Origin of the sequence: Serratia sp. CY55921 (genome assembly GCF_052167655.1) — a bacterium.
In the GTDB taxonomy this organism is placed as follows: Bacteria; Pseudomonadota; Gammaproteobacteria; order Enterobacterales; family Enterobacteriaceae; genus Serratia; species Serratia ureilytica.
In genome coordinates this window covers 114,009-171,679 of record NZ_JBJNMU010000005.1, presented here as the reverse complement: position 1 = coordinate 171,679, position 57,671 = coordinate 114,009, and the positions used below count along the sequence as shown (strand labels likewise).

Below are 57,671 nucleotides of genomic sequence, written 5' to 3'. Positions count from 1 at the left end.
GTGGTTTTCTGGTGTTCATCGCCGCGGCACCCTTGCGTGTGGCAGGTGCCGAAGGTTTCGTAGTATTTGCCGCTGCCGTCGGTCGAGAAGCGGCCGGCATCCAGCTGCACGGTGTCGGTGCGCAAGAAGGCGCGCCCGTCATACAGCGGCATATCCACCTGCAGCATGGTGTCGTGCGCGTTGAAGTCGGAAATGCCGCCGGTGCCGCTCGAGCGCCAGTAATCGTGATCGAGCGTGACGTTCACGTCCTGCTGCCGATACAGATCCGCGGCATCGGAGCGGATGCCGCGTTTCAGCCAGTCGTCGCCCGGATTATTGCGCGTCAAATAGGTGTAGCGGTCATTGTCCTGCGGCAGCGTAGGCGTGATACCGCCGGCCACCATCGCCTGGCGGTAATCCTGCTGCGCCCGCTCCGGCTGTTGCTGAGCCCGCTCCAGGCGGGCGGCGTCGCGGTAGATCAGCGCTTTGGTCTGCCCGACCGGTTCTGAGGCCGCCGCCGTTTTCAGCCGACTGAAGAGCGCCTCGGCCTGCTGCGCATCGCCCACCGCGCCCCAGGCATTGGCGACCCGCCGTTGGCTGTTGAGCGAAGCGTCTTGCGGCTGCGGTTCGGTTTTCAGCCGCTGGCGCGCCGCGTCCAGATCCCCCTGCGCCACATAGGCTTCGATCTCGCCCAGTTGCGCATCCGGATTGTTCGGTTCACGGCGTTTCACCCGCTGATAGTCGTCCAGTGCCGCCGCATACTCCCCGCGCGCCAGCGCCCAGTCGGCGAGCAGCAAATCGATGCGCGTGTCCGCCGGCTGCCGGCGCAGATAGGCTTCCGCCGCCGGTTCGTCACCGGCCGCCCGCAGCCCTTCGGCATGTGCGATCGTCGCCTGCATTTTCAGCCGCTGCGCCAGCTCGCGCATATTGTCGTTCCACTGCGCCGCCGGCAGCGTATTGAGCTGCGCCAGCGCCTGCCTGTCGCGATCGCTGCCGGAAAGATAGAGCGCATAGGCGTAGGTCAGCTGAGGATTGGCGTGCTGGCGCTGCGCCAGCTGCCGGAATAAGGCGTCCGCCTGTTGCGGCTGCCCGGCCTGACGCAGCGCCTGGGCATAGCGATAGGTCAGCCAGACATCGTCGGGCGCCATCGGCTGGGCGCGCCGATAGATTTCCGCCGCCTGCTGCCACTGTTGCTGCTGCGCCAGCGTCTCCGCCTGCTGTTTCAGCCTGTCGAGCCGCAGCCCATCGAGAGTGCTGCGCAGCTTGGCCTGCTGGCTGCGCGGCAGGCCGTCAAGGTAGGCTAGCGCTTTTTCCGGCGACTGGCGCTGATAGATATTCACCAGGCCGCGCAGCGCGCTGCCGTTGCCGGGATCGCGCCGCAGCGCCTGCTGATAAAACCCTTCCGCCGCGGCGTCATCCTTGCTCGCCACCGCCACATCGCCCAGGCCGAGAAACGCGTCGCCGTTGCTGTCGTCGAGCTGGCGCGCCTGCTGATATTTCTGCCGTGCCAACGCGAGATTGCCGGCCTTGAGCGCTTTGTCGCCCTCGTCGATCGCCAGCCAGTAGCCGGTGCTCTTGATCAGGCTCTGCCATTTGCCACTGCCGTAGCCATTCTTGTCGGCCGCCAGCGCCTGGCGAAACAGCTTCAGCGCCTGCGGGCGGTCACCGGCGCGTGAATAGGCCTGGCCGAGCGCGCCCAGTACCTCGGCGTCGTTCGGCGTCGCCGCCAACGCCTTTTGCAACTCAGGAATGGCCGCCCGGCTGCCGCCTTTATCCACCTGAGCCAGGCCGCGCACCCGCGCCTGATAAGCCGGATCGGCCAACAGTTTCTGCTGTCTGGCCAGCTCTTCACGGGCGCTGGTCGCCTGATCGCCGGTGTCGAACACGCCGAGGAAACGGTTGAGCGCCGCTACGCTCTGCGCGCTGACCGGCATCGCTTTGACCTTGTCCAGCCACAGATCGGCGGCATCGCCGCGCCCGGCCGGATCGGCGGCGATCTTCTGCAGCAGTTCATAGGCCTGCGCGTCCTGATTCTGGCTGAACAGCATGCGCGCCAGCGACATGCGCAGCGCCGCGTTGCCGGAATATTGCTGATCCAGCGCCTGCAGCTGCTTTAACGCCTTCGCCTCCTGTCCCGGCAAGCGCGCCACCAGCCGCCAGTATTCCACCGCCAGATCGAGCGTCGGCGGCTCGCCGTGGAACAGCGCATCGTACTGCGCCTTGGCCTCCGGCAACCGGCCGGCGGTCGCCATCAGGCGCGCCTGCTGCAGCTTTTGCCGGGTTTCCGGCTGGGTCAGCAGCATGTTCATTTGCGCCTGGCGATAAGCGCTGGACTGCGGCGCGAGCGTTTTCAGCTTGTCCAACTGCTGCTGCGCCAGCGCCATGTTGCCCTGCCGCAGCGCCAAACGCATGCGCGCGGCGATCACGTCCGGGTTGTTCGGATCCATCAGTTCGAGCCGGTACAGCGATTGGCGCACCAGATCGTCCTTGTTGCCGGCCTCGCCAATGCGCACCTGCTCCAGCAGCCACTGCTCCGGCGCCACGGCCTCCGCAGCGCGCGCCTGCGGCAGCATCGCCAGACTCAGCGGAATCAAATTCAGCCAGTTTATTTTGAAGTTGTGCATTGGCCGTCCCACAAGGGTTGCAGTTCACCCTGACGATTAAAGCGATAACGTTGTTGATCCCACCCCTGGCCGAACAGCGTCAGCGAGGCGCTGAAATAGGCGTCGTCACCCGGCGGGTGTTCGCCGATCCGTTGCCGCTGGGCCGCCAGCGCGTCGGCCTGCGCCGCCAACATCGGCAACATCGCGGCGGAAAAGCCGACCGGGCCGTCGCCGGTGGTTTTGCCGCTGGCGGTATCGGTTTTCTCCGGCGGCACGCCCTGGCTGGCGGTGAGCTGCGCCATCGGCTGGAAGCGTTTGAGCAGCGCCGCCTTGTGTTCATCGTCGTCCGCCAGCATGCCGGCCCACAGATAGACCCGAATGGCGTCGTAGCTGCCGACGTTCGGCTTGACGGTGTCCGGCTGCCAACCGGCGCCGACCCGCCATACCACCCAGTCCGGCGAGAAGCCGTGCGGCGCGGTCTCCAACCACAGCCGTTGATTGATCTCGCGCATCGCGCGCCACGGGCCGTTCAGCGCCGCAAAACGCGTCAACAGCTGCGGCGGCAGGTAGCTGGGGTTCAGCCGCCAGCGATCTTCCGCCACGAACCCGACTTTGCCCGGCAGCAGCATCAGCCCCAGGCCGGGGATGTCGGCCACTTCCTCGCGGCCGATGCGCTGCAACAGCAGCGTCCCCAGGGTTTGATAACGCCGGCTTTTCCACAGGCGGCCGGCTTCGAGCAGGTTATAAGCGATCCACAGATCGGCGTCCGACGCCGAGTTGGCGTCCAGCACCTTCCACTGCTTGTCGTCGCCCTCGCCCCACAGCCAGGCGGGTAAACGGGCGCTGAGATCGCCCGCCGCCAGGTTGTTCTCCGTCCAGGTCAACAGCTGGTCGAAGGTCGGCCGGTCATTGGCCACCAGGGCGAAGAACAGGCCGTAACTCTGCCCCTCCGACGTGGTGATTTTGTTCGGGCTGCTCGGATCGATCACCCGCCCCTGCGGGCTGATGTAGAACTGCTTGTACTGTTGCCAGCCCGGCCATTCGCAGGCCGCCGCCGCGCTGAAAGCGCACAGCAGCAGCATGCCGAGCGACAGGCGTTGCAGCATCGCGTTCACCGCCGTCAATCCCGATCTTCAGGCGCCAGACGCCGCCGGCTGAAGGCCTTCAGGCCGCGCCACAGCATCAACCCCAGGATCACTACCAGCACCACCGCGAGCACCGCCAGTAGGACCGGATGGGTGGAGAGGGCATACCAAAGCCGCTCCCACCAAGGCAGGTGACCGACATAGTAAACATCGCCGACGCGCAGGCTGTTGACCCCCGATTCGCGGATCACCGCCACCGAGCCGAACACCGCGGCGCGCTTGCCGCTGTCCAGCAGGGCATTGTTCAGCAGCTCATAGCCGCGCGGGCTGTCCGCCAACAGCGCCACGATGCTGCGCTGGTCGTTGAACGGCGACTGCACGCCAATGATCGCCGACATCGCCCCCTCGGAACTGACGGTGGTCTTGCTGTCCGGCTTGGCGTCCTCCGCCAGCACTTCCGAGCTGGGCAGCGGCGGTTGGCGCGTCGGCTGTTTCACCCAGCTTTGGGTCGCGTCCACCAGCAGGCTGATTTTCTTGTCGTCGCGCAGCGCCTGCGGAATGGTGCCGACCATCAGGATATCGTCGTCACGATCCTTGGCCTGCGACCAGTCGTCGCTCAGCGTGAAGGCCAGCGCCGGGTAGCCGGTTTGCGCGCCGATCACGCCGAGCGCATTCAGCAGCGCACTGACCTGTGCCGGCTGCGGTTTCTGGTTCACCAACACCAGCGTTTGTGACAGATCCGCCAGGCGGCTGAACGGGAAGCCGGCGTTGGCGAAGGCGCGCAGGTCCGGCATCGCCATAAAGTGGCGGTAGCCGGAGAAATCGATGGTAGACGCGCCGTCGATCACCGCGTGGTTTTGCGTGAAGGAGTAGGTTTCGCAGCGCCCTTCCGCGCCGCTGGCCAGCAGCGTGGTGTAGTCAAAGTCAAAGCGCAGCTGGTTGGTCGCACCCAGCCGCAGCGCCGGGATACTGACGTTCTTGTCGGAGTCGAGCAGCCCCTGCGTCAACGGCAGGCGCAGCAGCTGCGCCCCCTGTTCGTGTTCCGGCACCAGCGAGTAGGCCTGCACGAACTGGTTGTTCAGGCTGACGCTCAGCCGCGAACCGTCCTGAATGCGCGGCGCGGTATAACGGTACTTGAGGTGCATATCGATGCCGGTGCTGCGGATCAGGAACAGATCCGGCGGCAGGTTCATGGTCAATGAAATCGGGCCGGGCTCGATACCGCTGGTTTGCAGCTGTTCGGCGTATTGCTGCAGTTCGGCGAAGGTCATCGGCCGATCGGTGCGCACCCAGTTCGGCGCGTCGTAAGGCTGACGCGGCGCCAGCTGTTCCACCTTGTCCACCGTCACGTTCTGGCCGCGGAACAGAATGTCGCCCTGCGCGATGCCTTTCACCGCGGTGATCAAATCGTTGTCGTCACGCCCCTGAATCAGCAGCAGTTTGACGTAGGGATTGTCCGGGTGGCTGATCATCTCCACCGTCGGGCCGTTGACCGCCGGGTAATCGCGCAGGAAATCCGGGCGCTGCTTATTGGTGGCGAACACCACCGCGTGCTGCGTCGGCAGCGCGTTATACAGCGTCGGGAAGGATTGCCCGCGCCACTGCGCCTTGCTGCCGAACCACGAGGCCAGAATGCCCGCCGCGCGCTGCTGGGCCAGATCCGGCTGGCCGGCGAACACCATCGGCAGCGTCAGCGGCCGATTGTCGCGGCTGTCGAAGAACGGCTCAGGGAAGTGCGACAGCTCGTTTTTCACCGGCAGCGTCTGGAAGCGCAGCTTCAGCGCGCTGGATTTGCTGACGTCGAGCCACAGCGAAGTGCTGGCCGGGTTTTCGCAGATGTTCTGATAATGGCCGACGAACACCAGCCGGACGCGGTTAAAATCGGTAATATAGCGCGGATCGATCGCCATCTGGATGCGATTGGGCTTGCCCAACTGCTCCTTGGCGATCGTGGTCACGCCCATCAGCTCGTCGTTCAGGTAGACCTTGACGTGCGACTCGACCGGGATCAACGCCGGCGACGGCGTAAATTCCAGGTCGAGCATCGCCTGCGAGACCACCTCATCGCTGCGCACGCCGAATTCGATCTGCCCGTCCGGCCGGGTGCCGCGCAGAACAAAGGTGCCCGGCGGCGGCGCTATCTGCGCAAACGGCAGCGACACGTCGCGCACCGGCGCATTCGGATCCTGCGGCGCGGCGGCCGGCGGTGGCGCGGTCGCCGTATCGGCCGCCGCAGCGATCGGCGGCTGGGCCGCCACGGTCGGCGCGGTGGCGGTTTCGGCCTGCGACAGGGTGCTGATGCCTAAGGCCAGAGCAGTTAACCAGGTTATTTTTCTCGTCATCGTATCATCATCAATGTTGGAGCCTGTTCACCGGGCGAGTGAGCGGGCGGTTGAACTCGCAGCTAACCCACGGTTTCTTGTTGACCCAAGGTCGGATCCCTGCCGACGCCGCGCGGAATAAACGACACTACCCAGGCGGTCAGCGACGTGACCCCGACCAGCAGACCGCGTACCAGCGGCGGCGCGTAGTCCGCCATGCGCACATAGCCGCGGAAGCCCAGCGCCAGCACGTCGCGCAGGCTTTCGATCGGCCGGTCTTCAGGGAACCCGTCCTGCCACAGCGCCCAGGTATCGGCGCGGGCGAAGGTGCACTGAATAAAATCGATGTGTTCGCGGGTGGAAAGACTGACCAGACGCACCCCCACCTTGTTGCCGAAGGCGCGCGTCACCACGCAGGGGAAGCTGTACTCCTGCTGGCCGCGTTTGAGCAGCAGCGAGGCCTTGTCGCCTTCTTTCAACGTGTCCGCCACCCGCATCTCGATGCCCACGCCGCCATCGGAGTAATCGCGCAGCGTGCAGGGGTAGAGGTGGCCGTCGGCACGCGCGATCGCCGCCGGCATGGCGATCTCCACGCGGTGCGCCTGACGCACCTGTTTGGCTTCCACCGCCACCGCCACCGCGCCGCCGAGAATGGTCATGTTGTACAGCACCCACACCAGGCTGATGATCACCGTCATCACCTCGTCCGTCGGGCCATAGGCCAGCCGCCAGGCGCCGAACGCCAGCCCGGCGAGGTTAAGAACCACCAGGAACATGTAAGGCCGGGTGATCACCCAGTCGACGTGCTCCTCCTCCACCAGCCCGCCCTTGGCGGTCACGTTGAATTTGCCCTTGTGCGGATTGAACAGCGCCACCGTCGTCGGCCGCGCGATATACCAGGCCAACACCGTTTCATAGATTTCGCTCCAGAACGAATGGCGGTATTTCCCCTGGATGCGCGAGTTGGTCAGGCTGGCGTGGATCATGTGCGGCAGCACGTAAAGCGCGATCGCCAGCGCCGGCGCGAAGATGATGTAGGCATGCAACAGCAAAAACGCCAGCGGCGCGGTGAGGAAGATCAGCCGCGGGATGCCCGACAGGAAGTGCAGCATGGCGTTGGCGTAGCACAGGCGCTGCGCCAGTTTCAGCCCCTTGCCCAGCAACGGGTTGTCGAGCCGGAAGATCTGCACCATGCCGCGCGCCCAGCGAATGCGCTGGCCGATGTGCGCCGACAGGCTTTCGGTCGCCAGCCCGGCGGCCTGCGGAATGCGGATATAGGCCGAGGTATGCCCGCGCCGGTGCAAACGCAGCGAGGTATGGGCGTCTTCGGTGACGGTTTCCACCGCGATGCCGCCGATTTCGTCCAGCGCGCTGCGGCGCAGGATGGCGCAAGAGCCGCAGAAGAAGGTGGCGTCCCACATGTCGTTGCCGTCCTGCACCAGCCCGTAGAACAAAGTGCCCTCGTTGGGCGTCTGACGGAAGCGGCCAAGGTTGCGCTCGAAGGGATCCGGCGAGAAGAAGTGGTGCGGGGTCTGCAGCATCGCCAGCTTTTTGTCTTTGAAGAACCACCCCATGGTCAGCTGCAGGAAGGAGCGCGTCGGGACATGGTCGCAGTCGAAAATCGCCACGAACTCGCCGGTGGCCTGCTTCAGCGCGTTGTTGATGTTGCCGGCCTTGGCGTGTTCGTGAGTCGGCCTGGCGATGTACTTCACTCCCACCTCGGCGGCGAACGCCCGGAACTCGGGGCGATTGCCGTCATCAAGGATATAGATGTTCACTTTCTCTTTCGGCCAGTCGATGCCCAGCGCCGCATAGATGGTGGGCTTCACCACCCCGAGGTCTTCGTTGTAGGTCGGCACCATCAGATCGATGGTCGGCCAGGTGGCGCTGTCTTCGGGCAACGGCACCGGCTGGCGGTTAAGCGGCCAGATAGTCTGGAAATAGCCCAGCACCAACACCACCCAGGCGTAGGTTTCCGCCACCAGCAACAGCAGGCCGCATACCAGGCTGAGCGGATCGTCCCAGTTCAGCGTGGCGGTATAGCGCCACCACAGGTAACGGCAGGAGACGGTCAACGACAGCACGATCAGCATCAACGCAGGCAAGCGCCCCGGCACCCGGCGCACCACCATCGCGATCCCCCACAGCAGCAGAACGAACACGAACTGCGCCGACAGATCGAACGGTTGCGAGATACACAGCATGGCGAGGATCGCCGCCAGCACGCCGACCACAATGAACAGCGCGCGCCGCAATCCGCGGTTCATGCGGCCGAGTCGCTCTACCGAGCGCTGTTCCACGCCGGCGTTTTTCAGCCGCTGCGGCAAGCCCTGCAGCCAGTCGGCATAGCGCTGCTGCAGCCGCCGCCAACCGGCGAAATAATCGCGCTGCACCGGCGCGCGGCCGCTGCGGAACAGCAGCAGCCACGCCCCCTGCAGCAAATAGCGCAGCGCATCCGCCGGGCGGGGGCGTTCGGCGGACAGATGCGGGAACCAGTAAGCGCGGCCGGCGCGCACGCGCCGCCAGGCCGGTGACTCCAAACGCAGCAGCATCCACCCCAGCGCCACCAACAGCGTAGTGAAAAAGGCGGTCAGCGCCGACGCCCCGCTGCGGCGATAGGCGCGGTAGCGCGCCTGCACCGCCTGGCGCACCGGCGGCACCAGCAGCAGGCTCAACACCCGACTCATGGCGCAACGCCCCGTTTGAGGTTGATCAGGCACCAGTTGGCCAGCGTCAGCACTTCATCCGCCGCCAGGCTCTCGGGGCGGTACTCGCCCAGCGGCTGTTTGGCTGCCAGCGCTTCCGCCAACGCTTCATCGCGGTGGATAACCACCGGCAACAGGCCGCTCAGCGTTTGCAGCCACAGCTGATGCAAATCCTGCTGCAGCCGGCTGGCCGAAGAGTAATGGTTAATCAGGAAATGACTTGCGTGCGGCAGCGCCTGCTGATGGAGCCGCACCTGGCAGTTGGCGTCGGGGTTCAACAGCACGAACACGCTGTCGGCCAGTTGCAATGCCTGCTGCGCCAAAACGCCGTCCCCGACCGGGACGTCCAGCAGGATCCAGCGCTGCGGATCGCCGGCCATCAGCTGACGCAAATTATCGCGCCAGCGATCGGGATGCGCCTGACACCGATGTTGCACTTCCAGCCGTTCCGCCGCATTCAGGCGGCCAAACGGTAAAAAGTCGAGGTTTTCGCAATAACGCAGCGCGCCTTCCCGCCAACCACCGCCGTCCTGTTCCGCGCGTGCCCAGCCGCGCGCCAGTTCGAACGGCGTGTTGAAATGCAGGCGCAGCAGATTGTCCGGCGTAAAGTCTATCGCCAGCACCGACTCGCCAAGCTGGCGCAACGCCCAGGCGAGCGCCGCCGTGACTGACGTCGTCCCCATTCCACCCCGCAACCCTTGCAGCGCGATCGCCGGCATAGATCAGTGGCTCCCCGCGTTTTGCGCCAATTCGGCCAGCAGCGGCCAGCGCGCCATCATTTGCGTTAACCGCTCCTGCCGCGAAATATCGACATAGCTTAATTTTGGTAATGAAAAAGCCTGGCTGAGCGCCTGCAGGTCATCCTGGCTCTCCTCCGGCGCCGCTGCACGAAAATGGCTGGGTGCGTTATTCATTCTTCCGCCTTGGCGAAAATAGGCTATGTTAATTAACTATAGCAACGATACAAAAAGAGACAGGCAATAAGATGATTCTCAACAAATATTATTGAAGAGCATCGGAGATTTGTTATTGCCAGCGTAAAAATGGCTATCTTTAAATATAAACGCCTTTAGTCGGCTTTCAACGAAAGTAGAACACATCCTATGGCGCACTCTTTTTCTCTAGGCATTCGGCAGATTTGGGAAGAGCTGTCGGTGATGCAGGCCCCCGGGCTTTATTGGATCAATATCGACAGGCAAAGCGACGCCGCGCTGTTGTGTCGCCAGGCCATCGCCGCCCAGCCGGCCACCCGCAAGCTCGCCCTGATCTGCAGCGGAGACAAACCCGATCGCCTGCTGGCCGAGCTGGCTGCGCCCGCTTTGCAGAAGCTGCCGCTGTATCAACTACCGGAGAAAAAAGCCGCGCTGGCGCAGTTGAGCGACGATCTGATGCGCGCCCTGCGGCCGCAAAATCGCTTACTTATCCTGCTGGCCCACGCCAGCCTGTGGCAAACCTTCACCACCGAAGAACTGCGCGAATGGACGCGCACCCTCGCCGCCTGGCTGCGGCGGCAGGGGTGTACGCTGTTGATCCTCAGCCACGGCGGCGGCATCAATAAGCTCAAAGGGCAGCTCAGCACACAGCACCGCATCCTGAACGGCCTGTCCAGCCTGCAATGGCAGCAGGACAGCGCGCAATACCTGGTGAACTGGTGGAGCACCGAAAACGGCATCAACGCCAATCAGCTGCTGACGCTGTATGCGGCGGAAGGCGGTTGGCAGGGCGAGGAGGAAAATAGCCAACCCTCCCCCACCGCCTTGCGCAGCGACGAAGGCCAGTATCTGGCCGAGCGCAGCATCCTAGAAGGCGCACCGCCGCTGTCCGCCAACTGGCAGCTGTTGGAGAGCAACGACGAACTGGCGCAGCACGGCATGCTGAGACTCTCGGCGACGTTGATTTTCGCATTGTATCAAAGCGACCAAATCGATCATCTGGCGCACCAAATCCACACCCTGCGCCGCAGCCGCGGCAACGGCCTGAAAATCGCGGTGCGCGAGATGAGCGCCAGCCTGCGCTACAGCGACGAACGGCTGCTGCTGGCCTGCGGCGCCAACCTGATCGTGCCGCACGTCGCGCCGCTGTCGCGTTTTCTGACCATGCTTGAAGGCATCCAGGGGCAGCGCTTCTCACGTCACGTGCCCGCCGACATCGATGCGCTGCTGGCCGGGCTGCGTCCGCTGCAGCTGAAAGGCTACATGCGGCCGGAACCGTTTAGCCAGGCGGTGCTTTCGCTGATGGCCAACACCTTGCTGCCCGAGGACGGCAAAGGCGTGATGGTGGCGTTGCGCCCGGCCACCGGCCTGCGCGCCGAACAGGCGATGACCCTGTGCCACCTGCGGCGTTTCGGCGACGTGATGACCGTGGTGCAGGGGCGCCTGGTGCTGTTCCTCTCCACCTGCCGCATCAACGATCTGAACACCGCGCTGAAGTTCATCTTCCGCCTGCCGGTGGATGAAGCCTTCAGCAACCGGGTAGTGTGGCACCAGGATGTCGATATCATTTCGGAAATCAAACGCATGGCTCAGGGGCGCTGGCAGCTTACCGCCACCGGCGCCGCGGGCGTCGCGCCGCCGCCCCCCGTGGTGACGGCCGCAGAGCCCGCAGAACGCCGCCAGCCGATCGCTTTCACGCTGCCGCTTGGCCCGCAGGAGGAAAAGCATGCTGAACCTTAACGACATCCTGCAACTGATCTTGCTGTGCGCGCTGGTCTTCATTCCGCTGGGCTACGCCTTTCACCGGCGTTTTCCGCATTTGCGTCAATACTGGCAAAACCTGTTGTTATCGCCGCGCTATTTGAAATCCGCCGGTTTATGGGTGCGCACAGGCTCATCCTCCCAGATTAAACGTCATAAGAAGCAGCCATGAATCCAAACACAAATACGCAATCCGATAACGCTCTGTGGCGCTACTGGCGCGGGCTGGGTGGCTGGAACCTCTACTTTCTGGCGAAATTCGCCCTGCTGTGGTTCGGCTACCTGAATTTCCACGCGCTGCCGAACCTGGTGTTCATGGCCTATCTGCTGATGCCGATCCCCTCGCCGCGGCTGCACCGCTGGCGCCATTACCTCGCCATCCCGATCGGCATCGCGTTGTTCTACCACGATACCTGGCTGCCGGGCATCAACAGCATTCTCAGCCAGGGCTCTCAGCTGGCCGGCTTCAGCGCCCAGTACCTGCTGGAGCTGGTCAGCCGCTTTATCAACTGGCAGATGGTCGGCGCCGCCTTCGTGTTGCTTATCGCCTACCTGTTCGTCGCCCAGTGGGTGCGCGTTACGGTGTTCACCGTGGCCGCGCTGGTGTGGCTCAATATCGTCAACATCGCCGGGCCGGCGGTCTCACTGCTGCCCGCCAGTTCCACGGCTGCCGCCGGCGGCGCCGGCACGCCGGCCACGGCCGCGCCGACGGCAGGAGATAATGCGCCCGCAGACAGCCTGCCGCCGACCAGCGCCAACCTGACGGCCTATCTGAACCAGTTCTACGAGCGGGAAAAAGGCCGCGCCACCGCGTTCCCGGCCACTTTGCCCGCCGACGCCCAACCGTTCGATCTGTTGGTGATCAACATCTGCTCGCTGGCCTGGGCCGATATGGAGGCGGTCAACCTGCAGAATCATCCGCTGTGGTCGAAGATGGATATCATGTTCGACAGCTTCAACTCGGCCACCGCCTACAGCGGCCCGGCGGCCATACGGTTGCTGCGCGCCAGCTGCGGCCAGCTTTCGCATCACGATCTGTACCAGCCGGTGAACCAGCAGTGTTACCTGTTCGACAACCTGGCGAAGCTCGGCTTCAAGGAACAGCTGATGCTCGATCACTCCGGGGTGTTCGGCAACTTCCTGAAAGAGCTGCGTGAACAGGGGGATATGCAGGCGCCGCTGATGTCGCAGGCCGGCGTCGGCAACGAGCTGACGTCGTTCGACGGTGAGCCGATTTATAGCGATCTGGAATTGCTGACCCGCTGGCTGGATCAGCAGCAAAAAGCCGGAGACGCCCGCACCGCCACCTTCTTCAACGTCATTCCGCTGCACGACGGCAACCGCTTCGTCGGCTCTAACAAGAGCGCCGACTATCAGCCGCGCGCGCAGAAGCTGTTCGATCAGCTAAACACCTTCCTCGATCAGCTGGAAAAATCCGGCCGCAAAGTGGTGGTGGTGATCGTGCCGGAGCACGGCGCGGCGTTGGTGGGCGACAAGATGCAAATGTCCGGCCTGCGCGATATCCCCAGCCCGAACATCACCCATACGCCGGTCGGTATCAAACTGATCGGCATGAAGGCGCCGCATCAGGGCAGCCCGCTGCAGATCAAAACGCCGAGCAGCTATCTGGCGCTGTCGGAGCTGGTATCACGTCTGGTGGACGGCAAAGTCTTCAGCGAGTCCAGCGTCGACTGGCAGGCGCTGACGCAAGGGCTGCCGCAGACGCCGGTCATCTCCGAAAACGACAACGCCATCGTGATGCAATATCAGGGGAAACCTTACATTCGCCTGAACGGCGGCGATTGGGTGCCTTATCCGCAATAAGCGCGGCCTTATCGACCCAAAGCACGCCGACGGCGTGCTTTTTTTATTGAGCAAGTCCGACAAAAGGCGAAGTTAAACATCTGGCAAAAATATTATTACTCACCACCCGTTAAATTTTTTATTCGCTTATTAATTCATTGCGAAAATTCCTATAAAAATAAGCATTCGTCAGATTTTCGTTAAGCGTTCAATAACGCCCTGAAAAGCGATTCGATTAACTGATTGATTAAATAATAAAAAACGCCGGCGTTAAGCCGGCGTGGGTTTATGCGGTGAAATCCGACGCTTTACGCCCCCGGATGTTCGTCCTGATCGACCGCAAAACAGGCCACCATCTGCTCACCGTACTGCTTCAGCTGCGGCTGCAGCTGTACGCAGGTGCCGAAGGCGCGGCGGCAGCGGGCATTGAATGCGCAGCCCGGCGGCGGGTTCATCGGGCTGGGCAGTTCGCCGGTCAGCTTGATGCGCTCGCGGCGCATATCCGGGTTTAACCGCGGCGTCGCGGACAGCAGCGCCTGGGTGTACGGATGGCGCGGGTTGTTGAAGATCGCCTCTTTGCTGCCCTTTTCCACGCAGCGGCCCAGGTACATCACCATCACTTCATCGGCGATGTGTTCCACCACCGACAGATCGTGCGAGATGAACACGTAGGACAGCCCCAGCTCCTGCTGCAGATCCATCATCAGGTTCAGCACCTGCGCGCGCACCGACACGTCCAACGCCGACACCGGCTCATCGGCGATCACCACGTCCGGATTCAACATCAGCCCGCGGGCGATGGCGATACGCTGACGCTGGCCGCCGGAGAACATGTGCGGATAGCGATCGTAATGCTCGGTCTTCAGGCCGACCTTCGCCATCATCTCCAGCGCTTTTTCCCGCCGTTCGGCGGCGCTGAGCGAGGTGTTGATCAACAGCGGCTCCTCGAGGATCTGCCCGACCTTCTTGCGCGGGTTGAGCGATCCGTAAGGATTCTGGAACACGATTTGGATCTTCTGGCGCCGCAATTTCTCGGCGGAAACGTCCGGCTTCAGCAGATCCTGTCCCTGGTAGTACAGCTCGCCGCCGGTCGGCACTTCGATCATCGTCAGCAGGCGGCCGAGCGTGGATTTGCCGCAGCCCGACTCACCGACCACCGCCAGCGTTTTACCGCGCTCCAGAGTGAACGACACGCCGTCCAGCGCCTTGACCAGCCGCTCCGGCGCGAACAGGCCCTTTTTCACCGGGTAATGCTTTTTCAGGTCGATCGCCTGCAGTAAAGGTTGATTCTGGCTCATACGGTCGGCCTCCCCGCATCATCCAGCGGTGTGTGACATTTAACCTGACGGCCGGGAATGCTGCGCAGTTCCGGCTCCTCGTTACGGCAGCGCTCGTTGGCGTACGGACAACGCGGATTGAGCAGGCAGCCGGTCGGGCGATCGTATTTGCCCGGCACCACGCCCGGCAGCGAAGCCAGCCGCGCCTTGTCGGCGGCGAACTCCGGCAGCGCGCGCAGCAGCGCCTGGGTGTACGGGTGGCGCGGCGCGCGGAAAATCTCCGCCGCTTTGCCGGATTCCACCACCTGGCCGGCGTACATCACGATGATGTGATGCGCCGCTTCCGCCACCAGCGCCAGATCGTGGGTGATCAGCAACAGCGCCATGTTCTCGCGCTGCTGCAGATCCAGCAGCAGTTCGATGATCTGCGCCTGGATGGTCACGTCGAGCGCGGTCGTCGGCTCATCGGCGATCAGCAGCTTCGGCCGACAGGCGATAGCCATGGCGATCATCACGCGCTGGCTCATGCCGCCGGAAAGCTGGTGCGGGTACACGTCCAGCCGCGAGGCCGGATCGGGAATCCCCACCTGCGTCAGCAGGTCGATAGCGCGCTGGCGGCGGGTGCGGCGGTTGCCGCCCTGATGCACCTTCAGCGCCTCCATAATCTGATAACCGACGGTGTAGCACGGGTTCAGGCTGGTCATCGGATCCTGGAAGATCATCGCCACTTCGGAGCCCACCAGCTGGCGACGCTCTTTTTCGGAGATCTTGCGCAAGTCCTGGCCGTTGAACTCCAGCTTGTCGGCCATCACTTTGCCGGGAAAATCGATCAGGCCCATGATCGCCAGCGAACTGACGGATTTGCCGGAGCCGGATTCACCGACGATGCCGACCACCTGACCTTGATCCACGCTGTAACTGATGCGGTCTACCGCGCGGAACGGGGTGCCTTCGTCACCGAAGTGCACCGAAAGCTTGTCTACATTCAATAACGCCATCTCTCTCGTCCTCTGTTACTGCTTGAGTTTGGGGTCGAGAGCGTCACGCAAACCGTCCCCCATCAGGTTGAATGCCAGCACCGTCAGCAGGATCGCCAGGCCGGGGAAGGTCACTACCCACCAGGCGCTTTGCGCGAACTGCAACACGTCGGAGAGCATGGTGCCCCACTCCGGCGTCGGCGGTTGCGCGCCCATGCCCAGAAAGCCGAGAGCGGCCATGTCGAGAATGGCGTTCGAGAAACCGAGAGAAGCCTGAACGATCAAGGGCGCCAGGCAGTTAGGCAGAATATTGACGAACATCTGACGCAGCGCGCCGGCGCCCGCCACCCGCGAAGCGGTGACGTAATCGCGGTTCACCTCCGCCAGCACCGCCGCGCGCGTCAGACGCACATAGTGCGGCAAGGCGACGAAGGTGAGCGCCAGCGAGGCGTTGACGATCGACGGTCCGAATACCGCCACCAGCACCAGCGCCAGCAGCAGGCTCGGCAGGGCCAGCATGATGTCGACGACGCGCATGATCACCGCGTCCACCGCGCCGCCGAAGTAGCCGGCCAGCAGGCCGAACACCACGCCCATGACCAGCGACAGCACCACCACCAGACAACCGACCAGCAGCGACAGGCGCGCGCCGTACATCAGGCGCGACAGCACGTCGCGGCCCACGTCGTCGGTGCCCAGGATGTATTGCCAACTGCCGCCCTCCTGCCACACCGGCGGCTTGAGCAGCGCGTCGCGGAACTGGTCCGCCGGCGCATGCGGCGCCAGCACCCCGGCGCCGAGCGCGATCACCAGCATCAAAACGATATACACCAGGCCGACCACGGCCCCTTTATTGCGCTTGAAATAGTGCCAGAACTCCTGAAACGGGGTCATCGGCTTCGGCGCACCTTTAACTGCAGACTCAGTGATTTGAGACATGAGAGCGCCCCTTATTTCTTGTGGCGAATACGCGGGTTGACCACGCCGTAGAGCACGTCTACCAGCAGGTTAACCAGAATGATCATACAGGCGACCAGCAACACCCCGCCCTGCACTACCGGGTAATCACGGCGCTGCAGCGCGTCGATCAGCCAGCGGCCCAGGCCCGGCCAGGAGAAGATGGTTTCGGTCAGAATGGCGCCGGCCAGCATGGTGCCGACCTGCAGCCCGATCACCGTCACCACCGGCAGCAGCGCGTTGCGCAGCGCGTGAACGACGATCACCCGCATGCGGCTCACGCCCTTGGCGCGCGCGGTGCGGATATAGTCTTCGCCCAACACCTCCAGCATCGAGGAGCGGGTCATGCGCACGATCACCGCCAGCGGGATGGTGCCCAGCACGATGGCCGGCAGGATCATGTGCATCACCGCATCGATAAAGTCGCCCGGTTCGCCCCAGATCAGGGTGTCTATCAGCATGAAGCCGGTCAGCGGGTGGCTGTCGTCGAGGAATACCGTGTCGCTGATGCGCCCCGACACCGGCGTCAGGTTAAGCTGCACCGACACCAGCATGATCAGCATCATGCCCCACCAGAAAATCGGCATCGAATAGCCGGTCAGCGAGATGCCCACCGCGGTATGGTCGAAGACCGAGCCGCGTTTGACCGCCGCCAGCACCCCGACCGGGATGCCCACCAGCACCGCGAAGATCATCGCGCACAGGCCCAGCTCCAGCGTGGCCTGAAAGCGCGGAACGAACTCGCTCCAGACGGAGATGCGGCTTTTGAGTGAGGTGCCCAGATCGCCGTGCAGCACGTTGGACACATAGGAGAAGTATTGTTGATAGAGCGGCTTGTCCAGCCCCATTTCCGCCATCAGCTGCGCGTGGCGCTCGGCGGAGATACCGCGTTCCCCGGCCATGATGGTCACCGGGTCGCCGGGGATCATATGGACGAATGCAAAAGTCAGCAATGTAATGCCGATAAACGTTGGGATAACTAACCCCAAACGTCGGAGTATGAACTGCAACATATCCCGAACTCTCTGTATCAATGCCCGGCAGCTCATCGTCCGCCAGGCTTATTAACGCTCACATGCCTTTGAACGATCCAACGGCCATACGCCGGAGACTGGTCAGCAGAGGCGCAAACCTGTTGCGCCCCTGCAAGTCCATTCGTGCATCTCCGGTTTAGGTCGGAATCAGTCTACAGAGACATTCTCGAAGTGATGCTTGCCGAGCGGATCCACGACGTAGCCCTTCACTTCCTTACGCACAGGCTCATACACGGTGGAGTGCGCGACGATCAGCGCCGGAGCCTGATCGTGCATCACCACCTGCGCCTGCTTGTACAGTTCGATGCGTTTGTCGTGGTTGGACTCGGCGCGCGCCGGTTGAATCAGATCTTCAAACGGCTTGTAGCACCAGCGGGAGTAGTTGGAGCCGTCTTTCGCCGCCGCGCAGCTGAACAGCGTGGCGAAGAAGTTGTCCGGATCCCCGTTGTCGCCGGTCCAGCCCATCATCACCGTCTGGTGCTCGCCCGCTTTGGCGCGCTTGAGGTATTCACCCCACTCATAGGTCACGATTTTGGCTTTCACGCCGATCTTGGCCCAGTCGGCCTGGATCATTTCCGCCATGCGGCGCGCGTTCGGGTTGTAAGGACGCTGTACCGGCATCGCCCACAGGTCGATGCTGAAACCATCGGCCATGCCCGCTTCTTTCAGCAGTTCTTTCGCCTTGGCCGGATCGTAAGCGTAATCCTGCACCGCGTCGTTATAGCCCCACATGGTCGGCGGGATCAGGTTCTTGGCCGCCTGGCCCGCGCCCTGATAAACCGCGTCGATGATCGCCTGCTTGTTGACCGCCATGGTCAACGCCTGACGCACCTTCACGTTATCCAGCGGTTTTTTCTCGGTGTTGAACGACAGGTAACCCACGTTCAGCCCCGGCTGCTCCATCAGGTTGATGGATTTGTCCTGCTTCATGCGGGCGATATCGGCCGGGTTCGGGAACGGCATCACCTGGCATTCGTTTTTCTGCAGCTTGGCGTAACGCACGGAAGCGTCAGGCGTGATGGAGAACACCAGGCGATCGATCTTCGGCTTGGTGCCCCAGAAACCGTCGAACGCCTTGTACAGGATTTTGGAGTCTTTCTGGTATTGCAGCAGCTGGAACGGGCCGGTGCCGATCGGGTTCAGGTCGACTTTTTCCGGCGTACCGGCTTTCATCATGACGTCAGCGTATTCGGCGGACAGGATGGACGCGAAGTCCATGCCCAGGTCAGCCAGGAACGGCGCCTCCGGGCGGTTCAGCACGAAACGCACGGTGTTGTCGTCTACTTTTTCGATCTTGGCGATCAGCTTCGGCATGTCCATGCCTTCAAAGTATTCGTAACTGCCGCCGGACACTTTGTGGTAGGCGTTATTGGCATCCAACTGGCGTTCGAAGGAGAACACCACGTCGTCGGCGTTGAAGTCGCGCGTCGGTTTGAAATCTTTGCTGCTCTGCCACTTCACGCCTTTGCGCAGGTGGAAGGTATAGGTTTTGCCGTCTTCGCTGACGTCCCACTTCTCAGCCAGGCCCGGCTGCAGTTCGGTGGTGCCGACTTTGAATTCGACCAGGCGGTTGTAGATCGGTACCGAACTGGCGTCGTAGGTGGTGCCGGAGGTGAACAGCTGCGGGTTGAACCCTTCCGGGGAACCTTCAGAACAGTAAACCAACGTCTTGGCCTGTACGCTGGCCGCCACGGTCAGCGCGATCAGCCCAATGCCGAATTTCAGAACCCCCGATTTACCCAAGGAACGTGTCATCGTTAGTGCTCCATTGTGTGATGTGATGTGTGTAATTGCCGCCAGACCTGTATTTTTTATTGCGTGGCCTGTGCGGTCAGCGCCCGAAGGCAGAAGGCGTACGATGAGAGGATGCCGGATGGAACGCATCGCGACGGGGACGTCTGAGCGCGTGGAATTCACTCAAACAACTCTCGCTCTTACCCCTGAGGCTATCAAGTTGCCAACTGTTTGGGGTGTCGTCAATATAACCAGTGGGGATTTACGCAGACTGTGAGAAACAGCAAACAAACATAAAAAAAACCTTTTGTTAACAGTTCCAGCATGAAAATTTATGCTAAGCGGTCATTTTTAGCGCATTGGTCTGACCCTGATAAATTTACTGGTTTTAAACTCCGCTAAAAAACCCCAAAACTTTGTTGCTGAACGATGAATATCTGAACGGTTATTTTTGTGATCGCCGTTAAAGACAGAAGGAAATGCTGAAGGATTACCCAAAAGGGTGAGTCCGATGAGCGCATTTTTCGCCGGGCAGGCCCACAATCTGTGCGGCGTAAAAAAACTTTCGGCGGCGAAAAAGCCGGGGGCGAAAGGATATCCCCCGGCAACGCACTGCAACCGATTATTGAACGCCGGCGCTGTTGCCCAGGCTGGCGTTCATGCTGTTGAGAATATCGCCGTTGTCCGCGTCGATCTCCCAGGAGAACAGGCCGCCCAGCTGCTTATCCAACACGTACTTGCCTTTGGCCTGCACCGAGCGGGCATCGTCAAAGGTGATCAGATCGCCGGTGGAAGGTTTGAACACGTAGGGCGCTTCCGCCGTGGCGTCGTAGGTGTACTGCCACTCGCCGCTCATGAACTGGCTGGCGATCTGGCGGTAGTCCACGATGCCGTTCTCCCAGGTGCCTTTGACCGGCCCGGTGGCGGTGCCGGTGAACGGAATGTTGTTCTGGTAGCCGTTCACCCCGGTCCAACCGCGGCCATACATGGCGGTGCCGACCACGATCTTGCCCGGCTTGACGCCCTGCGCCAGCAGCGCATTCACGCCGTTCACCGTGGTGTAGGCGGTGTCCGGTTTCCAGGCCGGCGCATTCAGCGCGGTCTGATGCCCCAGGTTTTTCAGATCGAAGGCGCCGTAGAAGTCGTAGCTCATCAGGAAGATGTGATCCATCGAGTTTTGCGCGACGTTGTATGCCACCTTGTCGATCTTGTCCTTGCCGGCGCTGATGGCGGAGGTCAGCTCATACTTGCGGCCGGTTTCCGCCGACAGCTGATCCAGCATCGCCCGCAGTTCTTTCATCAGCAGCACATAAGTTTCCCCGTCCTGAGGGCTGCCCAGATTCGGGTTGGCGCCTTTGCCGCCCGGGAACTCCCAGTCGATATCCACGCCGTCGAAGAACTTCCAGGTCTGCAGGAACTCTTTCACCGAGCCGACGAAGCGATCGCGCTTCACCTTGTCGCCCATGAAGAAGAACGGGTCAGACAGCGTCCAGCCGCCGATCGACGGCAGGATTTTCAGGTCAGGGCGCGCCTGCTTCAGCGCCATCAGCTGGCCGAAGTTGCCCTTGTAGGGGTCATCCCAGGCGGTGACGCCCTTCTGCGCTTTTTGCAGCGCGGCAAACGGATCGTGGATCGAGACTTTGAAGTCCTCGCGGCCCTGACAGGAGCGCTGCAATGCCTGGAAACTGCCTTCGATCTCTTTCAGGCTGTCGTTGATGCCGTTGCCACCGCAGATCGGGATAAAGCCGTACAGCAGGTGGGTCAGGTTTTGCGCCGGGATCTTGTCAACGGTGAAATTGCGCCCGTAAACGCCCCACTCGACGAAATAAGAACCGACGACTTTGCCGGAGTTTTGTTTATAAGGTTTGTTCTTTTCCAGCAGCGGCTCTTTCAACGGCGCCAAATGGCTGCCGTCGGTGTCGGCTACCACAATTTCGGTGGCGTCGCTGGCGGTGCAGCCGTCGGCATTGCACAACGCTACCTGCATTTGATAACGGCCACCTTTATTCACTTTAAAATTCGCCGTACCGGAAGATCCGGTTGAAGGACCGCTCCACGCCTCTTTGCCATTTAATAAAATTTTTGCCGTCGTGCCGGTGTCGCCATTCCATAAATTCCAGGAGACCGAAACGTCGGCGGCATTTTTTACCTTCACCAGATTATTATAAGCGGTGGCCGCCTGATCGACTTCGACGATAGCGAACTTGGTGTTGCCCCAGGCGATGGTCGGCTTGCCCGGTGCGGCGGCCTGCGCCGCAGAACACAGCGTGCTGCCGATCAACAGCGCCAACAGCGGTTTATTAAATTTGCGCATAACTGATTCCTTTATTCCGAGAGGATAAACATAAAAGAGTTAATCGTCGCTACGCATTGCCGAAGCGAAAAAATTCCGCAATAATCCACGAAGATTAAAGTCAACAAATAAAAACAGCGTTTTTCCACGTAACGGAAAAAAATCATTCCCGCCGCGTACATTCAGACTATAAATAAAAAAGGCGTAAAAACAAGAGCGCTATCAACTGGGTTTTATTCAGCAAGAGTGAATTTATTTAAATATGAGAAAAAGAACCTAACTGGAATAAGGAGTTTGAATTAATTAAGCGTAAAGGATAAATATATTTCACGAGGCTGGCGGATTGACACGTGCCATAAAGCGAAGCCGGTCGTATCGTAGGAGGTGCTCATCCTCATAAACCGCAGGCGAAAAAAAACCTGCTTTAAAAGCAGGTTTTTCGAATGGTGGTCGGCGAGAGAGGATTCGAACCTCCGACCCACTGGTCCCAAACCAGTTGCGCTACCAAGCTGCGCTACTCGCCGATGCGGGGCGCATCTTACTGCTGGCGGTTATAGGCGTCAATCACTTTTTTTCCCCTGCATTTCAAGTGGTGATAAAAGCGCCATAATGCGCTGCGCCGGGGGTTGCGCAGCGCATTTTACTCAGGCTTTGGCGGTTTTCAGCACCGGCGTCTGCGCACGCAGGAACGGCAGCAGGAACAGCGCCGACAGGCAGGCGGCGATGGAAATCACCACAAAGAAACCGTTCCAGTGCCAGATTTCCATCACCCGCGCGATCGGGTAGCCGGACAGCGCCGCGCCCAGGTAGGCGAACAGGCCGACGAAACCGGTCGCCGCGCCCGCCGCATCTTTATGCGAGCACTCCGCCGCCGCCATGCCGATCAGCATCTGCGGGCCGAAGATGAAGAAGCCGATGGCGAAGAAGCAGCAGGCCTGCAGCAGGTAGGTGACGCCCGGCATCAGCCACAGCGCCGCCACCGACAGGAAGATGCCGATGGCGAAGATCAGGTTCATCGGGCCGCGGTTGCCGCGGAACAGCTTGTCGGAACCCCAACCGGCCACCAGCGAACCGATAAAGCCGCCCACTTCAAACAGCGAAATGGCCGAGTTGGCGGTCATCAGCGAATAGCCCTTTTCCTGCGTCAGGTAGAGGTTGCCCCAGTCGTTGATCGCGGTGCGCACGATGTACACCAGCACGTAAGAGACCGCCAGCAGCCAGATGTACTTGTTGGTCAGCACGTAGCGCTTGATGATCTCGCGGTTGCTCAGCCCCTGGCCTTCCGATTCCTGCACCAGTTCCATGGCGTCGTTGCGCCATTTGCCGACGCTCGGCAGCCCCAGGGTGGAGGGCTTGTCGCGCAGGCGCCAGCACATCAGCAGGCCGAGCACCACGCCGATGATGCCGGGGATGATCATGCCGTAACGCCAGCTGAAGTGCAGCGAGATAAAGCCCACCAGCAGCGGGATCAGCGCGCCGCCGACGTTGTGCGAAGTGTTCCAAATCGCCCACCAGCTGCCGCGCTCGGAGCGCGAATACCAGCTGGTGAGGATTTTGGAGCACGGCGGCCAGCCCCAGCCCTGGAAGAAGGCATTGAGGATCCACAGCGTGCCGAGCATCAGCAGCGACGAACTGAGGCCGAAGAAGATATTCAGCACCCCGGTCATGATCAGGCCCAGCCCCATAAAGTAACGCGGGTTGGAGCGATCGCTGATCATGCCGGAAATGAATTTCGAGCAGCCGTAGGTGATGTAGAACAGCGTGCCGAGGATGCCGACGTCGGACATCGTCAGGCCCAGATCGCTCAGCATCGCCGGCATGATGAAGTTGAAGCTTTTGCGCGTGAAGTAAAACGCGGCGTAGCCGATGTACATGGTGCACATCAACTGGATGCGCCAGTATTTGTAGCTGGCGTCGATCTGCAGTTGATCGGTGACCTGCGGCGCATCCGGGCGGCTTTTAAGGAAAGACCACATGTGGAACCTCAGAGGATTGAATAAAGTGCCGCTATGATGCTCCCCGCGCGCGCGGGAGGCTTACGCCGGATTCCCGACGCGGTTAGGAGTTTTTCCTAGTTTTGCGCTTGCGCCGGTGAAACTGTGGGCAAGATCACACTCAAACAGGCGCCCCGCTCAGAGGTGAGCCGCAGGCTGCCGCCGAGAGCGCTGATGCGCTCCTGCATGCCGCGCAGGCCGTACCCCGGCTGATGGTGGTCCGCATCGAAGCCCACGCCGTTATCGCGGATGGTCAAGGCAATCTGCGGCGCGGCGCCTTTGCGCGGCTGCAGACGCGCGTCCAATTCCAGGCGGCTGGCGCCGGCGTGGCGGCACACATTGGTCACCCCTTCCTGGCACACCCGGTACAGCGTGATTTTCAGCGTTTCATCCAGCAGTTCGTCCGGCACCTGCCACTGCATGCTGCTCACCAACGAGGCGTCCTGCGGCAGCGACTCCCGCAGCATCGCCGCCACCGCCGCCGACAGCGGCAGGTTGTTCAGCGCCGCCGGCCACAGCTGGGTCAGCACATCGTGCACCCCATCGTATACCCGCAGCGCTAACGCATCGATGGTGTCGGCGCAGCCGATCACCGCCGGCTCCGGCGCCAGGCGTTTAACGATGCTGGCCTGTGTGCGGATCACGGTGATGGTCTGCCCCACTTCATCGTGCAGCTCGCGCGCCACCTCGCGCCGGGTTTGTTCCTCCGCCGTCACCAGCGCCCGCGCCAGCTGCCGGTTCTCCGCCAGCCGCAGCCGCAGCTGCTGATTCAGTTCGCGCTGGCGCTGAATACCGGCGCCCAGCAGCAGCCCGGTCAGGCTCTGGGCCAGCAGCGACAACAGCAAGTCGCGGTGCGACTCGGGCTGCGGCGGCTCGTTGACCATCAACGCCACGCCGTTGAGCAGCGTCGCCAACAGCGCGCCCTGCCAGCCATAACGGTAAGACATGAACACGATCGGGATCGCCAGGCAGAAAGGCGCAAAGCGGCGCAGCTCGGCGGCGTTAACCTGCTGCTGCAGCCAGATGCTGAATGCAAACAGCAGCAGATAACTGGCCAGGTGGCCCAGGCGCAGCTCCACCGGCTTGTGGATCAGCCCCGGCTCCAGCGGCACCCAGATTTGGCGCGCCAGATAGTGCCACAACAGCAGGCAGGTCGGCGCGATGGTGAAACCGCCGGTCAGGCCGAGCAGCAGCGCGCGGGCGCCTTCGCCGCTCACCAGCTGCCACACAAGCGCCTGCAGCAAAGCGGCGGCGGCCACCACCGCGCCCTGCAACAGCGGCCAGCGCCATTCGCTGTCGCTCTGCTGATGGCGCAACAGCCACGGCGAGGCCAGCAGGCTGAGCAGCACCGTCAGCACCAGCACCGCCACCGACGCCCACAGCGCCGGGCCGTAGCCGTACTGGTCCGCCAGCAGCGCCATCAGCAGCAGGTCGGCCAGCAGGATCCCCGGCCAGAAACGGTACGGGCTCTGCAGCAAAATGCCCATGCGCAGGCCGAACGGGAACAGCAACAGCGCCTGCCAGGGCGGGTCGATCAGCGCGGTGCCGATGCCCCACAGGCAAAATGCGCTGGCGGCATAAATGAAGAACAGCGCCAGCTGGGTGATCAGACGCTGCGTCACAGGTTCAGCATCCGTCTGGCCAGCTCAACGTTATTGGTGATGCCCAGCTTGGCGAACAGGTTGGCGCGATGCACATGCACCGTCTTCGGCGACAGCCCCAGCGCGGCGGCAATCTCGCGCACCTCCTGGCCCTGCGCCAGCAATAGCGCGATCTCGCGCTCGCGGCGGGTCAACGGATCGACCCTCACCCGCGCCAGCTGCTGGGCGATTTCCGGCATCAGATAGACGCCGCCGCCGGCGACGGTGCGCACGGCGGTGATCAGATCTTCCGGCTTGCAGCGCTTGGAGAGAAAGCCGCTGGCGCCGCGTTCCAGCGCCATTTCCACCAGCGCCGGATTATCGTGCATCGACAGCATCACCACGCGGATGCCGGAGGGAATGTCCGCCAGCAGATCCAGCCCGCTGCCGTCGGGCATCGAAATGTCGCAAATGCAGATTTCCGCCTCCAGCCCCGGCAGGCCGGCGCGCGCCTGCGCCGCGCTGCTGAACTCGCCCACTACCTGAATATCGGCCTCCAGCGACAGCAGCTGCACAAAGCCCGAACGCACAATGTCATGATCGTCGATAAACGCCACGCGCAGGGTCATGGAAATCTCCGGTTAGAAGGGGAAGTGCGCAAGTATACCGTATGCACACACCGGAATAATTGATGAAGAGAATGTATTGGCGGAAATTACCGGGTGCGCAAGGCACCCGGCGGGAGGGATTACAGGCTGGCAGGTGCCGTTTTATTCTGCGGGAGATGGCACCAGTTGTTTTTATCCACGATGCCGCCGTTCGGCGAGGTGTAGCCGAGGCAACCGAGGATGGTGTCGAACAGCTCGACGTGGCGATGCGTTCTGCCGATGCGTTGCTGCGCCTGCAGTTGCTCAAAGGCGCTGAGGTGCTGCGGGTTCTCGAGGAACTTGTCCGACGCCCACACCATCATCGGCACGCGGAATTGTTCCGGCGGCGCCATTTCGCGCGGCGTGCCGTGCAGGTGCGTATTCTCGCCGATCGACTCGCCGTGATCGGCGGCATAGAACACGATGGCCTTCTTGTCCCGCACCTGGTCGATCACATTACTGATAAAGCTGTCGGTATACAGCACCGTATTGTCGAAGGCGTTGATCAGCTGCGCCTTGGTGCAGGAGTCATCCACCCCCATGCACTCCGGCTGATAGCGCGCATAGCTGCGCGGATAACGCTGCGAGTACAGGTAGTGCGAGCCTTTGGTATGCAGGATCACCAGGTGTTTGCCCTTCGGATAACGCGCCAGCGACTCCTTCATTTCGTCCACCAGCAGCATATCGTCGACCGCCTTGCCGTCGTTGCGCTTCTCGGACGCGATCATCTCGCGGAACGAATAGTTGTTCACCTCGGTGTTGTTGTAGAACCACACCTCACTCTGCATGGCGAACAGCTCGGAAGAGAAGCCCAGTTCCTTCATCACCGCGAACACGTTTTGCTCTTTCAGCGTGCGCTGCGGGTTGTCCTCGGTGCCGCCTTCGCGCACGAACATGCAGCGCAGCGACAGCTTGGTGGCGGTGTCGCACGACTCGCCGCGGAACGCCACCAGATTCTTCTCTTTCGACAGGCGCGGGGTAGTGTCGCGCTCGTAGCCCAGCATGCCCATGTGATCCCAGCGCGTGGTCTCGCCGATGATGAACACCACGTAGGTATCGTCGATGTCCGCCGGCGGCACATAGGTAAAGTGTTTGCCCGGATCGAACAGTGTGCTCTGATCCTGACTTTCGTCATAGCGGGTATAGGCGAACAGCCCCAGCGCCGACAGCCAGTTAGACGGCAGGTACGAGTGCGCCACCACGCCGCCGTAGCTCGGCAGATCGACGTTGGCGAGCTTCTCCTGCACGCTTTGCTCGTCGTCCAGCATGCGCAGCGGCAGCCAGACCAACGCTACCACCGCCAACAACACCAGCAGCGGTTTGATGCGGTGACCGGGGGTTTTCAGCTGTTCGATCAGGGTGAAGCGCAGGCTGTTTTTCCAGATCAGCAGCAGCGGCAAGGCGCTGAGCGCCACCATCCACAGCACGAAATGCAGGCCCACCACCTCTTTCGACAGATCGATATCGGTGGTCATCACCGACACCACGATGCCGTAGCCGATCACCACGTTGAAAAACGTCATGTAGTAGCTGGCGGCAACCGAAATCAGCACCAGCAGCGAGGCGACGATGCGATAAAACAGCCGGCCGCCGAGCGATACCAGCCGCATGATGAAGAACGTGAACAGGACGATAGCGATGACTTCCGTCACCGCCGAAATAAGCTTAATTCCCTGAATGCCGTGCGCCAGCGAATCAAAACGGCGATAAAAAACGGACAGGTTTAGAAAGATGCCGATATAGATCGCTAACAATAACGATAAATTCTGCTGTGATAGCGATTTAACTTTGTTCATGTAACGCGGTGGCTCCGGGGACGGTGTAGCGGTTCTGACTCAGTCAGACACTGATTGCGGCTTCTGGTTCAGCCAACCGGCAATAAGCGTTATTTTGCGAGTAATAATCAAGAGAATTCTCACAAAACGGGCAAAATTTACCGCTTTTTTGAGCACTTTTCAGACGGGATATCAAAGAAAATGGAGGGATAAACCCTCCATTTTTTCCATGGTGTCGGCAAAAAACTTACTTAACGTTCAGCGTAACGTCGATATTGCCGCGGGTGGCGTTGGAATACGGGCACACCACGTGCGCCTTTTTCACCAGATCTTCCGCCACGCTGCGCTCGATGCCCGGCAGCGAAATATCCAGCTGCACTTCGATGCCGAAGCCGTTCGGGATTTCACCGATGCCGACGGTGCCGTCGATCTTCGCTTCGGCCGGGATTTTGACCTTTTCTTTCGCCGCGACAAACTTCAACGCGCCGAGGAAACAGGCCGAGTAACCGGCGGCGAATAGCTGCTCGGGGTTGGTGACTTCGCCGCCGGCGCCGCCCATCTCTTTCGGTACGCCCAGTTTCACGTCCAACACGCCGTCGGAGGAGGTTGCACGGCCGTCGCGGCCGCCGGTTGCGGTGGCGTGAGCGCGGTAAACCACTTTCTCAATAGACATCGTTCATTCCTTCTTGCTGGTTGGCGAGATGACAACGGCCCCCGCGAGGGGTAGCCGGTCACATATATATCTTTTACGATTAAATCGTGCACTACTTATTTTTGACGCTTATTAACCAGTGTAGACCACCCCTGCCGTTCTTGCGTCCGGCGTCGGTGGGTCAAATCTGATCGATCAGGCTGCCGCGCAGCTTTTCCAGCTGCTGTTTGAGCGAGACGATCTCGTCCAGGCTGCAGTCGGTGGCGCACATCACCGCCTCGGGCACCGACTGCGCCCGTTCACGCAGCGCGCGGCCGGCTTCGGTGAGCGCGATGATCACCTGGCGCTCGTCGGTAGTGGCGCGATAGCGCACCAGCAAACCGGCGGTTTCCAGCCGTTTCAGCAGCGGCGTCAGCGTGGCGGAATCGAGGAACAGCCGCTCGCCGATATCCGATACCGTCACCCGATCGCGTTCCCACAGCACCATCATCACCAGATACTGCGGGTAGGTGAGCTCGAGCTGATTCAACAGCTTGCGGTAGACTTTGTGCAGCGCCAGGTTGGCGGAGTACAGCGCGAAACAGAGCTGCTGATCGAGCAGCAGCAGGTTCTTCGCGTTGGGTTGTTCGGTATCGGTGCTTTTCATGTGAGTGAATATAGATAGCGCACGATGTAATCGCAAGCTATTTCTTGTGAGGTATGCTACATTTTTTTCATGCAGAGGATGCCGGGAGGGAAAGGAAATGACGAATACGCTTGCAGAACGCGCGCGCCGCTACGCCACCAAGGCGCATGCGGCCATCGATCAGCGCCGCAAATACACCAACGATCCGTACATCGTCCACCCGCAGGCGGTCATGGAGCTGGTACGCAGCGTGCCGCACACCGAAGAGATGCTGGCGGCCGCCTGGCTGCATGACACGGTGGAAGACACGCCCACCACCCTCGGCGATATCGAAAGCCACTTTGGGCCGCAGGTAGCGGAGCTGGTGCGGATGTTAACCAACGTCAGCCACGCCGAGGACGGCAACCGCTTCGAGCGTAAAAACCGCGATCGGCGCCACAGCGCCGGCGCATCGCCGCAGGCCAAAACCATCAAACTGGCGGATCTGATCGACAACACCCGCTCGCTGCTGGACTACGACAGCCACTTCGCCCAAACCTATCTGATCGAGAAACAGCGCCTGCTGGAAGTGCTGACCGAAGGCGACCCGACGCTGTGGCGCCAGGCCAGCCATATCGTCGAACAGGGGCTGCTCAGATTACAGCAGCCGCCGCACAACGTGCCGGCCAGCTGGTTTGAGCACGCACGCCGGCGCTACCGCGAGAACGACGCGGCCTGATCAGAAGGTCACCACCGTTTTCAACGCCGTCACCCAGGCGTCCTGCGTTTCGCTGACGCCCGCCGGATGATGCCAGTATTGCAGGCCCGGCTGCAGCTGCAGCCACGGCGTGACGTTAACGCGGTAGTACAGCTCCGCCGTCACCGAGTGGCCCGGCACCGGCCGGTAGTTCGGATCGTGATAATCGCTGATGCCGCTCATCTCGTTGAGGTAACGCTGATTGTCTTTATAGCGGTCGCTCAGTTTCACTACCGAAACGCCCAGCCCCAGCCAGTCGTCCGGCCGCGCATCGAACAGCCCGCGATAGCGGATGCCGGTCGAAGTGGACCAGTGCAGGTAGTTGCTGCGCTGATCCCCTAGCCCCAGGCTGTAGAACACGCTCAGGCCACGGTTGACGTCATCCGCATGGCGCGTCACCTGCTGGTTGAAACCGGTATACAGGAACCAGGTGCGATCGTGGCTGCGATAGCCCTGCGGATCGCTGGCGCCCGGCCCGCCGGATACCCCTTCATAAAGATCGCTCTGGCGCGCGTTGGTGAACAGCACGCCCAGGTTATACACCCCCGGCAGCTGGTTGACGGCGTGGGTTTTCAGCTCCACCTCCATCGGCAGCAGGAAGCCTTTGCTGCCCTTGGTGGACCAACTCCAGGCGTGGCTGCGGCTGGGGGCGCTCGGGTTCTGCTCCATCACGCCGCCCTTGAGCGTCAGGCCGTCGGTCAGCTTGTATTGCAGCGTGGTGCCCCAGTAATGCACGTTCCAGTTGTACCAGGTCAACGAGTTGGCGGACTTGCCGCCGCACAGCGTCAGCGTCTGAAAATCGCAGGGGATGATCTGATCGAAATCCTGCACCTTGTTCATCATGCCGATGCGCCATTGCAGCCGGCTGTCGAGGAAGGAACGGCTGAAGGTCAACCAGCCCAGCCGGGTGATCGACTGCCCGCCAAAGCTCTCCTGCGACAGATCGGTCAGGCCGACGCGCGGATCCTGCAGCCGATCGCGGGTCAGGTTGTTGTCATGGTTGCGGTTGACGATATTGCCTTCGATCGCCGCGTCCGGAATGCCGGTCAGCGCCTGCAGATCCTGGCTGAAGGTCAGCGAAAATTGGTCGATGTACGACGCCTGTTTATCGTGGTTGTAACCGCCGCCGGCGTTATACGACAGCTGGCTGAGGTAGCCGAGATTATAGTGGAAACCGTGATCCTCCAGGATCGGCCTGATCCCCAGCATATCCCCCAACAGCCAAGGCTGCGGCGGTTCAAAGCCGAGCGCCACCCCTTCCCATTTGGCGGTGGGAGCTTCAACGTCCTTGCCGGTTTGCAGCGTTTCCGCCTGCGCCTGGCTACAGAGCAGCGCCAGCGCCGCCAGGGTCATGGAACGAGGTAATAAGCTTTTCATCATTATTATATTTCTCCGCATAACGGCTGACTGCGGGCAACAGCATTCCCTGGGAGAGAATTTCCCATCATGAACAGCAGCGAATAAGGTTAGTTAACGCCCGGCGTTTGCCGCCGGGCTGAAGGGTTAGCGTCGGTCTTTCAGGCTGGCGCCGTTGCTGTGGATCACATCGCGATACCAGTAGAAACTCTTCTTGCGGCGGCGCTCGAGGCTACCGTTGCCGGCATCGTCTCTGTCGACGTGAATGAAGCCGTAGCGCTTCGACATTTCGGCCTTCGAGGCGCTGACCAGATCGATCGGCCCCCAGCTGGTGTAGCCCATCACCTCGACGCCGTCGTCGATCGCCTCGGCCACCTGCACCAGGTGGTCATTGAGGTAGTTGATGCGGTAGTCGTCGTTGATGCTGCCGTCGGCCTCGACGCGGTCTTTGGCGCCCAGCCCGTTCTCGACGATGAACAACGGCTTCTGATAGCGGTCGTACAGCACGTTGAGCAGGTAGCGCAGCCCGATCGGGTCGATTTGCCACCCCCACTCCGAACTGGCCAGGTGCGGGTTCGGCACCATATCGAGAATGTTGCCGCGCGCCGTTTCGTACTGCTCCGGGTCGGCGGTAACGCAGCCGCTCATGTAGTAGCTGAACGAGATGAAGTCGATGGTTTCGCGCAGCGTTTGCCGATCTTCCTCGGTGATCGCCACCTGAATGCCGTTTTCACGGAAGAAACGCTGCATGTAGGCCGGGTAATAGCCGCGCGCCTGCACGTCGCCGAAGAACAGCCAGTCGCGGTTTTGCCGCTGGGTTTCCAGCAGATCTTCCGGCTTGCAGCTCAGCGGATACAGAATGCCGCCCAGCAGCATGTTGCCGATTTGCCCCTCCGGCACGATCTCGTGACAGGCCTTCACCGCTCTGGCGCTGGCCACCAGCTGATGGTGGATCGCCTGATAGACGGCGCTCTTGTCGCTCTCTTGCGGCAGGCCAACCCCGGTGAAGGGCGCGTGCAGCGACATGTTGATCTCGTTGAAGGTCAGCCAGTGTTTAACCTTGTGCTTATAGCGTTCGAACACGGTGCGCGCATAGCGCTCGAAGAAATCGATAGTGCGGCGATCGCCCCAGCCGCCGTAGCGCTTCACCAGACCGTAAGGCATCTCATAGTGCGACAGCGTGATCAGCGGCTGAATGCCGTATTTCGCCATCTCATCGAACAGCCGATCGTAAAACGCCAGCCCGGCTTCGTTCGGGGTCTCTTCATCGCCCTGCGGGAAAATGCGCGTCCAGGCGATCGAGGTGCGCAGGCACTTGAAACCCATCTCGGCGAACAGCGCGATGTCCTCTGGATAACGATGATAGAAATCGATCGCCACGTCCTTGATGCCGCTGTCGCCCGCCGTGCGCGGCGTGATGGCGCCGAAGATGCCCTGCGGCTGCAGATCGGAGGTCGACAGCCCCTTGCCGTCGGCCTGATACGCGCCTTCTACCTGGTTCGCCGCTACCGCGCCGCCCCACAGAAAATGTTGCGGAAACTTGCCGTTCATCGCTTGCTCCTCAATTAACGTAATAAAGTCAGCAGCGGCGCCTGTTCCTGCACCGGAGACAGGCCGCTGGTCAACACGTCCACGAAGTCATCGCTGTTGCTGATGATGATCGGCGTGGTGGTGTCATAGCCGGCGGCATGGATCGCCGCCTGGTCGAACTCGATCAGCAGATCGCCCGGCGCGATCCGCTCGCCTTCCCGCACGTGGGCGGTGAAATGCGCCCCGTCGAGCTTCACGGTATCGATGCCGACGTGGATGAGAATCTCCGCGCCGTCGTCCGATTCGATGCCGATGGCGTGTTTGGTTTTGAACAGCGACGCCACGCTGCCGCTCACCGGCGCCACCACCCGCCCCTGCTGCGGCGCGATCGCCACGCCTTTCCCCAGCAGGCCGCTGGCGAAGGTCGCGTCGTTCACCTGTTCCAGCGGCACGATGTCGCCGGCAATCGGGCTGAGAATGGCCTGTTTGCGGTTAAGTGGCGCGGCGGCTTCAGGCGGCGCCGTCTCTTCCGCCGGCGCAACGCCGAACAGGTAGCTGGCCAGCGCGGCGAACACAAACGACAGCAGAGTGCCGCCGATCGCGCCCCACACCGTGGCGTCGATGCCGCCGTTGGGAATGATTTGCGCGAAGGTGAACACGTTCACCAGGCCGAACGAGTAGACCGAGGTATGGAAGTAACCGATCACCGCCCCGCCCAGCGCGCCGCCGATGCAGCCGAAGATGAACGGACGCTTGTTCGGCAGGGTGACGCCGTACACCGCCGGTTCGGTGATGCCGAAAATCCCCGCGCCGATGGCCGAACCGGACAGCGCCCGCAGCTTGGCGTCGCGGGTGCGCAGCATCACGCCCAGCGTGGCACCGACCTGCCCCATCACCGCCGGCAGCAGCAGCGGCACCATGGTGTCGCGCCCCAGCACGCTCAGGTTGTTGATCATCAACGGCACCAGCCCCCAATGCAGGCCGAAGATCACGCACACCTGCCACATCGCCCCCATGAAAGCGCCGGCGATGATCGGGTTGAAGGCGTAAATGGCCTGATAGCCGTTGGCCAGCAGATGGCTGAGCCAGGTCGCCGCCGGGCCGATCAGCAGGAAGGTCAGGGGTACGGTGATCGCCAGACACAGCAGCGGCGTGATGAAATTGCGCAGCGCGCTGTGGATCACCCGGTTAAACAGCGGCTCCAGACGGCAGGATACCCAGGCCGCAAAGATGATGGGGATCACCGACGAGCTGTAGTTGATAAAAGTCAGCGGAATGCCGAAGAAATATTCGCGCACCGCGCCCGGCTGTTGCGCCGCCTCAAACGCCGCCATCATCAGCGGATGCGTCAACGCGCCGCCGATCGCCATGGTGACGAACGGGTTGCCGCCGAATTTTTTCCCGGCGGTGTAGCCGAGCATGATCGGGAAGAAATAGAACAATGCGTCGCTGGCGGCGAACAACATTTTAAAGGCGCCGCTGCTTTCCAGCAGCCAGCCGCAGGCCAGGCTCAGCGCCAGCAATCCCTTCAACACCCCCGAGGCAGCCATCACCCCGAGCAATGGGGTGAAGATGCCGGAAACCACGTCGATAAAGCGGCTGAGCAGATTGTCTTTTTTACCGTCCGCATCGCCGCCGCTCGACGCGCCTTCGGCCAACCCGCCGACCCGGTTGACCGCATCGAACACCTCGGCCACGTGGTTGCCCACCACCACCTGAAACTGGCCACCGCTCTCCACCACCATGATGACGCCCGGGTTTTTCTTCAGCGCTGCCGCGTTGGCGCGGCGGTCGTCACGCAGCTTGAAACGCAGGCGGGTGGCGCAATGCACCAGGCTTTTCACATTGTCGCGGCCACCGACGCCGGCCAAAATCTCACTGGCTAATGTGTCATATTTCATACGGTTATCCTTAGACTTCGCGTTCTGCCGATCCCGCATTTGCGCTGGCCTGGCGCAGGAGCGAAATTCGGCGCAAAAAAAAACCTAAACCTCGCGGCCTCTGCCCCATCGGGGAACAGAAACGCGAGGTTTAGGTTTTGCCTGCCGCAGCAGTAACAACCCTAAATCGGTTGAGTTATGACGTTAACACCGCAGATTTTAGCGGAGCAAGGCTTTGCGACGGCAAATTGCCGAACTGTGATCGCAAAGGCAAAACGGCCTCAATGCGCGAAATAATGCATGCCGCCCTCTACCGGGATCACTGCGCCGATGATATATCGCGCGAGCGATAGAGAGGGATGAGAGAGTATCGCCCGGCCTCACGTCAAAAAAACATAAGATTAACTGACCTAATAATTCACTATCAAGCTAAAGCGAAACACGCATTTTCCAGCGGCCAATCGGCTTTTCTGGCAATATTCGCAGCCATTAAGGCAAATACATCGCCAAACCTCATCGAATATTGTTATCATTCCACGATATTCACCCGCGTAAAAATCACCGTGCGCAATTGAATACGGCAAATAAACATCAGAATAACTAATTAAAACAACTAGACAAAAATCACACGGGGGATTATTACTGGTCAACGCTTAATCGAGAGTAGGGATGACAGTCACCATGGTGTTGCGTACTGATGTAGGACGGATTTTGATTACCGGCGCCGGCGGCCGAGTCGCCACCGCGTTTCGCCAGGCAGTGGGCGATCGCTATGCATTGCGGCTGGCGGAACGAGATCTCGCTCTGTTGCGCGATCGCCGGCCCGGCGATGAGGTCATCAGCTTCAACATCGCCGATCTCGACGCCTGCCGTGAGGCCTGCGCCAATATCGACACCGTGTTGCACCTGGCCGCCGATCCGGCTCCCGACGCCGATTTTTGCGGTTCGCTGATGGACAACAACATTCTCGGCACCTTCAATATCTTCCGCGCGGCGAAAGACGCCGGCTGCCGCCGGGTAGTGTTCGCCAGCAGCGCGCAGGCGGTGGAAGGCTACCCGCTCGATTATCAAATCCGCCCGGATGACGCCCCGAAGCCGAAAAATCTGTACGGCGCCAGCAAGGCGTTCGGCGAAGGCATCGCCGCCTATTTCGCCCATCAGGAGGGGCTTTCCGCCCTGTCGGTACGCATCGCCAACTTCACCACTCTAAGCCGGGGCGAACAGCTTAGCGCCCGCGACATGAGCGCTTTTCTCAGCCATCGCGACGCCGCCGATCTGCTGGATCGCTGTATTCGTGTCGAAGGGGTGCAATATGCGGTGGTGCACGGGGTTTCCAATAACCGCTATACGCGTTTGTCGCTGGAAGAGACCCGTCGCCTGCTCGGCTACGCCCCGCAGGACGATGCGTTCAGCCAGCTCGGCTTTGAGTGAGCGCGGCGGGGAACCCCGCCGCACGTTATCGTTTACCCGTTGGCGTAGGCCACTTTTTCGGCCTGACGGTGGGTAAACAGCACCAGCAACAGCGCCAATCCGGCAATAATAGCCCCCATCACCGGCACGAAGCTGTATCCCAGCCCGGCGGAGACTACCGCGCCACCGGCGGCGGCGCCCAGCGCATTGCCCAGGTTAAAGGCGCCGATGTTGACCGAGGACGACAGGCCCGGCGCTTCGCTGGCGACACGCATCACGCGCATCTGCAGCGGCGGCACCACGGCAAAGGTCGCCGCACCCCAAATCACCATGCTGACCGCGGCGCCGATTTCACTGCGCGCCAGGAACGGGATCACCAGCATAATGACCACCAGCAGCAGCAAGAAACCCTTCAGCGTCGCGCTCTCGGAGCGGTCGGCGAATTTACCGCCCAGGTAGTTGCCGATGGAGAAACCGACGCCGATCAACACCAGCATGACCGTCACGAACAGCGGCGTCGCATCGGTGATGTGCTGCAACACCGGCGAGATATAGGTATAGAGCGTGAACATCGCGCCCGCGCCCAGCACGGTCGTCAGCAAGGCGGACAGCACCTGCGGGCGCACCAACACCGACAGCTCGCGTTTCACATCAGGGCGTGCGCCGGCGCTGCCTTTCGGCAACGAGAACCACAGCCCCAGCATGGCGATCACGCCCAGCCCGGCCGTCGCCAGGAACGACATGCGCCAGCCGATGGTTTCACCCAGCCAGGTCGCGGCCGGCACCCCGCCGATATTGGCGATGGTCAGGCCCATAAACATGGTCGCCACGGCGCTGGCCTGTTTCTCTTTCGGCACCACGCTGGCGGCCACCACTGAACCGAGGCCAAAGAACGCGCCGTGGTTCAGGCTGGTGATGATGCGCGACAGCATCAGGGTGGTGTAGTCAGGCGCAACCGCCGACAGCACGTTACCCAGGGTAAAGATCGCCATCAGGAAGATCAGCGCGCTTCTGCGCGCCCGGTGAGAAAGCAGCAACGTCATCAGCGGTGCGCCGACCATCACGCCAACGGCGTAGGCGCTGATCAACATGCCGGCCATCGGGATGGAGACGTCCACCCCTTTGGCGATCGTCGGCAGCAACCCCATCGGGGAAAACTCGGTCGTGCCGATGCCGAACGCCCCCACCGCCAGGGCTAATAAGGGAAAGTTAATTTTCATTCAACAACTCCGGTTAACCGCTGCCGAAGCGCGGGAAAGTTAAGATGCCAAAAGTATGACATTGATCACACCAAAGATAAGCAGGCGGAAGGCTAAAAGACTTTTGCGATTTTGTTAAAAATCGTGGGGAAAACAGCAGCCGACTCTATCTCAGCCACGCGCCGACAGGCAATAGCCGCCGTCGCCCGTGCGCACATCGGGTTCATTCTCGCCACCTGGCCCACCCGCCATACCGGCTCACCGGCGGCTGCCGCGACTATTAAACACAGAGCAAAAGTGTTTTGTTATTGTGCGCGTTTTTAGAATTAAACGACGAAATATAATGGCCTCAGCAAAACATCATCGCCCTACGGCCTAATTCACATGAGGGAAGCGTCATGCTTTTTGACTCGTATTCTTTAAACGGTTTATCGCTGAACAATCGCATCGTCATGCCGCCAATGACCCGCTCTCGTGCCGGCGCCGGCGACGTCGCCACCGACATGATGGCTGAATATTATGCCCAGCGCGCCAGCGCCGGGCTGATCGTCAGCGAAGGCACGCAGATCAGCCAGCAGGGCCAGGGTTATGCCTGGACGCCCGGCATTTACACCCCGGAACACATCGCCGGTTGGAAAAAAGTCACCGACGCCGTACATCAGGCCGGCGGCAAGATCTTCGCGCAGCTTTGGCACGTCGGCCGCGTGTCGCATACCATTTTACAGCCTGACCACGCCGCGCCGGTCTCCTCCTCCGCCATCCAGGCCGACGGGGTCAAGGTGTTCGTGGATGTCGAAGGCCGCGGGCCGGAACATGGCGTGGGTGAAATGGTGCAACACTCCGCACCGCGCGCCTTAACGCGGGAAGAAATCCCGGCGATCGTTAACGACTACGCCCAGGCGGCACGCAACGCCATCGCCGCCGGTTTCGACGGCGTAGAGCTGCACGGTGCGAATGGCTATCTGATCAATCAGTTTATCGACTCACGGGAAAACCAGCGCGACGACGAATACGGCGGTTCACTGCAAAATCGCCTGCGTTTCCTGCGGGAAGTCGCGCAGGCGGTCGCGGACGCCATCGGCAAAGAGAAACTGGGCGTGCGCCTGGCGCCGCTGACCACTCTGATGGGCTCGCAGGACGATACCCCGGAAGCCACCTATCTGGCGGCGGCCAGCGTGCTGAACGATATCGGCGCCGCTTATATTCACATCGCCGAAGCGGATTGGGATGATGCCCCGGTGATGCCGGCGGCGTTCAAAGAGTCGCTGCGCCTGATTTTCCGCGGCACGCTGATTTACTCGGGCAAATACACGCGTGAACGCGCTGAAGAAGCGCTGGCCAAAGGTTGGGCAGACTTGATCGGCTTCGGCCGCCCGTTCATCGCCAACCCGGATCTGCCTCACCGCCTACAGCACGGGCTGGCGCTGAATGCGCCAATCAAAGAGAAATTCTTCGGCGGCAGCGGGGAAGGCTACACCGATTACCCAGCGATCGGGTAAATACATTCAGCCCCCCGAGCTTGGAGGCGGGGGGCTTCGCCGGCCAGGCAAACAACGCTCTTAAAAATAAGCGACATAATCCAGATTTTCAGTGTCCGCACGATAAAGAAAAAAATCGAAAACCTTAAATATAAAATAATAAATTAAACATTTTCATTGCAATTTCTTATTAGAATACAAAATAACAAAGCATATAAAAACAATATAATTTGAAACAAAAACAATGAAAAAAACGAAAATAAAAACGGAAAAGACAATATTAACTGGAGATTTAAACACATAGTCCGTATTGACCGAACAGGGTTGAATATATACACGAACGTGTAAATATCTTTCTGAACAGCGCTACTGTGGCGCTGCATTGATTAAGGAAAGATCTTATGTCTAAATCACCTATTGGCACTACAGCCACGACAGGACAGAAATGCCCGGAAAGCGGCGTCTGGGAAGTGGTTGGCAAACCCTCAACCACAGCGCCAATCGCTAAAGGCAATATCATGCCTCCTTATGGCGGCAAAGGGGTCACCTGGAAATTGATCCAATACGCATAATCCGTCGTCTTCAGGCCTCTTTTTTCAAAAGGGGCCTCGCAGAAAAATCCTATGACGCCTTATTTTATACCCTCCCGTTGCGCACTTTGCCCGATCGCATTTCGATGTTCCGTTGCAGTTCGCGCAGCCCGCCGGCCAGGAAGCAGGCTTCCGCCAGCACGAACAGCGGGCCGATGATCAGGCCCGTCACGTCGTCCATAAACGCCGGTTTTCGTCCCTCCCAGAAATGCCCGACAAACTGAAACAGCCAGCCGATGACGAAACCGCCGATGCCGACGCTCAGCCACGCCGTCGTCGATAGCGACGCCACCCAGGCGCCGACCCCGAGGCACAGCAGCAGCAACGCCAACATCATGACGCCAAGCCGCAGACTCAGCCGCAGGTAATAGAGAGCCGACACGATCACCACCGCGCAGGCCGGCGAAAACGGCAGCCATCCCGCGCCCCATGCCGGCCGGGAGAGCAGCGCCAGCAGGCTGACGACGATCAGGGGGATGCCGATAAAGTGCGTGACGATATTGCGCGCATCGCGATGATAGGCGGCATAAGCGGCAAGTTGATCTTCCAGACTTCGCATGTTGACCTCCGGTATGTACGGCCTTCGTCGCCGAACGCGTGCAGCCGCATGCGGCTGCCCTTACCCATAGCTTAGCGCGGGATCACCAATACCGGTTGGCCAATCTCATCCAGCAGGCCACGCGTGACGGAGGCGTTCAACCAGCGCCCCAACGAAGACAGGTGGCGGTGCGAGATGATCAGCAAATCGCAGTTGAACAGCGCCATCTGTTCCGGGATCACCTCGATGGGCGTCCCCGCAGCCAGCAAGCCCTGGGCGTTGAAACCCTGCTGTTTCAGCGCCCGCGTCACCTGCCCGACCTGCTTTTCCGCCAGCGCCTCTTCCCGTTGCGCGGCGGGATACTCCTCGCGCTCCTCGCTGTCGAAACGCAGGCCGCTACGGCTGAGCGTGAAGGCATTGTCCACCACCGTCAGTACGATCACGTCGCCGATGCTGCCTTGCAGGCGCGCCATAAAATCCAGGGCATTGCCGCTGTGCTCAAAGCAGTCCACCGCCAATAACACTCTCTTAATCATAACAATCCTCGTTCGGCTGAATTAAATCGCGCCCTTGAAGTTGGCTTCGCCCTTTTTCCAATACCCCTTGGCAAACAGCGCCGCACGGGAGACGCCCATTTCGTTGATAAAGCGCGCCTTCAGGTATGCGGCGATCTGCTGCTCGCAGGCCAGCCACACCTGCCCTTCGCCGGGCGGCAGTTCGCAATGGCTGACGGCCTGCACCAGCGGGCTGTTCATCACGCTGTCAAAATGGCGCGTGCGAATTTGCCAGCTGTTCACCTGCAAGAAGGAACAATCGACATCCTGAATCTCCTGCGCATCGCCCACTTCGGCGAACCACAGCACCGGCAACGGGTCGGACAGCGAGGCGAGAATGGTGCGCATGGCGGGCAACGCGGTCTCATCGCCCAGCAACAGCAGCCAGCGAGTTTGCGGCAACAATCGGAAGCCGCCGGAACAAGGGCCGGCTAACCCCAGCTTGTCGCCCGGCATCGCGTCGCGCGCCCAGTTCGACGCCGGGCCTTCGCCGTGCAGTACCATATCGATATCGAAGGTGCGGGCGAGTTTGTCGATGCCGCTCAGGGTGTAAGCCCGCCCGGCCAGCGTGTCGCGCCACGGGAAGAACACTTTGACCCAACTGGCCGGCTCCTGCGCGCGCGGATCGGCGATAAACTTATCCACATCATCGCCGCTCAACGTGATGCGACGGATCCGAGCGGTGACTTGCCGCACGGCGCTCACCCGGGCCTCCCGTTTGCGGCGGGTGTCCCTTTCCAGCATCTCGTCGACAATCTTATTCAGCGTGTTGTGCATCAGCCTTCTCCTGTGGCGCCGCAGACGGGTAGGTGTGTTCCCAGCCGCCGCCCAGCGCTCGATAGATATTCACCACGGCGATCGCCGTCTCCTCCTCTGAAACAATTTGCGCGGACTGCAGATCCAGCAGCGCGCGCTGCGTGCTCAGAACGTGGATAAAATCGCTGGCGCCGTTCAGATAGCTGTCGCGCGCCAGCGCAAACGCGTGTCGGTTGGCGGCCAGCGCCTCGGCCAGGTGCGTCTGGCGGCGCTGCTGGGCGCGATAACCGGCAAGCGCGTCGTCAATCTCGTGCCAGGCGCGCAGCACCGTTTGCTGGTAGGCGATGGCCATTTCCTGCTGCCGGTATTCGCTCAGGCGCACCCGTTGGGTGATTTTCCCCCCGTCGAACAGCGGCAAATACAGGGCGGGGCCGATGGCGAAGGTATGCGTGGACCAACTGCCCATATCCGCCAGCGCCAACGCCTGATAACCCGCATTGCCGGTCAGCGTGATGCGCGGGTAGTAGTCGGCGGTGGCGACGCCGATCTCGGCGGTCGCCTGATGCAAACGCTCCGCCGCTTCGCGAATATCCGGCCTGCGCAGCGCCAGATCCGACGGCACCCCCATCGGCACGGCGCGCGCCAGCGTCGGCAGCGGCCCCGTCGGCGACAACATCGCTGTCAGCGCGCCCGGTCGCTCGCCCAACAGCAGGCTGATGGCGTTGATCAAGCGTTCCTGCCGATCGAACAGCGCCGGCAGCAGGGCATCCACCTGCGCCAACTGCACCTGCGCCTGATCGACATCCAGTTCGTTGCCCGCGCCGCTCTGATAACGGTTTTGCGTCAGCTGCAGCGTGCGCAGCGCCGTAGTGCGGTTTTCCTGCGCCACCGCCAGCTGTTGCTGCGTGGCGCGCAGGCGCAGATAGTCGCTCGCCACCTCCGCCGTCACCGACGTCAGCAGTGCGCGCCGGTTCTCCTGCGAAGCGGCGAAGCTGGCGCGCGCACTTTCCGACGCGCGACGCAGCTTGCCCCACATGTCCAGCTCCCAGGTGGCGCTGGCTCCGCCGCGCCAGAGGTTATAATCCGCCTCTCCGCCGTTGCCGGACGGATCCATGCTGCCCACCGAGGTGGCGCGTTGGCGCAGATAAGCGCCGTCCAGACTCAGATCCGGCATCAGCGCCGCCTCCGTCACGCCCAGCAGGGCGCGGCTTTGTTGCATGCGCGCCGTGGCGAGCTGCAGATCCAGGTTGCCGGCCGCCGCGCGCTGCACCAGTTGCGACAGCGACGCATCGTTGAATATCGACCACCAGGCCACCGGCAGCGCCCCGCCGCCGGCCTGCTCCCCCCAGCTTTCGGGCAGCGCGTTCTGCGGCCGAGCGTAGTCCGGCCCTACCGCCCGGCAGCCGCTCAGCGCAATCAGCAGCAGCGGGATCACGACTCTGTTCATTGCAGGCCCCCGTCCAGCGTATTGATGCTGACGTCCGCAGACATGCCGACGCGCAGGGCGCTCAGCAAGGCGGCGTGCTCTTTGTTGATATCAAACACAATCTTCACCGGGATGCGCTGAACGATCTTGGTGAAGTTGCCGGTGGCGTTCTCCGGCGCCGCGGCCGCGAAGCTGACGCCGGAAGCCGGCGCGATGCTGTCTACCAGCCCTTTCAGCGTTTGGCCGGGAAAGGTATCGATATGGATGTCTACCGACTGCCCGTGCGCAATGTTTTCCAACTGGGTTTCCTGGTAGTTGGCGATGATGTACAGCTTGTCCTGCGGCACGATGGCCAGCAGCGCATCGCCCGGTTTGACGAACTCCCCGACCCGCAGGCTTTTCTTGCCGATCACGCCGCCGATCGGCGCGGTGATACGGGTGTAAGACAGGTTCAGCTCGGCCATCGCTTTCTTCGCCTGCGCCAGCATCAGCTCGGCATCGCTGTCCGCCAGCTTGGCTTGCAGCACCTGCTCCATGTTTCGCGCCGCTTTGAGCGTCGCCTCCGCCTGCGCCACATTGGCGGAAAGCGTGTGCACCCGCGTTGTCGCCTGCTGCGCCGCCTGCTGCGACCCCGCACCGCTGCTGGCCATTCTCTGGTAGCGGTTCTGCTCCTGGCGCGCAAACGCCAGCTCCGCCTGCGCCGCCTGCCGCTCCGCCAACGCGGCGGCGATCAGCGCGCTCTGTCGGGTCAGGTTGGCCCCGGCGTCGTCCTGGCGGGCGCGGGCGGATTGCTCCTGGGCCGTCGCCTGCGCCAGCGCGACGTTGAATTCACGCGGGTCGATCACCGCCAGCAATTCCCCCTGTTTGACCCACTGGTTGTCCCTGACCAACACCTGCGCAATTTCACCGGCAATCTGCGGTGAAATACGCGAGATATCGGCGCGAATATAGGCGTCGTTGGTATTCTGCTGTGTTTCTTTAATAAAGAACTTATTGATTAATAACCCCAGCGTAATGACGGCAACCGCCAATACGGCAACGGCGACTTTCTTGTTAGCCATAAAAGTGACTCCACTTAATATTTATGTCTGATGATAAAATGTCAGGCAGCGACCGAACGCGGCGGGTAAATACGGGTCGGCATAACTAAAATCAGCGCGGTCAGTAATAACGCCAGGCCGGCAACCAACAGATAAAGATCGGCGCTGGCCAGCACGTGGCCCTGCCGGGCGGCAAGCTGCGCCAACTGCTCCGCCGATCCCGATGCGCGGCTATAGGCCGAGCCGAAGCCGTCGGCGATCGTACCGGCGTGATAATCCCCGCGCTGCCGGCTGAGCAGTGCGATGGCGCCGCCGGCCGCGGTGGCGGCGAAACCTTTCACCGCGTTGAACCACGCCGCCGCAAACGGCCCGTCGGTCGGCAACAGCCCGCCGGTCGCCTGCATCAGCAACGGGATGATCGCCATCGGTTGAGCAATCGCCTGCAACAGTGCGATGACGCGAAACGTGTCGCCGTTCCATTCCGGCGTCAGCTGGGCGGCCAGTACGCAGGCGGTGGCCATCAACAGCAGGCTGATCGCCAGCACCCAGCGGCAATCCACCCGCGGCGTATTGCAAATTATGGCGACGATCGGCAGCGTAATTAATTGCGGCAACGCCACCCACAACATTAAGTCGGAGGTTTGTTCCTGACGGTAACCCTGAATCGCGGATAAATATCCCGACGTGATATTGACCAGCGACACCATAATTAACAGCACGCCACCCAGCGTAATTAAGGAGAAGGACAAGTTCCTTTTGCTTAATAGCTGCAAATTGAAAAAAGGCAGCGGGTGATACCATTCGTTAATCAGAAATAATGCCAATAGCCCAATGCCGCCCAACAATAAAACGTAGATCAGCGGCGAGTTCAGCCAGTCGAGGCGCTCCCCCTGTGAGATGCCCATCGTCAGCATGCCGAGCGCCATGCCGCCGAGCAGCAGGCCGCGCCAGTTGAACTGCCGCAGGCGCTCCAGCCGCAACGGATCCTGCGGCAGGCCGTAACCGATGCACACGGCGGCGATCGCCATCAGCGGCAGGTTCCAGTAGAAATATCCGCTCCAGCCCCAGTGAAAGGCGAAGGCGGCGGCGGTGGCGCCCAGCGTAGCGCTCCAGGCCGAGACCCAGCCGTAGGCGCCCAGCCCCAGCACCTTGATCAGCGGCGGCATAAAACGCAGCACCACCGTCATCAGCATCGGCGGCAACGCGCCGCCGGCGAAGCCCTGCAGGCTGCGCACCGCCAGCAGCACGCCATATTGTTCTCTCAGCCAGGGCGTCAGCAGCCCGCCGGCCAGGTAAATGCCGCACATCGTCAGCGCCACCCGGCGCAGCGAAAAGGTCGGCCAAAAACAGGGCGTGAACCCGGAACCGATCACAAAACCGGTGACGTAGCACGTGGTCAGCCAGCTGCCGGCATCGAAACTCAGCAGCATGCCGCCCTGTATATCCGCCAGCGCGAACTTGCTGGCGTTTTCCCCCACGCCGCTGGCCATCACCGCCAAAAACACGCCGAACAACCCCAGCCAGGTACGGCCGTTGATTTCGCCGGCGCTGGCGAGCCATCTATTCTTGTGATGCGGCGTAACAGACACCTCAACCATTCCCCACTCCTGCTGTTTCAGCCTCAATCTTTGTTGTCGTGGGCAGTATCCGGGCTTATTTGGATTGTTTAAAATGAAATGATGTAATTAACTAGTTGCACAAAACGCAATCCATTGAGCGCACCACCACCGGAGAGGCCATGCCGCAAAAAATTGATTTCAACCTGATCTATGCGCTGAATCTGCTGCTGGAAGAAGGCAGCGTGAGCGGCGCCGCCGAGAAGATGAATCTGAGCGCGCCGGCAATGAGCCGCATTCTGGGGCGCATCCGCCGGCAGTTCGACGATCCGATCATGGTCAGGGCCGGCAAGCATCTGGTGCCGACGCCGCGCGCGCTGGAGTTGAAACGCCAGCTCGGCGATATCATCGAACAGGCCGCCGCGCTGATCGCGCCGAGTGAATCCTTCGAGCCCGGCAAGCTGACCCGAACCTTCACCATTCGCGCCAACGACATTTTTATCGGCGCGCTGGCGGGCGGCCTGCTGGAGACGCTGCGGGACATGGCGCCGTTAAGCGGCCTGAAGTTTATCGCAGAAAGCGACGGCGAGGATGATGCGCTGCGCAGCGGCAAGGTGGATCTGGTGATCGGCTCCTCACGCGACTGGCACCCGGAAATCAAAACGCAGAGCCTGTTCACCAGCACCTTTCAGGCGCTGGTGCGCCCTGGGCACCCGATCATCGGCCGGGTAACGCCCGAAACCCTGACCCATTACCCGCATATCAGCGTTTCTCGCCGCGGGCGAACGCAGGGGCCGATCGACGACGCGCTGCGCGATCTCGGCCTGCAGCGCAACGTCGCCCTGACCCTGCCGGGCTTTCATTCGGCGATGATGCTGACCATGAAGTCGGACTTTATCCTGCCGCTGCCGCGCCACGTGCTGCAGGGGGTGAGCAATATCCACCTGCCGTTGGCGGAGATCGAGCTGCCGCTCGAGCTTGAATCGGTGTTTATCGTCCAGGCCTGGCACCCGCGCCTGGATCGCGATCCGGCGCACCGCTGGCTGCGGCAGACCATCAAGCAGTTCTTTTTGCAGCGGGAGTGAGGGGGTGGTGTATTGGGGATAGGGACGCTCGCGGCAGAACCCAAATACGCCTGCCAGATAAGCCGGTAACATGGCATTTTGCCGAAGCCCTGCGCATACTCAGACGTCTTGGGTAAACCGCGCAACGCGGGCAATGGCATCGATATTCCATTTCGCCAAGCACGAAAACAGAAAGGAACTCATGTCCAGGGAGGCACAAATGACCAAAGCGTATTATTGGAAAAGTCAGGTGTGGGGCGTGACTTACTTTTTTATCGCGCTTTATTACATCTATTCTTTCCAGGACATGGTGAATATCGCACTTTCGTTGATCCTCTCCATCCTGAGCTTTTTACTGTATCCCTGTGCTAAAAAAGGCACTGAAATGGCCGCCCTGCAGTTCACGAGTGAAGAATTTTGGCACCGCGGACTGTTCGCCGATACCATAGGCAAAAATGGCGTGCTGATCCTGTATTATGCATTCTGTTATGTCATGGCCCTGCCGCTGGGCGCCCTGTATCTGCTTGCCCTGTTTCTCAGAAATAAAAAGGCCGCGTAAGCGGTTTTTACGTCAACGGCTTACTGCCTCATAGTCCTTCTTCATGAACGTTTCTTCTACCCACGCAAGCTGCGCTATCACAAAGCGAAAGAAGCAAATTACCCCTACCGGAGCCGACAATCACAGAGGAGATTGGGAGACATTGATTGGCGGAAGATCACAGGAGTCGAACCTGCCCAGGACCGCTGGCGGCCCCAACCGGATTTGAAGTCCGGCCGCCCCACCGGGGACGAGGATCTTCCTTGGAGAAGAGAAGAAGCAAGGCGCTGATTATAGCGCAGTTTGTTCGCTGCGCTAAGCGGGAAATGGCGGCCGCCGGCGATTCGGCGGCCGGGGAGCGCTACTTCAGGAAATCCTTCACGTCCAACAGGATGAACTCGTTGTCATCCGCCATATTGGGCTGGCGGCTGGAGGAGAACGGGAAGTTGTTGTCGTTGCCGACGATGATGTGGTTGGCGTCCACCACGTCCACGTTTTCGATGGTGAAGAACGGGAAGGTCAGCACGCCGTCGTTCAGCGGCTTGCGCGCCAGCTTGTTCGGATCCTGAATGTTCATCAGGTCGATATAGCCCAATTTTTCGACCGGTTTGCCGACGTTGGCGTCCGAGAAGGCGATTTTATACACCCGCTTGAACTTGGCCACCTGGCTGAAGCAGTTGTCGGTTGGCGCGCCGGCGGCGCAGGCTTTATCCGGCGTGCCTTCGCCGTTGTCGCGCTCAATCACCAGCCCGTGGGTGGCGTCGATCATGTTGAAGTCGCCGATGGCGTTCTGGTTGTCTTCCAGCACGTACTGCCAGCTGCGGCCGGTCCAGGCCTGCTGTTTCACGTCAAACTCCAGCACCCGCAGGTAGCGTTTGCCGCCGACGTTCTCGAACTGCTCGCCGTCCCACAGCGCCCCTTCCAGCAGCGGGTACAGCTTGCTGCCGTCCGGCGAGGCGGCCATGCCTTCAAAGCCTTTGGAACGCGCCACCTGGAAGTTCTGCTTGCCGTCCGGCGCGCCCGGCAGGGTCAGCGTCGGGTTGTCCGGCGATTTCACCACCTTGCCGTCTACCTGAGTGTCGAACACCGCCAGCACTTTGCCGTTCAGGTCGGCCTTGATCAGGTAAGGCCCGAACTCTTCACCGATCCATAAGGCATCGTCGGCAAACTGGAAGCTTTCCGGATCGAAATCGCTGCCGGTCAAATAACGCTTCTCGGTGCTCTCGTTGATGATGTGGAACGGCACCTTTTTATCCGGATCGTGCAGGAACACCGTCTTCAGCGGCGCGACCGTGCCGTCTTTGAAATCGATCTTGTAGTGATTGAGGTACAGCATGGCGTCCGGCGAATTGGCCTTGCTGCCGAAGCCGTTATCGGTCAGCACCCAGTAGGTGCCGTCGGGCATGTGTTTGATGCCGGAGTGGCCCTGCAGCGGCTGGCCGTTGATCGGCAGGCCGATGCCGGTCAGTCGATCGGCGGATTTACCCGCCACGCTGCCCAACTCGGTGACGCGTTTCCCGCTGGTGTATTTGCCGCTCTGCTGCAGATCGCTCGGCGCGTCCTTCGGTGTGGAAACGGCGGATTTCACCGGCAGCAGCGCATGCCCCGCCAACGTCGCCGGCACCGGCTGCGCGTCGGCCCACAGGTTGGCGCTCAGCGCCATGCAGCCGACCAGCAGCGCCAGCCGGGTTTTGGTGTTGTGCATGTCATTGTCCCTTTTCGTTGTTATCGCCCAGAAGTAAAAGCAACGTCACTATAGGGAGCGGCAATGACAGAAATATTATTCGGCGAACGCCCGCCGGTAGCTGTGCGGATGGAAGCGCCAGGTGATGGCGATCAGCACCACCACCAGCAGCGCGTGGATCTGCCAGTCCAGCACGAAGCCGCCGCTGTAGTCGCGCAGCAGGCCGGAAAGGTAAGGCGTGACGCCCGCCAGCAGGAAGCCGACACCCTGCATAAAGGCCACCAGCCGCCCGGCCGCCGCCGGCTGGTGCAGGTGATCGAGCGCCAACACCAGGCACAGCGGGAACGCGCCGCCCAACCCCAGCCCGGAAAGCAACACCCACAGCCACGGCAGCGTTTGCGGCAGGTAAATCAGGCCGATAAAACCGATCAGTTGCATCATCAGCGCCAGCAACAGCAGCGGCCGCCGGTCATGATTGCGCGCCAGCGCCGGCAGCAGCAGCGCCCCCACCACCTGGCCAAAGGTCATCAACGCCAGCAGCGAGCCGCTAGCCTGCGGCTGCCAGCCGAGCTGCATGTAATACGGCGGCAGCCAGGCGATCAGGCTGGTATAGCCGCCGTTGATCAGGCCGAAATAGGCGCCAAGCAGCCAGGCGCGCCGGTTGCGCAGCAGGCTTGGCCCGCGGTTTTCGCCCGCCGCGCCCAGGCGAGACAGCCCACGGCTGACCGGCCACCAGGCCAGCAGCGCCACCAGGGCCGGCAACGCCCACCAGGCCAGCGCGCTGTGCCAGTCGTGCCCTACGCTCATCAGCCACGGCGTGATCGCCGCCCCCAACCCGCCACCGCCCATCAGCGCCGCCGACCACAGCCCGGCCACCAGCGCCATGCTTTTGAGGAAGTGATGCTTGATGATGCCGGGCATCACCGCCTGGATCACTCCGATGCCGAGCCCGCCCAGCACCGCGCTCATCAGCAGTTGCACGCTGCCGGGGGCCAGTTCGCGCCAAAGCGCGCCCAGCCCGATCGCCAACAGGCTCAACGCCACGGCGCTGCGTTCGCTGAACAGTCGGTTGATGGCGCCGCCCGCCAGCGCCATCAGGCCCATCATCAGCACCGGCAGCGTGGTCAACAGCGCCGCGCCGCCAAAACTCAGCCCGGTGGCCTGGCGCAACGTCGGCAGCAACGGGCCGATCGAGGTCAACAGCGGCCGCATGTTCAGGCCGATCAACACCAGCGCCAGCAACAGGGGGTTGAGCCAACGGTGTGGAGAAGGTGAATTAACAGAATGATTTAACACGGCATATTCCTGGTACTGCGAAATGAAGAGTGCGGCGTCACAGCGCGATCGCCGCAGCGTTGCGTTACTGTAGGCAACGCCGCTAGTATTGGGAAATTAAATAATAAAATAGCCAACAGTGGGAAAATGAATCGCTACCCGATGTTCAATCCGCAGCTGCTGCTCAGCTTCGTCGCCGTGTGCGACAGCAACAGCTTCACCCGCGCCGCAGAGCGGGTGTTTTTGTCGCAGTCCACCGTCAGCCAGCAGGTGCGCCGGCTGGAAGAGATGCTGGGCAAGCCGCTGTTTGAGCGTTCCTCGCATCAGGTGCTGCTGACCGAAGAAGGCGTCAAGCTGTTGAGCTACGCGCGCCGCATTATCGCGCTGAATGAAGAAGCCCACGATGCGCTGACCGGCATCTGGCGCGACGGCGTGCTGCGGATCGGCATGCCGGAAGATTTCGCCGTGCCCACCACCGGGCTGCTGGCCGAATTCAGCCGCGAGCACCCGCACCTGCGGCTGGACGTCGCCAGCGGCCTGAGCGCCGATCTGCACAGCGCCTACGCGCGTGAAGAGCTGGATCTGATCCTGGTGAAGCAGCGCCGCCGGCAACCGCCGCGCGCCGCGCGGCCGGAACCGCTGCTGTGGCTGGACAGCCTGGCCTTCCCGGCCATCGAGCAATCGCCGGTGCCGCTGGCGGTATTTCCACTGAACGGCCTGTACCGCGACGAGCTGTGCCAGGCGCTAGACACCCTCGGCAAACGCTGGCGCATCGGCTACAGCAGCGCCAGCCTGGCGGCGCTGACCGCCGCCTCCGCCGCCGGGCTGGGCGTCACCCTGCTGCCGGCCGGCTGCCGTCTGGCGACGCACCGGGTGCTGGGCGCGGCCGAAGGATTGCCGCCGATAGACAGCTTCGAACTGGCGCTCTACTACCGCGACGGCGCCCCCGCCGCCACGCTGGCGCTGGCCCAGCGGCTGGCGGCGTTTTGCGGGCTGAAGTAAGGCATCTTACGCCACTATCTGCGGATGTTCGCGCTGCAGCCAGTCGATAATCCGTACCCACAGCGCTTCTGTCTGCTCAAGGCAAGCCTGTACCGCCGCGTCCGTCACCAAGTCGCCGGAATAATCCGCCACGTTGCGCTGTTTTCGCAATGCATCCAGGCAGATCATTTCCTCTCGCGGCAGCCCTACGGTGAGCGGCAACGATTGGATCATGATCTGGTGATGGCCGGGTTTGCTGGTCAGCGTGCGGTATCCTTTGGCTTGTAAAGCGGCATTCGCCATTTGCATGACCGCCTTGTATGCCGTGTCGAAACGGCTCTCATTGCTAAGCTGAGTGATACCCGCATCGCGTCGGTTGCGAGCGGCGGCGGCCAGCAATTTTTTAATCGCCCCCGCGTCAGGCGTTATCACCTCCAGTCCCAGCCCGACCAGATTGTCCAGCGTCATCCTTGTCTCCCACAATCCAGAGTTGGGGTTTATCCATAATGTCCTGAATAAACGCGGAGTTCTCGGCCAAAGCCGCTCGCCACTCTTCAGGCGAATACAGTTTGGGGTTAATTTCCCGACCCAGCGTTGCCTGCAGCGGGTAAACCGCCTGAATCACCTCCGCAAAAGACAGTTTGCCGACGATCAGAACATCGATATCACTGGCCGCCGTCGCTTTGCCACTGGCGACAGAACCAAAAATAAAAGCGCGTTCAATAGCTTCGCCAAACGCTGCCAATGTCTGCCTTAAGCACTCCGCCGGCCCGCAAACCTTGCGGAAAATCGCCGCCAGCTCAGGGAAAATCAGGCAATCGGCGTTGGCCTGATAGCAAATTTGGTTGCCCTGCCGCTGCCTGAGCAAGATGCCGCTCTCCGCCAACCTGCTCAACTCTTTATGTAAAGTGCCGGCCTGAGTTGCGGTGCGCCGCGCAATTTCTCGCACATGAAACGCACGCCCGGCTTCAATAAACAGCAGGCTTAGCACTTTTCTACGGTATTCGCTGAACAGCAACTCGAGCATCGGATCGTGCATAACGCTGACCTCAATGTAGCTTTAATGACTACAAATGTAGCCATTAAAGCTACGAAAGAGCAAGCCAGGAAAATCCTTGCCCCGGCGCACGCCGGTCATTACCAAATCGAATAGTCACCAGTGGCAAATGTCGCTGCCAACTGGCCGGTTCCTCTCCTAAATTGGGGGATGTTTTCACCCACCTCACCTCTGGATTAAGGAACCGAACGTGGAAAACCCTCAACAACCGGGCCGCAGAGCCTTCCTCAGCCAAACCGGCAAACTCACCACCGCTTGCGCAGTGATCGGCCTGACCGGCGGCATGGCGCAGGCCGCTTCGCCTGGCGGCGAGCCGTGTACGCCAACGCCGATGACCCTGACCGATCGCCACTACTGCCTGAGCGAGGTGCGGCTGGAAGACGGCTTTGAATACGACGGCGAAACGGTGATCGGCACCCGCACCGCGCTGTACACCCTGGAGATCAAAGACGGCAAGATCGCCGCCATTCACGCCGCCAACGCCGCGTTGCCGGCCGGCGTGCCCCGCTATAAGGCGCAGGGCCGGCTGCTGCTGCCGGCATTTCGCGATATGCACATCCACCTGGATAAAACCTTCTACAGCGGCCCGTGGCAGGCGCCGCGCCCGCGCCAGGGCAAAACCATCATGGACATGATCGCGCTGGAGCAGACACTGATTCCGACACTGCTGCCCACCTCGCAGCAACGGGCGGAAAACCTGATCGCCTTGCTGCAGTCCAAAGGCAGCACCGTGGCGCGCAGCCACTGCAATATCGATCCGGTCAGCGGCCTGAAAAGCCTGGAGCACCTGCAGCGCGCGCTGGAAAACCACCGGGCGGACTTCAGCTGTGAAATCGTCGCCTTCCCGCAGCACGGCCTGCTGCACTCCAGGGTCGATGCGCTGATGCGCGAAGCGATGCAGATGGGCGTGCAGTACGTCGGCGGGCTCGATCCGACCAACGTCGACGGCGCGATGGAGAAATCGCTCGACGCCATGTTCCAGATCGCCCTCGATACCGGCAAAGGCGTGGATATCCACCTGCATGAAACCAGCCCGGCCGGGGTCGCCGCCATCAACTACATGATCACCACCGTGGAGAAAAACCCAGCGCTGCGCGGCAAGGTCACCATTAGCCACGCTTTCGCCCTGACCACGTTGACGCCGGGCGAACTGGCGGAAACCGCCACCCGGCTGGCGGCGCAGCAGATCGCCATCGCCTCCACGGTGCCGATCGGCGGCCTGATGATGCCGCTGCCGCAGCTCAGTGAGAAAGGGGTGTTCGTGATGACCGGCACCGACAGCGTGATCGACCACTGGTCGCCGTTCGGCACCGGCGACATCCTGGAGAAGGCCAATCTGTACGCCCAGCTGTACCGCGGTTCCGACGAGTATCACCTGTCGCGCGCCATGGCCATCTCCACCGGCGGCGTGCTGCCACTGGACGATAAGGGGCAGCGCGCCTGGCCGAAAGCCGGCGATGCCGCCGAGTTCGTGCTGGTCAACGCCAGCTGTTCCGCCGAGGCGGTCGCCCGTCTGCCGGCGCGCAGCGCCACCTTCCATCAGGGGCGCCTGGTCGCCGGCCAGGTGAGCAAAGCCTAAGGTCGGTCCGTTGTTGTCATCATGATGGCCGTTTTTGGCCTTCTGCCAGAGTAAGGCGCGGCGCAAGATGGTCGCTACACACACTGGCGGAGGGCCGAAAATGTCACAGAGCGCGTTATTGATCATCGATGTCCAGCAATCATTCCAGCACCGTCCATTCTGGCAGGAGGACGATTTGCCTGCGTTTCAACAGGCGCTGACCCGCCTGATTGCGGGCTGCCGACAGCGCGGCGCGGCCCTGGTCGACGTGCTGCACGTTTCGCCGCAAGGACCGTTCTCACTGGCTTCGGGCCATGTGCAGCGCCTGCCGTTCCTCACCCACCAGGCGGATATCACCGTACACAAGCATGTGCACAATGCGCTGACCGAATCCGGCCTCAACGCCTGGCTGCGCGAGCGGGACATCAACCACCTGATCGTCTCCGGCATCCGCACCGAGCAGTGCTGCGAAACCACCACCCGGGTGGCGTCCGACCTCGGTTATCGGGTGACTTTCGTCACCGAGGCGACGCTGACCTTCCCGATGCGCCATCCCGACGGCGAAGTCTTTACCCCCGCGCAGTTGAAGCGGCATACTGAAACCGTACTGGTCGATCGTTTCGCCCGCATCGCCAGCGTGGATGAGGCGCTGGCGCAACTCGCACAGGAGTAATCATGTCGCAGGCCGTCTATTTTCTGCTGTTGCCCAACGTGCTGTCGCTGGACGTCAGCGGCCCGGCGGAAACCCTGCGCCTCGCCGGGCAGTTCAGCCTGCGTTACCTCAGCCCGGCGCCGCAGATCGTCTGCTCCATCGGCATGACGCTGAGCGGCCTGCAGCCGTTGCCCGAGCGCCTGGAAGACGGCGCCATCCTGGTGCTGCCGGGCGTCGGCGATTCGCAGCGCTATTTCGCCGGAGAGGAGGCCGAGCAGGTGCGCCGCTGGCTGGCGACGCTGCGGCCCGATCTGCAACGGCAGCGCATCACCCTGGTGTGCATCTGTTCCGGCGCGCTGCTGGCGGCGCAGGCCGGGCTGCTCGACGGCTATCAGTGCACCACCCACCACGACGTCATCGAACGTATCCGCCTCCAGGCGCCGGCGGCGCAGGTGAAAGAGAACCGCATCTTCGTCGAAGACCGTGGCGTCTACACCAGCGCGGGCATCACCACCGGCATCGATTTGGCGCTGCACCTGGTCCACCGCCACTGCGGCTCCGGCCGGGCGCGCGACGTCGCCCGCGATATGGTGGTCTATTTCCGCCGCGCCGGGGACGATCCGCAGCTGTCGCCCTGGCTGCGCTACCGCAACCACCTGCACCCGGCGGTGCACCGCGCGCAGGACGTGATGGCCGCCGAGCCGGAGGCCGACTGGTCGGTGCCGCAGATAGCGGAGAAGGCGCACGTCAGCAGCCGCCACCTGGCGCGGCTGTTTCGCAGCCACGTCGGCATCAGCGTGCGGGAATATCATGAGCAGCTGCGGCTGGCGGTGGCGCAACAACGCCTGCAGCAAGGGTATGGCTTGGAGAAGGCCGCGCTGGCGGCTGGGTTTTCTTCCGGGCGGCAACTGCGCCGCGCCCAGCAGCGCCAGCGCTCGCCGCTATGACACCAGCCGGCGGGTATCCAGCCGCTGCAGGCCGACAGACAGCAGCAGGCTGCCCCCCAGCGCCACGCCGAACACCCAGAAGATATCCAGCAGCGGGTGGCCGGTGAAATCAAGGTGCCGATTGCGCATCACGTTGACGATAAGGGCGTGAAAACCGTAAATCGCCAGCGAATGACGGGAAAATACGCTCAGCCAGCCGATCGGCTGCGGCAGACAGTGTTTCACCCACACCAGCAGCGCCACCGCCGCCATAAACACCAGCGGGCCGCTGTAGATGTAGTAGGTATCGGCGAAGTTGCCGTTGATGAACAGCTGATGCTTGGTGCCGCGCGCAATCAGCGCCACGCACAGCGCAAATCCCAACGCCGCCAACCAGCCCACGGCGCGCCCGCGCGCCTCCATCATGCCAATCGCCCGTCCGGCCAACGCATACAGCAGGTAGTAGAAGGTATCGCCGTAGATATACAGGTTAACCGGCAGCAGATGCGCGTTGCCGAAGGTCAGCTTATCGGTATTCGGGTTGGCGATCGCCGCCAACATCACCAGCGCGACGGCCAGGTAGCGGCGCGATACCGGTTTGACGCTAATCAGCGGCGACAGCAGGTAAATCACCGCGATGGCGTAGAAAAACCACAGATGATAGAACACCGGCTTTTGCAGGATGCCGCGCAGCGACGGCCAGAAACCGATCTTGGTGAAAGCCGCGATATAGATCAGCGCAATGGCGCTGTAGAACAGAATGCAGCAGAGGATGCGGGTGAAATGCCGCCGGCCGGCGCTCTTTTCGCCGAAGAACAGGTAGCCGGAAATCATGAAGAACAGCGGCACCGACACGCGCGACAGTGAGTTCAGCACGTTGGCGATGTCCCAGTTGTGCAACCCTATCGCCGCGCCGTTGGTGACGTAATAGGTGGTGGCGTGGATCATCACCACCATCATGCACGCCATCGCCCGCAGGTTGTCTATCCAGCCGATTTTCTCGCTCAAACGCTCGCCCGATCTTGTGTCATATTGATATGTTAAGAAGAGGTTATCGGGCACGGCGTTCGGCGACAACCCAAAAGCGAAATATCAGAATGCACTTAAACAACACCTTATGATTGCGAAGGTGAACAATTGGCGGCAAAATAGCCGCCATAACTCGCTCAGTTTGCGCTTCCCGCCCTGGCAGTTCCTTTTTCTCTTTTACTATCAGTACAATAATATGAAAACAACATTACCACCTGCGGCACGTTTGGGCCGACAGGCGCTTTTATTCCCTCTTTGTCTGGTGCTGTTCGAGTTCGCCACCTATATCGGCAACGATATGATTCAGCCCGGCATGCTGGCCGTCGTGGCGGATTTCAACGCCGGCGAAGAGTGGGTGCCCACCTCGATGACCGCCTATCTGGCTGGCGGCATCTTCCTGCAGTGGCTGCTCGGGCCGCTGTCGGATCGCCGCGGCCGTCGCCCGGTGATGCTGGCCGGGGTGGCGTTCTTTATCGTCTCCTGCCTGGCGATCCTGCTGGTCACCACCATCGAGCAGTTCATCGCCATGCGTTTCCTGCAGGGCATCGGCCTGTGCTTTATCGGCGCGGTCGGCTACGCCACGATTCAGGAGTCGTTCGAAGAGGCGGTGTGCATCAAAATCACCGCCCTGATGGCTAACGTGGCGCTGATCGCCCCGCTGCTGGGGCCGCTGGCCGGTGCGGCGCTGATCCACGTCGCACCGTGGCAAAGCATGTTCGTGCTGTTTGCGGCGCTGGCGGCCATCGCCTTCTACGGCCTGTGGAAAGCCATGCCGGAGACCGCCACGCTGCAGGGCGAGGCGTTCTCCGCCGCCAACCTGTGGCGCGACTACCGCCAGGTGCTGGGCAACCGCCGCTTCCTGTGCGGCGCCCTGGCGATCGGTTTCGCCAGCCTGCCGCTGCTGGCCTGGATCGCCCAGTCGCCGGTGATCCTGATCAGCGGGGAGTCGTTGTCGACGCTGGATTACGGCCTGCTGCAGATCCCGGTGTTCGGCGCGCTGATCCTCGGCAACCTGACGCTGGCGCGCCTGACCGGCAAAAACAGCGTGGAGCGCCTGATCAAGCTGGGCGCTGGCCCGATGCTTCTGGGGCTGCTGATCGCCGCGCTGGCGACTCAGTTCTCCAGCCACGCCTACCTGTGGATGACCGCCGGCCTGAGCCTGTACGCCTTCGGCATCGGCCTCGCCAACGCCGGGCTGTACCGCCTGACGCTGTTCTCCAGCAACGTCAGCAAAGGCACCGTGTCCGCCACCATGGGCATGCTGAGCATGATGGTGTTCACCGTCGGCATCGAGCTGGCCAAGGTCGCCTACGTCTGGGGCGGCAGCGGGTTGTTCAACCTGTTCAACCTCATCAGCGGCCTGTGCTGGCTGACGTTGGTGGCGCTGTTCCTCGCCAAACGCCGCAACGGCGATCCCACCCCGCAGCCGAACGGCGCGGCATAAGCGCGACGATAAAACGCCGGTCTGGTTTCCCGACCGGCGTTTTTTATGCGGCTTCAGCCGAGCAGCCCCCCCAGCGCATACCCCGCCCCCACCACCGCTACCGCCAACAACAGCAACGCCGACAGGACGGAGATCGCCCGTCGCGCGCGCTGCAATGCCGTTCCCGACAGCAGGGTGATATAGGCCAGCAAGATGGCGAAGTCCATCAGCACCCACAGCGCGGTCAGCAACGTCAGGCTGCCGCCGACCGAGGGGGTGACGGCGATGAACTGCGGAAAAAAGGCGACGAAGAAAATGATGTCCTTAGGGTTGGCGATGCCCACCAGAAAACCGTTCACGATCGCCGAGCGTTTTTGCGGCGGCGCAACGGGCCGCGCATCGGGGGCCGGCGAGGAGAAATCCTCATACAGCGAGGCGATCGCCATGCGGGCGATAAACAAGCAGCCCAACAGGCTGATCCCCTGCAGCATGCGCCTTTCGACGGCGAACAGCCCGGTGACGATCAGCGCAGCGATGCCGATCAGCAGCAGTGAGGCCCCGTTGCTGCCCAGCGCGGTCCACAGCGCCCGCCGGGCGCCAAAGCGCGTCGCGGTGTTGGCGACCATTACCACCACCGGCCCCGGCGTGGCGATAAGCAGGAAAATAGCGGCGAAATACGCCGCCAGCAACGACAGGTTCAT

48 protein-coding genes and 2 tRNA genes (1 of these 50 only partly in view) are annotated in these 57,671 nt (G+C 61.6%); 14 read left to right on the top strand and 36 right to left on the bottom strand.

Going from position 1 to position 57,671, the window contains the following annotated elements:
• From bcsC to bcsR, 6 genes are all read right to left on the bottom strand, one after another.
• On the bottom strand, positions 1–2,603 hold the 5' portion of the coding sequence (bcsC, locus tag ACJ8M3_RS20240) for a cellulose synthase complex outer membrane protein BcsC (protein ID WP_089197575.1). Its footprint begins 871 nt before the window's first position; only the first 2,603 of its 3,474 coding nucleotides appear in the window; it begins with the start codon at positions 2,601–2,603; the stop codon falls past the left edge of the window.
• Positions 2,585–3,697 (bottom strand): cellulose synthase complex periplasmic endoglucanase BcsZ, encoded by a 1,113-nt coding sequence (gene bcsZ / locus ACJ8M3_RS20235; protein ID WP_089197728.1) that lies wholly within the window; start codon positions 3,695–3,697, stop codon positions 2,585–2,587. Before bcsZ ends, bcsC begins: the two co-directional genes overlap by 19 nt.
• 5 nt (positions 3,698–3,702) lie before the next feature.
• A complete protein-coding gene (gene bcsB, locus ACJ8M3_RS20230; protein ID WP_108680031.1) occupies positions 3,703–6,009 on the bottom strand; it encodes a cellulose biosynthesis cyclic di-GMP-binding regulatory protein BcsB in 2,307 nt (768 codons plus the stop codon).
• A gap of 62 nt (positions 6,010–6,071) precedes the next feature.
• Positions 6,072–8,675: a UDP-forming cellulose synthase catalytic subunit gene (gene bcsA / locus ACJ8M3_RS20225; protein ID WP_060660089.1), complete on the bottom strand. Its 2,604-nt coding sequence runs from the start codon at positions 8,673–8,675 to the stop codon at positions 6,072–6,074.
• A complete protein-coding gene (gene bcsQ / locus ACJ8M3_RS20220) occupies positions 8,672–9,412 on the bottom strand; it encodes a cellulose biosynthesis protein BcsQ (protein ID WP_047573168.1) in 741 nt (246 codons plus the stop codon). Before bcsQ ends, bcsA begins: the two co-directional genes overlap by 4 nt.
• 3 nt (positions 9,413–9,415) lie before the next feature.
• Complete coding sequence (gene bcsR, locus ACJ8M3_RS20215) at positions 9,416–9,607, bottom strand: cellulose biosynthesis protein BcsR (RefSeq protein ID WP_047573171.1); 192 nt, start codon at positions 9,605–9,607, stop codon at positions 9,416–9,418.
• A 189-nt stretch (positions 9,608–9,796) separates the two neighbouring features.
• Between bcsR and bcsE the strand changes: the two genes are divergently transcribed.
• Genes bcsE through bcsG form a run of 3 tightly spaced genes read left to right on the top strand, consistent with a single transcriptional unit; the run spans position 9,797 to position 13,210 of the window.
• A complete protein-coding gene (bcsE, locus tag ACJ8M3_RS20210) occupies positions 9,797–11,365 on the top strand; it encodes a cellulose biosynthesis protein BcsE (RefSeq protein ID WP_060660090.1) in 1,569 nt (522 codons plus the stop codon).
• Positions 11,352–11,558, top strand: coding sequence for a cellulose biosynthesis protein BcsF (gene bcsF, locus ACJ8M3_RS20205; protein WP_033645228.1), 207 nt, complete (start codon positions 11,352–11,354; stop codon positions 11,556–11,558). Before bcsE ends, bcsF begins: the two co-directional genes overlap by 14 nt.
• Positions 11,555–13,210, top strand: a complete 1,656-nt coding sequence (gene bcsG / locus ACJ8M3_RS20200; RefSeq protein ID WP_096242706.1) for a cellulose biosynthesis protein BcsG — start codon at positions 11,555–11,557, stop codon at positions 13,208–13,210. Before bcsF ends, bcsG begins: the two co-directional genes overlap by 4 nt.
• Before the next feature lie 287 nt (positions 13,211–13,497).
• Here the strand turns inward: bcsG and dppF are convergent, their stop codons facing one another.
• The 13 genes from dppF to ACJ8M3_RS20135 form a co-directional block, all read right to left on the bottom strand.
• Complete coding sequence (gene dppF / locus ACJ8M3_RS20195; RefSeq protein WP_015376237.1) at positions 13,498–14,487, bottom strand: dipeptide ABC transporter ATP-binding subunit DppF; 990 nt, start codon at positions 14,485–14,487, stop codon at positions 13,498–13,500.
• The gene (gene dppD / locus ACJ8M3_RS20190; protein WP_033645058.1) at positions 14,484–15,464 is read right to left on the bottom strand and encodes a dipeptide ABC transporter ATP-binding protein; all 981 of its coding nucleotides are present in this window, start codon (positions 15,462–15,464) and stop codon (positions 14,484–14,486) included. Before dppD ends, dppF begins: the two co-directional genes overlap by 4 nt.
• Before the next feature lie 15 nt (positions 15,465–15,479).
• Positions 15,480–16,382 carry a dipeptide ABC transporter permease DppC gene (dppC, locus tag ACJ8M3_RS20185; protein ID WP_033645059.1) on the bottom strand — a complete coding sequence of 301 codons (903 nt, stop codon included), beginning with the start codon at positions 16,380–16,382 and terminating at the stop codon, positions 15,480–15,482.
• An 11-nt stretch (positions 16,383–16,393) separates the two neighbouring features.
• A complete protein-coding gene (gene dppB, locus ACJ8M3_RS20180; protein WP_033645060.1) occupies positions 16,394–17,413 on the bottom strand; it encodes a dipeptide ABC transporter permease DppB in 1,020 nt (339 codons plus the stop codon).
• Between the two features lie 168 nt (positions 17,414–17,581).
• Positions 17,582–19,189: a dipeptide ABC transporter periplasmic-binding protein DppA gene (dppA, locus tag ACJ8M3_RS20175; protein ID WP_042783430.1), complete on the bottom strand. Its 1,608-nt coding sequence runs from the start codon at positions 19,187–19,189 to the stop codon at positions 17,582–17,584.
• A gap of 601 nt (positions 19,190–19,790) precedes the next feature.
• Entirely contained in the window at positions 19,791–21,482 is a 1,692-nt protein-coding gene (locus ACJ8M3_RS20170) for a glycosyl hydrolase family 18 protein (RefSeq protein WP_049198206.1), read from the bottom strand.
• A 426-nt stretch (positions 21,483–21,908) separates the two neighbouring features.
• Positions 21,909–21,985, bottom strand: a tRNA-Pro gene (locus tag ACJ8M3_RS20165).
• 120 nt (positions 21,986–22,105) lie between these two features.
• Positions 22,106–23,437, bottom strand: a complete 1,332-nt coding sequence (locus ACJ8M3_RS20160; RefSeq protein WP_089197573.1) for an MFS transporter — start codon at positions 23,435–23,437, stop codon at positions 22,106–22,108.
• 95 nt (positions 23,438–23,532) lie between these two features.
• On the bottom strand, positions 23,533–25,077 hold the full coding sequence (uhpB, locus tag ACJ8M3_RS20155; RefSeq protein ID WP_033652277.1) for a signal transduction histidine-protein kinase/phosphatase UhpB: 1,545 nt from the start codon (positions 25,075–25,077) through the stop codon (positions 23,533–23,535).
• Positions 25,074–25,664, bottom strand: a complete 591-nt coding sequence (gene uhpA, locus ACJ8M3_RS20150) for a transcriptional regulator UhpA (protein ID WP_047573183.1) — start codon at positions 25,662–25,664, stop codon at positions 25,074–25,076. The genes uhpB and uhpA overlap by 4 nt, the downstream gene beginning before the upstream one ends.
• Positions 25,665–25,783: 119 nt before the next feature.
• Positions 25,784–27,478 (bottom strand): kdo(2)-lipid A phosphoethanolamine 7''-transferase, encoded by a 1,695-nt coding sequence (gene eptB, locus ACJ8M3_RS20145; RefSeq protein WP_033645066.1) that lies wholly within the window; start codon positions 27,476–27,478, stop codon positions 25,784–25,786.
• A 226-nt stretch (positions 27,479–27,704) separates the two neighbouring features.
• Entirely contained in the window at positions 27,705–28,130 is a 426-nt protein-coding gene (locus ACJ8M3_RS20140) for an organic hydroperoxide resistance protein (RefSeq protein WP_004934114.1), read from the bottom strand.
• A 160-nt stretch (positions 28,131–28,290) separates the two neighbouring features.
• A complete protein-coding gene (locus ACJ8M3_RS20135) occupies positions 28,291–28,755 on the bottom strand; it encodes a MarR family winged helix-turn-helix transcriptional regulator (RefSeq protein ID WP_033645067.1) in 465 nt (154 codons plus the stop codon).
• 97 nt (positions 28,756–28,852) lie between these two features.
• On the opposite strand from ACJ8M3_RS20135, the gene ACJ8M3_RS20130 reads away from it, so the two are divergent.
• Entirely contained in the window at positions 28,853–29,452 is a 600-nt protein-coding gene (locus tag ACJ8M3_RS20130; protein ID WP_033652280.1) for an HD domain-containing protein, read from the top strand.
• On the opposite strand, the gene ACJ8M3_RS20125 is transcribed toward ACJ8M3_RS20130, so the two are convergent.
• The 3 genes from ACJ8M3_RS20125 to bglF form a co-directional block, all read right to left on the bottom strand.
• Entirely contained in the window at positions 29,453–30,823 is a 1,371-nt protein-coding gene (locus tag ACJ8M3_RS20125) for a carbohydrate porin (RefSeq protein WP_407028793.1), read from the bottom strand.
• 150 nt (positions 30,824–30,973) lie between these two features.
• Complete coding sequence (locus ACJ8M3_RS20120) at positions 30,974–32,377, bottom strand: glycoside hydrolase family 1 protein (protein WP_033645069.1); 1,404 nt, start codon at positions 32,375–32,377, stop codon at positions 30,974–30,976.
• A 14-nt stretch (positions 32,378–32,391) separates the two neighbouring features.
• Positions 32,392–34,257: a PTS beta-glucoside transporter subunit IIABC gene (bglF, locus tag ACJ8M3_RS20115; RefSeq protein ID WP_089197572.1), complete on the bottom strand. Its 1,866-nt coding sequence runs from the start codon at positions 34,255–34,257 to the stop codon at positions 32,392–32,394.
• A gap of 660 nt (positions 34,258–34,917) precedes the next feature.
• Here bglF and ACJ8M3_RS20110 point away from each other — a divergent pair.
• Positions 34,918–35,667, top strand: coding sequence for an NAD-dependent epimerase/dehydratase family protein (locus tag ACJ8M3_RS20110; protein WP_033645071.1), 750 nt, complete (start codon positions 34,918–34,920; stop codon positions 35,665–35,667).
• A 32-nt stretch (positions 35,668–35,699) separates the two neighbouring features.
• Here ACJ8M3_RS20110 and ACJ8M3_RS20105 read toward each other — a convergent pair whose 3' ends face one another.
• Positions 35,700–36,866 (bottom strand): MFS transporter, encoded by a 1,167-nt coding sequence (locus tag ACJ8M3_RS20105; RefSeq protein ID WP_033645072.1) that lies wholly within the window; start codon positions 36,864–36,866, stop codon positions 35,700–35,702.
• A 377-nt stretch (positions 36,867–37,243) separates the two neighbouring features.
• Here ACJ8M3_RS20105 and ACJ8M3_RS20100 point away from each other — a divergent pair, with 377 nt between their 5' ends.
• On the top strand, positions 37,244–38,344 hold the full coding sequence (locus tag ACJ8M3_RS20100) for an alkene reductase (RefSeq protein ID WP_089197571.1): 1,101 nt from the start codon (positions 37,244–37,246) through the stop codon (positions 38,342–38,344).
• A 380-nt stretch (positions 38,345–38,724) separates the two neighbouring features.
• Complete coding sequence (locus ACJ8M3_RS20095; RefSeq protein WP_162837995.1) at positions 38,725–38,895, top strand: hypothetical protein; 171 nt, start codon at positions 38,725–38,727, stop codon at positions 38,893–38,895.
• Positions 38,896–38,959: 64 nt separating this feature from the next.
• On the opposite strand, the gene ACJ8M3_RS20090 is transcribed toward ACJ8M3_RS20095, so the two are convergent.
• From ACJ8M3_RS20090 to ACJ8M3_RS20065, 6 genes are all read right to left on the bottom strand, one after another.
• Positions 38,960–39,472, bottom strand: a complete 513-nt coding sequence (locus tag ACJ8M3_RS20090; RefSeq protein ID WP_046688035.1) for an Mpo1 family 2-hydroxy fatty acid dioxygenase — start codon at positions 39,470–39,472, stop codon at positions 38,960–38,962.
• 71 nt (positions 39,473–39,543) lie between these two features.
• Positions 39,544–39,987, bottom strand: coding sequence for a universal stress protein (locus ACJ8M3_RS20085; protein ID WP_033645075.1), 444 nt, complete (start codon positions 39,985–39,987; stop codon positions 39,544–39,546).
• Positions 39,988–40,008: 21 nt separating this feature from the next.
• Positions 40,009–40,782: a siderophore-interacting protein gene (locus ACJ8M3_RS20080; protein ID WP_089197570.1), complete on the bottom strand. Its 774-nt coding sequence runs from the start codon at positions 40,780–40,782 to the stop codon at positions 40,009–40,011.
• Complete coding sequence (locus ACJ8M3_RS20075; RefSeq protein WP_033645077.1) at positions 40,763–42,208, bottom strand: efflux transporter outer membrane subunit; 1,446 nt, start codon at positions 42,206–42,208, stop codon at positions 40,763–40,765. The genes ACJ8M3_RS20080 and ACJ8M3_RS20075 overlap by 20 nt, the downstream gene beginning before the upstream one ends.
• On the bottom strand, positions 42,205–43,248 hold the full coding sequence (locus ACJ8M3_RS20070; protein ID WP_047573192.1) for an HlyD family secretion protein: 1,044 nt from the start codon (positions 43,246–43,248) through the stop codon (positions 42,205–42,207). Before ACJ8M3_RS20070 ends, ACJ8M3_RS20075 begins: the two co-directional genes overlap by 4 nt.
• A gap of 41 nt (positions 43,249–43,289) precedes the next feature.
• Positions 43,290–44,825: an MFS transporter gene (locus ACJ8M3_RS20065; RefSeq protein ID WP_033645079.1), complete on the bottom strand. Its 1,536-nt coding sequence runs from the start codon at positions 44,823–44,825 to the stop codon at positions 43,290–43,292.
• A 140-nt stretch (positions 44,826–44,965) separates the two neighbouring features.
• On the opposite strand from ACJ8M3_RS20065, the gene ACJ8M3_RS20060 reads away from it, so the two are divergent.
• The gene (locus tag ACJ8M3_RS20060; RefSeq protein WP_046688564.1) at positions 44,966–45,868 is read left to right on the top strand and encodes a LysR family transcriptional regulator; all 903 of its coding nucleotides are present in this window, start codon (positions 44,966–44,968) and stop codon (positions 45,866–45,868) included.
• 199 nt (positions 45,869–46,067) lie between these two features.
• Complete coding sequence (locus ACJ8M3_RS20055) at positions 46,068–46,406, top strand: colicin E1 family microcin immunity protein (protein WP_033645080.1); 339 nt, start codon at positions 46,068–46,070, stop codon at positions 46,404–46,406.
• Positions 46,407–46,553: 147 nt separating this feature from the next.
• On the opposite strand, the gene ACJ8M3_RS20050 is transcribed toward ACJ8M3_RS20055, so the two are convergent.
• The 3 genes from ACJ8M3_RS20050 to ACJ8M3_RS20040 form a co-directional block, all read right to left on the bottom strand.
• Positions 46,554–46,648, bottom strand: a tRNA-Sec gene (locus tag ACJ8M3_RS20050).
• A 98-nt stretch (positions 46,649–46,746) separates the two neighbouring features.
• Positions 46,747–48,090, bottom strand: coding sequence for an esterase-like activity of phytase family protein (locus ACJ8M3_RS20045; protein WP_046688014.1), 1,344 nt, complete (start codon positions 48,088–48,090; stop codon positions 46,747–46,749).
• Between the two features lie 75 nt (positions 48,091–48,165).
• Complete coding sequence (locus ACJ8M3_RS20040) at positions 48,166–49,365, bottom strand: cyanate transporter (protein ID WP_442514720.1); 1,200 nt, start codon at positions 49,363–49,365, stop codon at positions 48,166–48,168.
• 126 nt (positions 49,366–49,491) lie between these two features.
• On the opposite strand from ACJ8M3_RS20040, the gene ACJ8M3_RS20035 reads away from it, so the two are divergent.
• Positions 49,492–50,346: a LysR family transcriptional regulator gene (locus ACJ8M3_RS20035; RefSeq protein WP_089195339.1), complete on the top strand. Its 855-nt coding sequence runs from the start codon at positions 49,492–49,494 to the stop codon at positions 50,344–50,346.
• 6 nt (positions 50,347–50,352) lie between these two features.
• Here the strand turns inward: ACJ8M3_RS20035 and ACJ8M3_RS20030 are convergent, their stop codons facing one another.
• Together ACJ8M3_RS20030 and ACJ8M3_RS20025 are read right to left on the bottom strand one after the other, a co-directional pair.
• On the bottom strand, positions 50,353–50,793 hold the full coding sequence (locus tag ACJ8M3_RS20030; RefSeq protein ID WP_033645101.1) for a hypothetical protein: 441 nt from the start codon (positions 50,791–50,793) through the stop codon (positions 50,353–50,355).
• Entirely contained in the window at positions 50,744–51,364 is a 621-nt protein-coding gene (locus ACJ8M3_RS20025) for a nucleotidyltransferase domain-containing protein (protein WP_033645102.1), read from the bottom strand. Before ACJ8M3_RS20025 ends, ACJ8M3_RS20030 begins: the two co-directional genes overlap by 50 nt.
• 208 nt (positions 51,365–51,572) lie before the next feature.
• On the opposite strand from ACJ8M3_RS20025, the gene ACJ8M3_RS20020 reads away from it, so the two are divergent.
• The 3 genes from ACJ8M3_RS20020 to ACJ8M3_RS20010 all read left to right on the top strand — a co-directional run bounded on the left by ACJ8M3_RS20020 (position 51,573) and on the right by ACJ8M3_RS20010 (position 54,539).
• Positions 51,573–52,961 (top strand): amidohydrolase family protein, encoded by a 1,389-nt coding sequence (locus ACJ8M3_RS20020; RefSeq protein ID WP_089197569.1) that lies wholly within the window; start codon positions 51,573–51,575, stop codon positions 52,959–52,961.
• A gap of 100 nt (positions 52,962–53,061) precedes the next feature.
• Positions 53,062–53,613 carry an isochorismatase family protein gene (locus ACJ8M3_RS20015; RefSeq protein WP_069100550.1) on the top strand — a complete coding sequence of 184 codons (552 nt, stop codon included), beginning with the start codon at positions 53,062–53,064 and terminating at the stop codon, positions 53,611–53,613.
• A gap of 2 nt (positions 53,614–53,615) precedes the next feature.
• Positions 53,616–54,539, top strand: coding sequence for a GlxA family transcriptional regulator (locus ACJ8M3_RS20010; RefSeq protein WP_069100549.1), 924 nt, complete (start codon positions 53,616–53,618; stop codon positions 54,537–54,539).
• Here the strand turns inward: ACJ8M3_RS20010 and ACJ8M3_RS20005 are convergent.
• Entirely contained in the window at positions 54,534–55,526 is a 993-nt protein-coding gene (locus ACJ8M3_RS20005; protein WP_047573202.1) for an acyltransferase, read from the bottom strand. The genes ACJ8M3_RS20010 and ACJ8M3_RS20005 overlap by 6 nt on opposite strands.
• A 217-nt stretch (positions 55,527–55,743) precedes the next feature.
• Between ACJ8M3_RS20005 and ACJ8M3_RS20000 the strand changes: the two genes are divergently transcribed.
• On the top strand, positions 55,744–56,991 hold the full coding sequence (locus ACJ8M3_RS20000; protein WP_033633516.1) for an MFS transporter: 1,248 nt from the start codon (positions 55,744–55,746) through the stop codon (positions 56,989–56,991).
• Positions 56,992–57,044: 53 nt separating this feature from the next.
• On the opposite strand, the gene ACJ8M3_RS19995 is transcribed toward ACJ8M3_RS20000, so the two are convergent.
• Positions 57,045–57,671 (bottom strand): LysE family translocator, encoded by a 627-nt coding sequence (locus ACJ8M3_RS19995; RefSeq protein ID WP_033645107.1) that lies wholly within the window; start codon positions 57,669–57,671, stop codon positions 57,045–57,047.

Bases quoted from the DNA above. Each gene is read 5' to 3' on its own strand.
- bcsB (WP_108680031.1), bottom strand. From the start codon at position 6,009: ATGACGAGAAAAATAACCTGGTTAACTGCTCTGGCCTTAGGCATCAGC.
- bcsA (WP_060660089.1), bottom strand. From the start codon at position 8,675: ATGAGTCGGGTGTTGAGCCTGCTGCTGGTGCCGCCGGTGCGCCAGGCG.
- bcsQ (WP_047573168.1), bottom strand. From the start codon at position 9,412: ATGCCGGCGATCGCGCTGCAAGGGTTGCGGGGTGGAATGGGGACGACG.
- bcsR (WP_047573171.1), bottom strand. From the start codon at position 9,607: ATGAATAACGCACCCAGCCATTTTCGTGCAGCGGCGCCGGAGGAGAGC.
- bcsE (WP_060660090.1), top strand. From the start codon at position 9,797: ATGGCGCACTCTTTTTCTCTAGGCATTCGGCAGATTTGGGAAGAGCTG.
- bcsF (WP_033645228.1), top strand. From the start codon at position 11,352: ATGCTGAACCTTAACGACATCCTGCAACTGATCTTGCTGTGCGCGCTG.
- bcsG (WP_096242706.1), top strand. From the start codon at position 11,555: ATGAATCCAAACACAAATACGCAATCCGATAACGCTCTGTGGCGCTAC.
- dppF (WP_015376237.1), bottom strand. From the start codon at position 14,487: ATGAGCCAGAATCAACCTTTACTGCAGGCGATCGACCTGAAAAAGCAT.
- dppD (WP_033645058.1), bottom strand. From the start codon at position 15,464: ATGGCGTTATTGAATGTAGACAAGCTTTCGGTGCACTTCGGTGACGAA.
- dppC (WP_033645059.1), bottom strand. From the start codon at position 16,382: ATGTCTCAAATCACTGAGTCTGCAGTTAAAGGTGCGCCGAAGCCGATG.
- dppB (WP_033645060.1), bottom strand. From the start codon at position 17,413: ATGTTGCAGTTCATACTCCGACGTTTGGGGTTAGTTATCCCAACGTTT.
- dppA (WP_042783430.1), bottom strand. From the start codon at position 19,189: ATGACACGTTCCTTGGGTAAATCGGGGGTTCTGAAATTCGGCATTGGG.
- ACJ8M3_RS20170 (WP_049198206.1), bottom strand. From the start codon at position 21,482: ATGCGCAAATTTAATAAACCGCTGTTGGCGCTGTTGATCGGCAGCACG.
- ACJ8M3_RS20160 (WP_089197573.1), bottom strand. From the start codon at position 23,437: ATGTGGTCTTTCCTTAAAAGCCGCCCGGATGCGCCGCAGGTCACCGAT.
- uhpA (WP_047573183.1), bottom strand. From the start codon at position 25,664: ATGACCCTGCGCGTGGCGTTTATCGACGATCATGACATTGTGCGTTCG.
- eptB (WP_033645066.1), bottom strand. From the start codon at position 27,478: ATGAACAAAGTTAAATCGCTATCACAGCAGAATTTATCGTTATTGTTA.
- ACJ8M3_RS20140 (WP_004934114.1), bottom strand. From the start codon at position 28,130: ATGTCTATTGAGAAAGTGGTTTACCGCGCTCACGCCACCGCAACCGGC.
- ACJ8M3_RS20135 (WP_033645067.1), bottom strand. From the start codon at position 28,755: ATGAAAAGCACCGATACCGAACAACCCAACGCGAAGAACCTGCTGCTG.
- ACJ8M3_RS20130 (WP_033652280.1), top strand. From the start codon at position 28,853: ATGACGAATACGCTTGCAGAACGCGCGCGCCGCTACGCCACCAAGGCG.
- ACJ8M3_RS20125 (WP_407028793.1), bottom strand. From the start codon at position 30,823: ATGACCCTGGCGGCGCTGGCGCTGCTCTGTAGCCAGGCGCAGGCGGAA.
- ACJ8M3_RS20120 (WP_033645069.1), bottom strand. From the start codon at position 32,377: ATGAACGGCAAGTTTCCGCAACATTTTCTGTGGGGCGGCGCGGTAGCG.
- bglF (WP_089197572.1), bottom strand. From the start codon at position 34,257: ATGAAATATGACACATTAGCCAGTGAGATTTTGGCCGGCGTCGGTGGC.
- ACJ8M3_RS20110 (WP_033645071.1), top strand. From the start codon at position 34,918: ATGGTGTTGCGTACTGATGTAGGACGGATTTTGATTACCGGCGCCGGC.
- ACJ8M3_RS20105 (WP_033645072.1), bottom strand. From the start codon at position 36,866: ATGAAAATTAACTTTCCCTTATTAGCCCTGGCGGTGGGGGCGTTCGGC.
- ACJ8M3_RS20100 (WP_089197571.1), top strand. From the start codon at position 37,244: ATGCTTTTTGACTCGTATTCTTTAAACGGTTTATCGCTGAACAATCGC.
- ACJ8M3_RS20095 (WP_162837995.1), top strand. From the start codon at position 38,725: ATGTCTAAATCACCTATTGGCACTACAGCCACGACAGGACAGAAATGC.
- ACJ8M3_RS20090 (WP_046688035.1), bottom strand. From the start codon at position 39,472: ATGCGAAGTCTGGAAGATCAACTTGCCGCTTATGCCGCCTATCATCGC.
- ACJ8M3_RS20085 (WP_033645075.1), bottom strand. From the start codon at position 39,987: ATGATTAAGAGAGTGTTATTGGCGGTGGACTGCTTTGAGCACAGCGGC.
- ACJ8M3_RS20080 (WP_089197570.1), bottom strand. From the start codon at position 40,782: ATGCACAACACGCTGAATAAGATTGTCGACGAGATGCTGGAAAGGGAC.
- ACJ8M3_RS20075 (WP_033645077.1), bottom strand. From the start codon at position 42,208: ATGAACAGAGTCGTGATCCCGCTGCTGCTGATTGCGCTGAGCGGCTGC.
- ACJ8M3_RS20070 (WP_047573192.1), bottom strand. From the start codon at position 43,248: ATGGCTAACAAGAAAGTCGCCGTTGCCGTATTGGCGGTTGCCGTCATT.
- ACJ8M3_RS20065 (WP_033645079.1), bottom strand. From the start codon at position 44,825: ATGGTTGAGGTGTCTGTTACGCCGCATCACAAGAATAGATGGCTCGCC.
- ACJ8M3_RS20060 (WP_046688564.1), top strand. From the start codon at position 44,966: ATGCCGCAAAAAATTGATTTCAACCTGATCTATGCGCTGAATCTGCTG.
- ACJ8M3_RS20055 (WP_033645080.1), top strand. From the start codon at position 46,068: ATGACCAAAGCGTATTATTGGAAAAGTCAGGTGTGGGGCGTGACTTAC.
- ACJ8M3_RS20045 (WP_046688014.1), bottom strand. From the start codon at position 48,090: ATGCACAACACCAAAACCCGGCTGGCGCTGCTGGTCGGCTGCATGGCG.
- ACJ8M3_RS20035 (WP_089195339.1), top strand. From the start codon at position 49,492: ATGAATCGCTACCCGATGTTCAATCCGCAGCTGCTGCTCAGCTTCGTC.
- ACJ8M3_RS20030 (WP_033645101.1), bottom strand. From the start codon at position 50,793: ATGACGCTGGACAATCTGGTCGGGCTGGGACTGGAGGTGATAACGCCT.
- ACJ8M3_RS20025 (WP_033645102.1), bottom strand. From the start codon at position 51,364: ATGCACGATCCGATGCTCGAGTTGCTGTTCAGCGAATACCGTAGAAAA.
- ACJ8M3_RS20015 (WP_069100550.1), top strand. From the start codon at position 53,062: ATGTCACAGAGCGCGTTATTGATCATCGATGTCCAGCAATCATTCCAG.
- ACJ8M3_RS20010 (WP_069100549.1), top strand. From the start codon at position 53,616: ATGTCGCAGGCCGTCTATTTTCTGCTGTTGCCCAACGTGCTGTCGCTG.
- ACJ8M3_RS20000 (WP_033633516.1), top strand. From the start codon at position 55,744: ATGAAAACAACATTACCACCTGCGGCACGTTTGGGCCGACAGGCGCTT.
- ACJ8M3_RS19995 (WP_033645107.1), bottom strand. From the start codon at position 57,671: ATGAACCTGTCGTTGCTGGCGGCGTATTTCGCCGCTATTTTCCTGCTT.